Annotated in this window: 56 protein-coding genes and 4 tRNA genes (1 of these 60 running past the window's edge); 31 read left to right on the plus strand and 29 right to left on the minus strand. The window is 73.1% G+C overall.

What is annotated here, in order from left to right:
* Nucleotides 1-846 (minus strand): LCP family protein (locus E1211_RS06585; protein ID WP_371686130.1); only part of this gene is annotated, 846 nt, incomplete at its 3' end.
* 352 nt (nt 847-1,198) lie between these two features.
* Between E1211_RS06585 and E1211_RS06590 the strand changes: the two genes are divergently transcribed.
* Together E1211_RS06590 and E1211_RS06595 are read left to right on the plus strand one after the other, a co-directional pair.
* Entirely contained in the window at nt 1,199-2,032 is an 834-nt protein-coding gene (locus E1211_RS06590; protein WP_132346467.1) for a class I SAM-dependent methyltransferase, read from the plus strand.
* Nucleotides 2,033-2,036: 4 nt separating this feature from the next.
* Nucleotides 2,037-2,858 (plus strand): MOSC domain-containing protein, encoded by an 822-nt coding sequence (locus E1211_RS06595; protein WP_132346469.1) that lies wholly within the window; start codon nt 2,037-2,039, stop codon nt 2,856-2,858.
* A 30-nt stretch (nt 2,859-2,888) separates the two neighbouring features.
* Here E1211_RS06595 and E1211_RS06600 read toward each other — a convergent pair whose 3' ends face one another.
* The 4 genes from E1211_RS06600 to bcp all read right to left on the minus strand — a co-directional run bounded on the left by E1211_RS06600 (nt 2,889) and on the right by bcp (nt 4,792).
* Nucleotides 2,889-3,266, minus strand: a complete 378-nt coding sequence (locus tag E1211_RS06600; RefSeq protein WP_132346471.1) for a nuclear transport factor 2 family protein — start codon at nt 3,264-3,266, stop codon at nt 2,889-2,891.
* An 81-nt stretch (nt 3,267-3,347) separates the two neighbouring features.
* Nucleotides 3,348-3,899, minus strand: coding sequence for an N-acetyltransferase family protein (locus E1211_RS06605; RefSeq protein WP_371686131.1), 552 nt, complete (start codon nt 3,897-3,899; stop codon nt 3,348-3,350).
* 58 nt (nt 3,900-3,957) lie between these two features.
* Nucleotides 3,958-4,040, minus strand: a tRNA-Leu gene (locus E1211_RS06610).
* A 278-nt stretch (nt 4,041-4,318) separates the two neighbouring features.
* The gene (gene bcp, locus E1211_RS06615; RefSeq protein ID WP_132346475.1) at nt 4,319-4,792 is read right to left on the minus strand and encodes a thioredoxin-dependent thiol peroxidase; all 474 of its coding nucleotides are present in this window, start codon (nt 4,790-4,792) and stop codon (nt 4,319-4,321) included.
* A 161-nt stretch (nt 4,793-4,953) separates the two neighbouring features.
* Between bcp and E1211_RS06620 the strand changes: the two genes are divergently transcribed.
* Genes E1211_RS06620 through E1211_RS06635 form a run of 4 tightly spaced genes read left to right on the plus strand, consistent with a single transcriptional unit; the run spans nt 4,954 to nt 7,631 of the window.
* Nucleotides 4,954-5,670, plus strand: coding sequence for an energy-coupling factor ABC transporter permease (locus E1211_RS06620; protein WP_132346477.1), 717 nt, complete (start codon nt 4,954-4,956; stop codon nt 5,668-5,670).
* The gene (locus E1211_RS06625; protein WP_132346479.1) at nt 5,667-6,086 is read left to right on the plus strand and encodes a PDGLE domain-containing protein; all 420 of its coding nucleotides are present in this window, start codon (nt 5,667-5,669) and stop codon (nt 6,084-6,086) included. Before E1211_RS06620 ends, E1211_RS06625 begins: the two co-directional genes overlap by 4 nt.
* Before the next feature lie 4 nt (nt 6,087-6,090).
* Nucleotides 6,091-6,861: a cobalt ECF transporter T component CbiQ gene (gene cbiQ / locus E1211_RS06630; RefSeq protein ID WP_132346481.1), complete on the plus strand. Its 771-nt coding sequence runs from the start codon at nt 6,091-6,093 to the stop codon at nt 6,859-6,861.
* Complete coding sequence (locus tag E1211_RS06635) at nt 6,858-7,631, plus strand: energy-coupling factor ABC transporter ATP-binding protein (RefSeq protein ID WP_132346483.1); 774 nt, start codon at nt 6,858-6,860, stop codon at nt 7,629-7,631. Before cbiQ ends, E1211_RS06635 begins: the two co-directional genes overlap by 4 nt.
* Here E1211_RS06635 and E1211_RS06640 read toward each other — a convergent pair.
* The 4 genes from E1211_RS06640 to E1211_RS06655 are packed head-to-tail and all read right to left on the minus strand — an operon-like array spanning nt 7,595 to nt 10,655.
* Entirely contained in the window at nt 7,595-8,806 is a 1,212-nt protein-coding gene (locus E1211_RS06640) for a hypothetical protein (RefSeq protein WP_243709382.1), read from the minus strand. The two genes, E1211_RS06635 and E1211_RS06640, sit on opposite strands and share 37 nt — an antisense overlap.
* Nucleotides 8,803-9,519, minus strand: coding sequence for a thioredoxin domain-containing protein (locus tag E1211_RS06645; RefSeq protein ID WP_132346485.1), 717 nt, complete (start codon nt 9,517-9,519; stop codon nt 8,803-8,805). Before E1211_RS06645 ends, E1211_RS06640 begins: the two co-directional genes overlap by 4 nt.
* Complete coding sequence (locus E1211_RS06650; protein WP_132346487.1) at nt 9,512-10,036, minus strand: MauE/DoxX family redox-associated membrane protein; 525 nt, start codon at nt 10,034-10,036, stop codon at nt 9,512-9,514. Before E1211_RS06650 ends, E1211_RS06645 begins: the two co-directional genes overlap by 8 nt.
* Before the next feature lie 34 nt (nt 10,037-10,070).
* Nucleotides 10,071-10,655 (minus strand): sigma-70 family RNA polymerase sigma factor, encoded by a 585-nt coding sequence (locus E1211_RS06655; RefSeq protein ID WP_132346489.1) that lies wholly within the window; start codon nt 10,653-10,655, stop codon nt 10,071-10,073.
* A gap of 286 nt (nt 10,656-10,941) precedes the next feature.
* Here E1211_RS06655 and E1211_RS06660 point away from each other — a divergent pair, with 286 nt between their 5' ends.
* The 3 genes from E1211_RS06660 to E1211_RS33860 all read left to right on the plus strand — a co-directional run bounded on the left by E1211_RS06660 (nt 10,942) and on the right by E1211_RS33860 (nt 14,593).
* On the plus strand, nt 10,942-12,603 hold the full coding sequence (locus E1211_RS06660; protein ID WP_132346491.1) for a copper resistance CopC/CopD family protein: 1,662 nt from the start codon (nt 10,942-10,944) through the stop codon (nt 12,601-12,603).
* Nucleotides 12,604-12,620: 17 nt separating this feature from the next.
* Nucleotides 12,621-13,364, plus strand: a complete 744-nt coding sequence (locus E1211_RS06665; protein ID WP_132346493.1) for a YcnI family protein — start codon at nt 12,621-12,623, stop codon at nt 13,362-13,364.
* A 143-nt stretch (nt 13,365-13,507) separates the two neighbouring features.
* On the plus strand, nt 13,508-14,593 hold the full coding sequence (locus E1211_RS33860) for a hypothetical protein (RefSeq protein ID WP_132346496.1): 1,086 nt from the start codon (nt 13,508-13,510) through the stop codon (nt 14,591-14,593).
* A gap of 186 nt (nt 14,594-14,779) precedes the next feature.
* Here the strand turns inward: E1211_RS33860 and E1211_RS06675 are convergent, their stop codons facing one another.
* The gene (locus E1211_RS06675; protein WP_132346498.1) at nt 14,780-16,111 is read right to left on the minus strand and encodes a glycosyltransferase 87 family protein; all 1,332 of its coding nucleotides are present in this window, start codon (nt 16,109-16,111) and stop codon (nt 14,780-14,782) included.
* Between the two features lie 66 nt (nt 16,112-16,177).
* Here E1211_RS06675 and orn point away from each other — a divergent pair, with 66 nt between their 5' ends.
* The 3 genes from orn to E1211_RS32940 all read left to right on the plus strand — a co-directional run bounded on the left by orn (nt 16,178) and on the right by E1211_RS32940 (nt 17,408).
* The gene (gene orn, locus E1211_RS06680; protein WP_132346500.1) at nt 16,178-16,774 is read left to right on the plus strand and encodes an oligoribonuclease; all 597 of its coding nucleotides are present in this window, start codon (nt 16,178-16,180) and stop codon (nt 16,772-16,774) included.
* Between the two features lie 126 nt (nt 16,775-16,900).
* Nucleotides 16,901-16,976, plus strand: a tRNA-His gene (locus tag E1211_RS06685).
* A 252-nt stretch (nt 16,977-17,228) separates the two neighbouring features.
* A complete protein-coding gene (locus E1211_RS32940; RefSeq protein ID WP_207915280.1) occupies nt 17,229-17,408 on the plus strand; it encodes a DUF397 domain-containing protein in 180 nt (59 codons plus the stop codon).
* A gap of 159 nt (nt 17,409-17,567) precedes the next feature.
* Here E1211_RS32940 and E1211_RS06695 read toward each other — a convergent pair whose 3' ends face one another.
* Nucleotides 17,568-18,863: an Ig-like domain-containing protein gene (locus tag E1211_RS06695; RefSeq protein ID WP_132346502.1), complete on the minus strand. Its 1,296-nt coding sequence runs from the start codon at nt 18,861-18,863 to the stop codon at nt 17,568-17,570.
* Nucleotides 18,864-19,102: 239 nt separating this feature from the next.
* Complete coding sequence (locus E1211_RS06700) at nt 19,103-20,365, minus strand: Ig-like domain-containing protein (protein ID WP_132346504.1); 1,263 nt, start codon at nt 20,363-20,365, stop codon at nt 19,103-19,105.
* 186 nt (nt 20,366-20,551) lie between these two features.
* On the opposite strand from E1211_RS06700, the gene E1211_RS06705 reads away from it, so the two are divergent.
* From E1211_RS06705 to E1211_RS06720, 4 genes are all read left to right on the plus strand, one after another.
* Nucleotides 20,552-20,624, plus strand: a tRNA-Lys gene (locus tag E1211_RS06705).
* Between the two features lie 102 nt (nt 20,625-20,726).
* Nucleotides 20,727-21,701 (plus strand): NADPH:quinone reductase, encoded by a 975-nt coding sequence (locus E1211_RS06710; protein ID WP_132346506.1) that lies wholly within the window; start codon nt 20,727-20,729, stop codon nt 21,699-21,701.
* Nucleotides 21,702-21,761: 60 nt separating this feature from the next.
* Nucleotides 21,762-21,837, plus strand: a tRNA-Lys gene (locus E1211_RS06715).
* A 281-nt stretch (nt 21,838-22,118) separates the two neighbouring features.
* On the plus strand, nt 22,119-22,664 hold the full coding sequence (locus tag E1211_RS06720) for a DUF1990 family protein (RefSeq protein ID WP_243709383.1): 546 nt from the start codon (nt 22,119-22,121) through the stop codon (nt 22,662-22,664).
* A 93-nt stretch (nt 22,665-22,757) separates the two neighbouring features.
* Here E1211_RS06720 and E1211_RS06725 read toward each other — a convergent pair whose 3' ends face one another.
* From E1211_RS06725 to E1211_RS06735, 3 genes are all read right to left on the minus strand, one after another.
* Nucleotides 22,758-24,161, minus strand: coding sequence for a carboxylesterase family protein (locus E1211_RS06725; protein ID WP_132346508.1), 1,404 nt, complete (start codon nt 24,159-24,161; stop codon nt 22,758-22,760).
* A gap of 152 nt (nt 24,162-24,313) precedes the next feature.
* Nucleotides 24,314-25,504, minus strand: coding sequence for an MFS transporter (locus E1211_RS06730; RefSeq protein WP_132346510.1), 1,191 nt, complete (start codon nt 25,502-25,504; stop codon nt 24,314-24,316).
* Between the two features lie 122 nt (nt 25,505-25,626).
* Entirely contained in the window at nt 25,627-26,454 is an 828-nt protein-coding gene (locus tag E1211_RS06735) for a DUF72 domain-containing protein (RefSeq protein WP_207915284.1), read from the minus strand.
* 224 nt (nt 26,455-26,678) lie between these two features.
* Here E1211_RS06735 and E1211_RS06740 point away from each other — a divergent pair, with 224 nt between their 5' ends.
* Nucleotides 26,679-27,068, plus strand: coding sequence for a DUF2267 domain-containing protein (locus E1211_RS06740; protein WP_132346514.1), 390 nt, complete (start codon nt 26,679-26,681; stop codon nt 27,066-27,068).
* A 12-nt stretch (nt 27,069-27,080) separates the two neighbouring features.
* On the opposite strand, the gene E1211_RS06745 is transcribed toward E1211_RS06740, so the two are convergent.
* The gene (locus E1211_RS06745) at nt 27,081-27,587 is read right to left on the minus strand and encodes a hypothetical protein (RefSeq protein WP_132346577.1); all 507 of its coding nucleotides are present in this window, start codon (nt 27,585-27,587) and stop codon (nt 27,081-27,083) included.
* A 238-nt stretch (nt 27,588-27,825) separates the two neighbouring features.
* On the opposite strand from E1211_RS06745, the gene E1211_RS06750 reads away from it, so the two are divergent.
* Nucleotides 27,826-28,536 (plus strand): Clp protease N-terminal domain-containing protein, encoded by a 711-nt coding sequence (locus E1211_RS06750; protein ID WP_132346516.1) that lies wholly within the window; start codon nt 27,826-27,828, stop codon nt 28,534-28,536.
* Nucleotides 28,537-28,546: 10 nt separating this feature from the next.
* Here E1211_RS06750 and E1211_RS06755 read toward each other — a convergent pair whose 3' ends face one another.
* Nucleotides 28,547-29,062: a hypothetical protein gene (locus E1211_RS06755; protein WP_132346518.1), complete on the minus strand. Its 516-nt coding sequence runs from the start codon at nt 29,060-29,062 to the stop codon at nt 28,547-28,549.
* 106 nt (nt 29,063-29,168) lie between these two features.
* Nucleotides 29,169-29,369, minus strand: coding sequence for a DNA repair protein (locus E1211_RS06760; RefSeq protein WP_132346520.1), 201 nt, complete (start codon nt 29,367-29,369; stop codon nt 29,169-29,171).
* A 311-nt stretch (nt 29,370-29,680) separates the two neighbouring features.
* On the opposite strand from E1211_RS06760, the gene E1211_RS06765 reads away from it, so the two are divergent.
* Nucleotides 29,681-30,343 (plus strand): GNAT family N-acetyltransferase, encoded by a 663-nt coding sequence (locus E1211_RS06765; protein WP_132346522.1) that lies wholly within the window; start codon nt 29,681-29,683, stop codon nt 30,341-30,343.
* 350 nt (nt 30,344-30,693) lie between these two features.
* Here the strand turns inward: E1211_RS06765 and E1211_RS06770 are convergent, their stop codons facing one another.
* Nucleotides 30,694-32,148, minus strand: a complete 1,455-nt coding sequence (locus E1211_RS06770) for a glycoside hydrolase family 3 N-terminal domain-containing protein (RefSeq protein ID WP_132346524.1) — start codon at nt 32,146-32,148, stop codon at nt 30,694-30,696.
* Between the two features lie 180 nt (nt 32,149-32,328).
* Here E1211_RS06770 and E1211_RS06775 point away from each other — a divergent pair, with 180 nt between their 5' ends.
* Nucleotides 32,329-33,504, plus strand: a complete 1,176-nt coding sequence (locus tag E1211_RS06775; protein ID WP_132346526.1) for an ROK family transcriptional regulator — start codon at nt 32,329-32,331, stop codon at nt 33,502-33,504.
* 129 nt (nt 33,505-33,633) lie between these two features.
* Here the strand turns inward: E1211_RS06775 and E1211_RS06780 are convergent, their stop codons facing one another.
* On the minus strand, nt 33,634-34,644 hold the full coding sequence (locus E1211_RS06780; protein WP_132346528.1) for an ABC transporter permease subunit: 1,011 nt from the start codon (nt 34,642-34,644) through the stop codon (nt 33,634-33,636).
* The gene (locus E1211_RS06785) at nt 34,641-35,648 is read right to left on the minus strand and encodes an ABC transporter ATP-binding protein (protein WP_132346530.1); all 1,008 of its coding nucleotides are present in this window, start codon (nt 35,646-35,648) and stop codon (nt 34,641-34,643) included. The genes E1211_RS06780 and E1211_RS06785 overlap by 4 nt, the downstream gene beginning before the upstream one ends.
* A 131-nt stretch (nt 35,649-35,779) precedes the next feature.
* On the opposite strand from E1211_RS06785, the gene E1211_RS06790 reads away from it, so the two are divergent.
* Both E1211_RS06790 and E1211_RS06795 read left to right on the plus strand, forming a co-directional pair.
* On the plus strand, nt 35,780-36,622 hold the full coding sequence (locus E1211_RS06790; protein ID WP_132346532.1) for an ABC transporter ATP-binding protein: 843 nt from the start codon (nt 35,780-35,782) through the stop codon (nt 36,620-36,622).
* Between the two features lie 41 nt (nt 36,623-36,663).
* Nucleotides 36,664-37,560 (plus strand): ribokinase, encoded by an 897-nt coding sequence (locus E1211_RS06795; protein WP_132346534.1) that lies wholly within the window; start codon nt 36,664-36,666, stop codon nt 37,558-37,560.
* Here E1211_RS06795 and ftrA read toward each other — a convergent pair.
* Nucleotides 37,545-38,570 (minus strand): transcriptional regulator FtrA, encoded by a 1,026-nt coding sequence (gene ftrA / locus E1211_RS06800; protein ID WP_305792195.1) that lies wholly within the window; start codon nt 38,568-38,570, stop codon nt 37,545-37,547. The two genes, E1211_RS06795 and ftrA, sit on opposite strands and share 16 nt — an antisense overlap.
* Nucleotides 38,571-38,662: 92 nt before the next feature.
* Here ftrA and E1211_RS06805 point away from each other — a divergent pair, with 92 nt between their 5' ends.
* On the plus strand, nt 38,663-39,121 hold the full coding sequence (locus E1211_RS06805; protein WP_207915282.1) for a rhodanese-like domain-containing protein: 459 nt from the start codon (nt 38,663-38,665) through the stop codon (nt 39,119-39,121).
* Here the strand turns inward: E1211_RS06805 and E1211_RS06810 are convergent.
* From E1211_RS06810 to E1211_RS06820, 3 genes are all read right to left on the minus strand, one after another.
* A complete protein-coding gene (locus E1211_RS06810) occupies nt 39,118-39,852 on the minus strand; it encodes a hypothetical protein (RefSeq protein WP_132346536.1) in 735 nt (244 codons plus the stop codon). The genes E1211_RS06805 and E1211_RS06810 overlap by 4 nt on opposite strands.
* Before the next feature lie 62 nt (nt 39,853-39,914).
* Nucleotides 39,915-40,397 (minus strand): DUF6232 family protein, encoded by a 483-nt coding sequence (locus E1211_RS06815; RefSeq protein ID WP_132346538.1) that lies wholly within the window; start codon nt 40,395-40,397, stop codon nt 39,915-39,917.
* 433 nt (nt 40,398-40,830) lie between these two features.
* Nucleotides 40,831-41,343 carry a DUF6232 family protein gene (locus tag E1211_RS06820; RefSeq protein ID WP_132346540.1) on the minus strand — a complete coding sequence of 171 codons (513 nt, stop codon included), beginning with the start codon at nt 41,341-41,343 and terminating at the stop codon, nt 40,831-40,833.
* 99 nt (nt 41,344-41,442) lie between these two features.
* Here E1211_RS06820 and E1211_RS06825 point away from each other — a divergent pair, with 99 nt between their 5' ends.
* Nucleotides 41,443-42,216 carry an enoyl-CoA hydratase/isomerase family protein gene (locus E1211_RS06825; protein ID WP_132346542.1) on the plus strand — a complete coding sequence of 258 codons (774 nt, stop codon included), beginning with the start codon at nt 41,443-41,445 and terminating at the stop codon, nt 42,214-42,216.
* Nucleotides 42,217-42,248: 32 nt separating this feature from the next.
* Here the strand turns inward: E1211_RS06825 and E1211_RS06830 are convergent, their stop codons facing one another.
* A complete protein-coding gene (locus E1211_RS06830; protein ID WP_165947190.1) occupies nt 42,249-43,262 on the minus strand; it encodes a LuxR family transcriptional regulator in 1,014 nt (337 codons plus the stop codon).
* Between the two features lie 197 nt (nt 43,263-43,459).
* Between E1211_RS06830 and E1211_RS06835 the strand changes: the two genes are divergently transcribed.
* A complete protein-coding gene (locus E1211_RS06835) occupies nt 43,460-47,368 on the plus strand; it encodes a kelch repeat-containing protein (RefSeq protein WP_165947191.1) in 3,909 nt (1,302 codons plus the stop codon).
* Nucleotides 47,369-47,537: 169 nt separating this feature from the next.
* Nucleotides 47,538-49,160 (plus strand): acetolactate synthase, encoded by a 1,623-nt coding sequence (locus tag E1211_RS06840; protein WP_132346548.1) that lies wholly within the window; start codon nt 47,538-47,540, stop codon nt 49,158-49,160.
* A 79-nt stretch (nt 49,161-49,239) separates the two neighbouring features.
* Here E1211_RS06840 and E1211_RS06845 read toward each other — a convergent pair whose 3' ends face one another.
* The 3 genes from E1211_RS06845 to E1211_RS06855 are packed head-to-tail and all read right to left on the minus strand — an operon-like array spanning nt 49,240 to nt 50,479.
* Nucleotides 49,240-49,695, minus strand: a complete 456-nt coding sequence (locus E1211_RS06845) for a PLD nuclease N-terminal domain-containing protein (protein ID WP_132346550.1) — start codon at nt 49,693-49,695, stop codon at nt 49,240-49,242.
* 29 nt (nt 49,696-49,724) lie between these two features.
* Complete coding sequence (locus E1211_RS06850) at nt 49,725-50,090, minus strand: DUF202 domain-containing protein (RefSeq protein ID WP_132346552.1); 366 nt, start codon at nt 50,088-50,090, stop codon at nt 49,725-49,727.
* Nucleotides 50,087-50,479 (minus strand): YidH family protein, encoded by a 393-nt coding sequence (locus E1211_RS06855; RefSeq protein WP_132346554.1) that lies wholly within the window; start codon nt 50,477-50,479, stop codon nt 50,087-50,089. The genes E1211_RS06850 and E1211_RS06855 overlap by 4 nt, the downstream gene beginning before the upstream one ends.
* A 41-nt stretch (nt 50,480-50,520) precedes the next feature.
* Between E1211_RS06855 and E1211_RS06860 the strand changes: the two genes are divergently transcribed.
* From E1211_RS06860 to E1211_RS06880, 5 genes are all read left to right on the plus strand, one after another.
* A complete protein-coding gene (locus E1211_RS06860) occupies nt 50,521-51,318 on the plus strand; it encodes a GNAT family N-acetyltransferase (protein ID WP_132346556.1) in 798 nt (265 codons plus the stop codon).
* On the plus strand, nt 51,315-51,728 hold the full coding sequence (locus E1211_RS06865; RefSeq protein WP_132346558.1) for a hypothetical protein: 414 nt from the start codon (nt 51,315-51,317) through the stop codon (nt 51,726-51,728). Before E1211_RS06860 ends, E1211_RS06865 begins: the two co-directional genes overlap by 4 nt.
* A gap of 205 nt (nt 51,729-51,933) precedes the next feature.
* Complete coding sequence (locus E1211_RS06870) at nt 51,934-52,713, plus strand: electron transfer flavoprotein subunit beta/FixA family protein (protein ID WP_132346561.1); 780 nt, start codon at nt 51,934-51,936, stop codon at nt 52,711-52,713.
* A gap of 11 nt (nt 52,714-52,724) precedes the next feature.
* Nucleotides 52,725-53,684 (plus strand): electron transfer flavoprotein subunit alpha/FixB family protein, encoded by a 960-nt coding sequence (locus E1211_RS06875; RefSeq protein WP_132346563.1) that lies wholly within the window; start codon nt 52,725-52,727, stop codon nt 53,682-53,684.
* A 451-nt stretch (nt 53,685-54,135) separates the two neighbouring features.
* On the plus strand, nt 54,136-55,124 hold the 5' portion of the coding sequence (locus E1211_RS06880) for a cysteine desulfurase family protein (RefSeq protein ID WP_132346565.1). It continues 187 nt past the right edge of the window; 989 of the gene's 1,176 nt are visible here — the first part of the coding sequence; its start codon is at nt 54,136-54,138; the stop codon falls past the right edge of the window.

Below are 55,124 nucleotides of genomic sequence, written 5' to 3' on the forward strand. Positions count from 1 at the left end.
CACCCGGCCCGTCCCCTTCGACGGGCAGGTGAAGAAGGCGAGGTTGCCGCCGCGCAGGCCGCGAAGCTCCATGGCGAAGTCCACCAGGGACAGCGACTTGTCCACCGCCACCGCGCTCGCCGTGGCCTTGACGAAGGAGTTGAGCTTCCCGGGGTTCGCCAGGACACCGCCGGTGGCGGCCTTGTCCAGGATCGCCTTGATGACCTGCTGCTGGTGCCGGATGCGGGCGAAGTCGCCGTCGGCGAAGGCGTGCCGCTCGCGGGCGTAGTCGAGCGCCGCGGCGCCGTCCATGGTCTGCGGACCCTTGGCGAACGTCCGGCTACCGCTCAGCGAGTACTTCGTGGTGAAGCCCTTCTCGACATCGATCTCGATGCCACCCAGGGCGTCGACGATCTCCTTGAACCCGGCGAAGTCGACCATCGCGACGTGGTCGATGCGGACGGCGGTGAACTTCTCCACCGTCTGCACCATCAGCGGGACACCGCCCCAGGCGTACGCCGCGTTGATCTTCGCGTCGCGGCCGCCGTGCCCGTTCTTGGACTTCGGCACGGGCACCCAGGTGTCCCGTGGGATCGAGATGAGCTGCGCGCTCGACCGGTCCTTCGGCAGGTGGGCCAGGATGATGGTGTCGCTGCGGGAGCCACCGGTGTTCTCCGGGTCGCGGGAGTCGCTGCCCAGGATCATGATGTTCATCGCGCCCTTGGCCACCGGCTCGGGGCGTGACTCCACCGGTACGTCCTCGAACGCGTCGACCCGGCCGACGTCGGACTCCACGGAGCGCAGGTAGAGGCCGCCGGCGACCACCGCGCCGCCACCGAGCAGGAGGACCACCACCAGACTGATCAGGGCGATCCGCCGCCAGCGGCGCCGTCGGCGCGGCCGCTCCGAGCCGTCGGTCGGTTCCGGAGCGTGGGTCACCACCGAGGGCTCCGCGCCGAGATCCGTGGTCTGTTCATGTCGAGGCATGGCGCGATGCTACTGATTCAGGTAACGAGCCGTGCACCCTCGTCCGGCCATCGGGGTCAACCGGCCGGTCGGTTGCCGCTCACTCGATGAGCCCGTCTCCACCCCCGACCGTGCGGTGCGCGCGCGGCGTCGACGCGCTCACGCACCGGCAGGCGGTGCGGCCGGTGGACGGGCCCGATCGGAAGCGCGCTTTCCCAGCCATCGATCAGCATCGCCTGGTATCAAGACAGCCGTGGATGCAACGAAGCTCCGACGGGCCATCGCCCGTACCCCGCTCGCCCCGGTCGCGGCCTTCCCCAAGCGGCTGGCCCGGGTCGCCCGCCACGACGCCAAGGTGCTGCGCACCTCGGCCCGCTGGCTCGTCACCTCCCGAGAGCACCACAACTACACGTACGAGCTGACCAAGCTCAGCCGCCACCACCTCGCCTGGTTCGTCGGCGTCGTCTGCGACCGGCCGGTCGCGCAGGTGCGCCGCTACTTCGCCGAGATCGAGTCCGACGACGCGCTGCGCCGACACATCGAGCGGGCCACGGCCACCGCCGCCCGGCGTGGCCTCGCCGACAGACACGTGCGCTACGCCCGCCGCATCGGCTGGTACGCGATGGTCCGCGCGACCCGCCCCGCGCACGTCGTGGAGACCGGGGTGGACAAGGGGCTGGGCAGCTGCGTCCTGGCCTCGGCCCTGCTGCGCAACGCCGCCGAGGGCCACCCGGGTCGGCTGACCTCGCTCGACATCAACCCGGAGGCGGGCTACCTCGCCCGCACCGCGCCCTGGTCCGAAGTGGTCGACCTGGTGATCGGCGATTCGATCGCCTCGATCGCCGCGCTGGACCGGCCCGTCGACCTCTTCCTGCACGACAGCGACCACAGCCGCGCCCACGAGAAACGCGAGTTCGAGGAGGTGGAGGGGAGGCTCGCCCCCGGCGCGATCCTGCTCACCGACAACGTCACCAGCACCAACGTCCTCGCCGAGCACGCCGAACGCACCGGCCGCCGCTTCCTCGCCTACCGGGAGACGCCCGCCAACCACTGGTACCCCGGGGACGGCATCGGCGTGGCATGGTAGGCGGATGCGCCTGAGCGCCATCCACACCTACCCGGTCAAGGGCTGCCACCGGCTCGACCACGACGGCACGCAGGTGCAGCCGTGGGGGCTGGCCGGTGACCGGCGCTGGATGGTGGTGGACGCCGACGGCGTCGGCGTCACCCAGCGGGAGACCGAGCGCCTGGTCGGGTTGCACGCCACGCTCCGTGACGGCGCACTGCTGCTGCGGGCGGACGGGCGACCCGACCTGGCGGTGCCCGAGCCGGCCGGCGGCGAGCCCCTGCCCGTGCGTACGTTCCGCAGCCGGAAACTGCCCGTGCCGGCGCTGCCCGCCGGGCCGGCCGCGGACGACTGGCTCGGTGCCCTGCTCGGCCGCCCCGTGCGGCTGGTCTTCCTGGCCCGGCCCACCCGGCACCTCGCCGCCGACGCCCGGGGGCACGACACCGGTGACCAGGTCAGCTTCGCCGACGCCTACCCGCTGCTGCTGGCCAACGTCGCCTCGCTGACCGCGCTCAACGACTGGCTCGCCGAGGCCGGCGAGGAGCCGGTGCCGATGAGCCGCTTCCGGCCCAACCTGGTCGTCGACGGCGCACCGGCCTGGGCCGAGGACGACTGGGAGGGCCGCCCGCTGCGCATCGGCGAGGTGACGTTCCGCGCCGCCGGGCCGTGCGACCGGTGCGTGGTGACGACCATCGACCAGGAGACCGGGGTACGCGGCCGCGAGCCGCTGCGCACGCTCGGCCGGCACCGCAACGTGCGGCAGAAGCTCCTCTTCGGACTGCACCTCGTCCCCACCGGAACCGGCCCGCTGGCCGTCGGCGCGCCGCTGACGCTGCTGGACGGCTGACGGGCGCCGCCGCCGGCAGCCCGAGACGACTCAGGCCGGGCCGATGTGCGCCGCGAGGAGCCGCCAGTCGCCCTCGCCGTCGTAGACCCACGTCCGCGTGTACCGCAGCCGAGCCTCGAACGGCGAACCCCCGAACCTGCCCGCCACCCGCCCGACGAAGAACGTCACCCCGGTGAAACCCTCGACGAGCAGCTCCACCTGCTCCTCGACGAGCTCGTCGATCACCGACGTGCCGCTGTGGTGGGCGACGAGGTCGTCCTGCTTCGTGAACCTGCCGCCGTCCGGGCCGATGGCGATCAGGTGGTCGTCGAGCAGCTCGTCGAGCGCGACGACGTCCCCGGCCCGCTGCGCGGCCTGAAGTCGGCGCTCCGCGTCCAGCAGGGCCGCCTCGAGTTCGCTGTCCGGCACGGTGTCGCCCTCCTGACCTGCCCTCCGCCGACGTCCGGCGGGTCTGATTGTGGCAGGAGGCGGGTGGTCGGCGGGGCGGATCTACCGTCCGGCGTCCGACGCGGCGGCCGACAGGTCGAGCCACATGAGGACCTCGTCCCGGTCGTCGCCGGGCGCCACCCGCAGCGCCCGGGGCAGCCGGCCGATCTCCCGGTAGCCGAGCCGCCCGTAGAAGCGGTCGAGCCCGAGCCCGTCCCGCAGGGTCACGTGCAGCGCCTCGAAGCCCAGCGCCCGGCCGATCCGCTCGGCCTCCCGCATCAGCTCCGAGCCGTACCCCTTGCCCTGGGTGTCGGGGTGGACCATCACCCGCTTCAGCACACACCAGTGCGCCTTGAGCGCGAACCGGTTGTCGGTGAAGATCAGGGCGGCGACGAGCCGCTCACCCTCGTACCCGAGCAGCAGCCGGTCCGGCCCGTCGCTGATCCCGGCGAAGGTCGGGTCGGCGAGGGCGCGTACGTCGGCGGCGGTCACCGGCGGCACGAAGCCGACCGCCCCGCCGGCGTTGCTGACGTCCGCCCAGAGCAGCACGATCTGTTCGCGCAGCTCAGGCGTCAGCTCGGGGTTGAGGACGAAGCGCAGGCTCACACCAGCAATCCTCACCGGCCGACGTGCCGGGTGCCTCGCCTTCGTGATCATCGCGACATCGTTCGAGTGCGGGAGGGGGGTTTCGAACCCCCACGTCCTCTCGGACACAGGCTCCTAAGGCCTGCGCGTCTGCCGTTCCGCCACTCCCGCCGACGCGCTGAGTCTAGTGCGTCGCGCTGCGACGGTGCGCAGTCCCGCCCGCCGTAGCGGATTCGACACGTGATCACGCGCTCGCCTGCGGTGGCGTCTCTGATGAGGTCGGCGAGCTTACGCGGGCCGAGCTCCGGGTTCGCGAGGGCGTGACGCACGACGACGTCGTCGAAGGATGGGCGACGGCTCGGCTCAGCGGTGGGTGCCACGGTGCCGAGAGCGGCGAGCCGCGCTCGTATCGGACCACTCACGCGAGGTAGTGGCCCGATACGACATGTTCAGTCGAGGCCGAGGTCGCGGCGGAGCTTGGCGACGTGCCCGGTGGCCTTGACGTTGTAGAGCGCCCGCTCGATCTTCCCGTCGGGGTCGATGACGAAGGTGGAGCGGATCACGCCGGTCACGGTCTTGCCGTAGAGCTGCTTCTCGCCGTACGCGCCGTAGGCGGTCAGCACGCTCTTGTCGGTGTCGGCGACGAGCGGGAAGGTGATCGCGTCCCGCTCGCGGAACTTCGCCAGCTTCTCCGGCTTGTCCGGCGAGATGCCGACCACCTCGTAGCCGGCGGCCTGCAGGGAGGCGAGCGAGTCGCGGAAGTCACAGGCCTGCTTGGTGCAGCCGGGGGTCATCGCCGCCGGGTAGGCGTAGAGGATCACCCGGCGACCGCGGAGGTCGGCCAGGGAGAGCGTGTCGCCGGTGTCGGTGGGCAGGGTGAACTCGGGTGCCGGGTCACCGGGGGAGAGGCGGGAAGCGGTCATTGCCCGACCCTACCGCTGGTGGTGGCGGCCGGGTCGGCGCCGGCACGCGGCGCTCTGTTGATCAACACCGAGGCTTAATGCCAGCTCTTTGCAAGAGAAAGGTTCGGGAAATAGGCTGATCCAGCCGGCGAGGACGGGCCCGCCGACACGTGGGAGGTCGCGTGGAAACCCTGGCGATGCACATCTCGAACGGGATCATCAACGGTCCCGTGGCCGCGATATTCGCGGCACTCGCGCTGGCGACCCTGACCGTCTGCGTGCTGCGCGGGCGGCGGGACCTCGACGACCGCCTCGCCCCGATGGCCGGGCTGGTCGCCGCGTTCATCTTCGCCGTGCAGATGCTCAACTTCCCGATCTTCACCGCCGGCGTCAGCGGCCACCTGCTCGGCGGCGCGCTCGCCGCGATGCTGGTCGGCCCGTGGGTGGGTGCGCTCTGCGTGGCAGTGGTGCTGGTCGTGCAGGCGCTGGTCTTCGGTGACGGCGGGGTGGCGATGCTCGGTCTGAACATCACCAACATGGCGCTCATCGGCACCGCCGCCGGGTACCTGCTCATCGCGCTGCTGCTGCGGGTGCTGCCCCGCACGCCGGCCGGCCTGGCGGTGACCGCCTTCGTCTCCGCCCTGGTGAGCGTGGTGGTCGCGTCCCAGGGCTTCGTCCTGGAGTACTGGCTGGGCGGCACCACCGATCTCGGCAGCAACCTGGCGGGCCTGGCCGGCACGATGGCCGGCGCGCACCTGTTCATCGGCATCGGCGAGGGCCTGATCACCGCGACCACGGTGGTCACCGTCGCCAAGGTCCGTCCCGACCTCGTCTACGCGCTGCGCGGGCTGCGCCCCGCCGCCGCGCCCACCGTCCCGGCCGTCGGAGGTGTCCGGTGAGCAAGCGCCCCTGGGTCTTCATCGTCGGCGGCCTGCTGGTCGCCCTGGTACTGGCCGGCGTGGTCAGCAACTACGCCTCCTCCCACCCGGACGGGCTGGACTCGTCACTGCTCAAGGGCTGCACCGTCGACGCCGACGACAACATCGTCGGCGGCAGCTGCCCGGCCCAGCAGGCCAAGGATCACGAGCTGGCCGACAGCCCGCTGGCCGACTACGGCGTACGCGGCGTGGATAACGCCTTCCTCTCCACGGGCCTCTCCGGGGTGCTCGGCGTACTGCTGACCTTCGCCATCGGCGGCGGCGCCTTCTGGCTGCTGCGCCGACGCTCGTCCGGTGCCACGCCGGAGACCGACGGGGAGCCCGGCAGCGAGGCGACCGTCGAGGGCGCGGCGTCGACGCCAGCCGGCCGGAGCTGACGCGGTGGGGGCCGGTCACTCGCATGTGCTGTACCGCGAGAGCTCCTCGCCGGTGCACCGGCTTCCGCCCGAGGTCAAGATCGTGGCGATGGTGGTCTTCACCATCGCGGTGGTGGCCACCCCGCGCGAGGCGTTCTGGGCCTTCGGCGGGTACGCCCTGCTGGTGGCGGCGGTCGCGGCACTGGCCCGGGTCGGCCCGCGTTGGCTGCTCGGCCGGGCCCTGATCGAGCTGCCGTTCGTGCTCTTCGCGATCGCGCTGCCGTTCCTCGGGGCGGGCGAACGGATCACCGTCGCCGGGTTGCACCTCTCGGTGGACGGCCTCTACGGCAGCTGGAACATCCTGGCGAAGGGCACCCTCGGCGTCCTCGCGTCGCTGCTGCTCGCCGCGACCACCACCACCCGGGACCTGATCCTCGGCCTGGACCGGCTGCGCTGCCCGCAGCTGCTCACCCAGATCGCCAGCTTCATGCTGCGCTACCTCGACGTGCTGGTCGGCGAGGCACGGCGGATGCGGGTGGCCCGGATCTCCCGGGGCGACGACCCGCGCTTCCTCTGGCAGCTGCGCGGCTTCGCCGCCGGCATCGGCGCGCTCTTCCTGCGCGCGTTCGAGCGGGGCGAGCGGGTGTACCTGGCGATGCTCTCCCGCGGCTACTCGGGCCGGATGCCGGCGGTCTGGCAGGGGGCGGGCGCGGCCACCGCCGGGCAGTGGCTCGTCGCGGCCACCGTGCCGGTGCTCGCGGCCTCGATCGCGGCCACCGCCCTGGTGCTGGGATGATGGGCGCCGTGCAGCCGACACCCGCCAGCCTGGACGTCCACGGCGTCCGCTACGCGTACCCCGACGGGCACGTGGCCCTGCACGGGGTGGACCTCACCGTGCCGCGCGGCGAGCGGGTGGCCCTGCTCGGCCCGAACGGCGCCGGCAAGACCACGCTCGTGCTGCACCTGAACGGCATCCTCACCCCGACCGAGGGGAGCGTGAGCGTCGGCGGGCTGACCGTGACGCCGGACCGGGCGACCCTCGCCGAGGTGCGGCGTCGGGTCGGCATCGTCTTCCAGGACCCGGACGACCAGCTCTTCCTGCCCACCGTCGCCGAGGATGTGGCGTTCGGCCCGGCGAACCTGGGGCTGCGGGGGGCGGAGCTGGCCGCGCGGGTCGACGAGGCGCTCGCCGCGGTCGGCATGTCCGAGCATCGGGACCGCGCGCCGCACCACCTCTCGTTCGGGCAGCGCCGTCGGGTGGCGGTGGCCACCGTGCTCGCCATGCGCCCGGAGATCCTGGTGCTCGACGAGCCGTCGTCGAACCTCGACCCGGCGGCCCGGCGGGAGCTGGCCGAGATCCTCCGCGCGCTGCCGGTGACGATGCTCATGGTCACCCACGACCTGCCGTACGCCGCCGAGCTCTGCGATCGGGCGGTGATCCTCGACGGTGGGCGGATCGTCGCCGACGCCCCCACCGCCGACCTGCTCGCCGACGCCGACCGGCTGGCGCGGCACCGCCTGGAGCTGCCCTACGGCTTCGACCCGCGGGCGGCCGCCCGCTCCTGACCTTCGGCGCCGGTCGCCGCCCGTCCCGTGGTGGCGTCCGGACCGGTGACGGCCGCCTCCGGCGCGGTGGCGTCCTCCGCCGCCCCGACCGGGTCCGTCGCCCCGTCGGGCCGGGCCGTGGGGGTGCGTGCGGCGTGCAGGCGCAGCGCCCCGGCGGCCGTCGCGCCCACACCGGAGATCAGTACGGCCGCGACGAGCACCCGCGCCCACGTGGCCGACCAGGGGGCCGGGGCGACCGCGCGGGCGAAGACGGTGGCGTTCGCCGCCCCGGCGAAGAGCGCCAGGCAGGCGCCGGCCAGCGCCACGACGAAGTCGGCGGCGGGGCGGCGGGCCAGGGCGTACGCGCCGGCCGCGATCGCGCCGAGCCCGGTGAGCAGCGCCCAGAGCTGCCCGGTGAGCAGCCCGAGCAGCAGCCCGCCGAACCCCTCCGTGCCGGCGTCCAGGGCACGACCCACGGTGTACGCCACGGCGGCTGTCCCGCCGGCGGTCAGCAGCGCGCCCAGACCGGCGATCGCCCGTCCGCCCGGTACGGAGGCCGGCGCGAGCAGCCCGAGCGCGCCGACCGCGAGCAGGCCGACGATCGTCACGGCCCACCAGGTGTACGCGTCGGGCGGTGGTATCCAGTCGAGCGTGCCGTGGATCTCCATCGGCTCCGCGCCGTCGCGCAGCGGCACCGACCAGTCCCGGACCCGGTGCTCCCGGTCCGGGGCGGCCAGGGCGGCGGCCGGCGGCGCGGCTTCCCGGTAGAGGGCCCGCTGGTCGTGCCAGCGCACGCTCGGCCCGTCGGCCACCCGCCGCCACGACGGCTCGGCAGCCGGGTCGGCCTCCGGTGGGAGCCTGGTCTCTCCGTTGATGGTGCGGTTGAGGTAGGTAGCGGGGGAGTGGACGTTCTCGAAGACACCGTCGGGACCGACGCGCAGGTAGGGCTCGCCGGAGTAGCCGATCACCTCGACGGGTCGGCCGGTGCGGTTGGTCAGTTCGAGGCGTGCACCCGCCTCGACCGCCCGGATCTCCAGCCCGTCGCGGGCCGGGGTGATGCCGGTGACGGTGGTCCGGTAGTCGGTGCCGTCGGGGGCGTCGGCGCCGTGCGCGGCGGCCGGGGCGGCGGTGGCGACCGTCGCGGTGAGGGCGGCGGCGGCGACCAGGCCGGCGCGCGTCAGCAGACTCCGGATCACTTGCCGGCCGCCTCCACGGCCGCCCGGATCCCTTCGGGGCTGCGGTCGTCGACCTGCTGCCCGTCGATGATCACGGTGGGCGTGCCGGTGACGTTGTTGCGACTCGCCGTGTCGGTGACGTGCTCGGTCCAGGCCTTGAAGGTGCCGTCCCGGACGCAGGAGCCGAAGTCGTCGCGGTTCAGCCCGACGCCCGCGCCGATGTCGATCAGCTCGTCGTCGGTGAGTCCGGCGCTGCCCTCCGGCGGCTGCCGCTGGTAGAGCGCCTTGGCGTACTCGGCGAATTTGCCCTCGTCGGCGGCGCAGCCGGAGGCGGCGGAGGAGCGGGTGGAGTACTCGGTGGTGGAGAAGCGGTTGAGGTACGCCACCGGGTGGTAGACGGCGCGGATCCGGCCCTCGCTGATCAGCTGGTCGACGGTGCCGCCCGTGGTGTCCTGGAACTGCTTGCAGACCGGGCAGAGGAAGTCCTCGTAGATGTCGACGGTCACCGGGCCGGAGCCGACCACCACGCCGGTGCCGCCCTCGGCCGTGTTCTTCGGCGCGGTGAACTCGTCGGACTTCTGGCTGGACCAGACGCCCCAGCCGATCAGCCCTGCGATGAGCACGACGGCCACCGCGGTCACCGAGACCCACATCGTCCGCCGGCGTCGACGTTCGCGGGCGAGCTGCTGCCGTACGACCTTGGCCGCGCCCTTCTGTCCCTTACGACTACTCATCATCGTCCTCCACGACGGGTTCTCCCGTCAGCCAGCCGTCCACCGAGACGGGCGTACGGGGCCAGATCAGCAGGAATCCCGCCATCACCAGGAATCCCAGGTCCCGAAGGATCTCCGGGAGGTAGCTCGGCGCCTGTCCCTCGGCGAGCTGCCCGCCGCTGCCGAAGCATCCGCAGTCGATGGCGAGCCCCCGGACCCAGGCCGACGCGATGCCGGTGATGAAGATCACCAGAAGGGCGGCGGAGATTCCCGCGGTGAGCCGGGTCGCCAGCCCGAGCAGCAGGAGCACGCCCAGGGCCAGCTCGACGAAGGGCAGCGCGGCGCCGACCACTGTCGCCACGTCGTACGGCAGGACCTGGTAGGCGTTCACCGCCCGGCCGGCGGCGGCGAGGTCGTCGACCTTCGACGCGCCGGCGAGCAGCCACACTGCGGCCAGGCCGAGGCGAGCGGCCGTGCCGAGCCAGGGCCGGACGGCGGGCCACCGCAGGGCCCGGGTGCGCGGTGCTGTCACGGTCATTAGTCGTCCCGCCTCCACCGGAAGTTCCGCCCGGTCAGCCGGCCAGGGCGTCGCCGACCGCCTCGACCAGGTCGTCACGGGCCCGGGCCACCCGGGAGCGGATGGTGCCGACCGGCACCCCCTCCACGGCGGCGGCCTCGGCGTAGGAGAGGCCGAGCAACTGGGTGAGCACGAACGCGCTCCGCCGTTCGGCGGGCAGCCGGCGCACCAGGTCCGCCGCGCCGAGCTGCCCCGCCGGATCCGGGTAGGGCCGGTCGGTGTGCGCGTTCGCGGTCAGCCGGGCATCGAGGCGACGGCGGCGCACCACCGCGCGCAGGTGGTCGGCGCAGGTCCGGCGGGCGATGCCGAGCAGCCAGGTGCGGGCGCTGGAGCGCCCCTCGAACGCGGGCAACGCCCGGAACGCCCGCAGGTAGGTCTCCTGGGCCAGGTCGTCCGCGCTCTCCGGGTCCACCAGCGCCGCCGCGAACCGCCACACCTCCACCTGGGTGAGCCGGACGAACGCGGCCTGGGCGGCCGGGTCGCCGCCGCGCGCGGCGAGCGCGCACTCGGTCGCCGGATCCCGGCCAGCGCCGGCCGGTTCGGCGGGGCCGGCGGAGGCGTCGCGCGGGGCGGGGATCACGACAACCCAGGTTACGCGGCACGTGACGGGCGGCGGGCGTGCTTGGACTCATCCATGGCCTGCACCACGTCGGGAACTTTCTCCGGGTTCTGGCCGACTACCCGCTCATGACATGCGACCACGCGCGCGCGGCGCTGTCGGCACGGCCGGGCGGGGAGGAACCGCCGGCGGCGCCGGCGGAGCGGGACGCGCACCTGCCGGAGTGCGGGGGCTGCCGGGCCCGGCGGGCCCGCTCTTCGGGGCGCGGGTGATGCGGGGTGGCCGCCGACCGCCGAGATCGGCGAGCATGGCCGGCATGATCCCCGCCCCTCGCCGCTGGTTCGCCCGGTTCTGCGCCGCCGCCGGGCTGCTCGTCGCCGTCGTCGCCCTCCTGATCGCCCCGGCCACCCCCGCGAGTGCGCACGCGGTGCTGACCAGCTCCTCTCCCGCCGCGTCGGCCGTGGTGCCGACCGGGCCGTCGGAGGTGGTGCTCACCTTCAGCGAGTCGGTGCGGAAGGTGCCCGACAAGATCCGAGTGATCGCGCCGGACGGCTCCCGTGCCGATCGCGGCGAGCCCACCTTCGCGGGCGCCGTGGTGAAGATCCCGGTCGACCCGGCCGGTGAGAACGGCACCTACCTCGTCAGCTACCGGGTGATCTCGGCCGACAGCCATCCGGTCTCCGGCGCGTTCACCTACTCCGTCGGCGCCCCGTCGCCACCCCCGGTGGACAGCGGCGACACCAGCCGGGCGAACCCGGTCGTCGAGAACGCGGTGAAGGTCGCCAAGTTCTTCGGCTACGCCGGTCTCGCGCTGCTGATCGGGCCGGCGCTGGTGCTCGCCGCGCTCTGGCCGCGCCGCCTCGACCGGCGCGGTCCGGCCCGGCTGGCCTGGACCGGTCTCGGTCTGGTCGCCCTCGCCACCGTCGCCGACCTGTGGTTGCAGGTGCCGTACACCGCCGGTGGTGGGCTCTTCGACGTCACCGGTGAAGGCATCAGCAGCGTGCTGGGCAGCACCTTCGGCGCGGTGCACCTGGTCCGCCTCGGCCTGCTCGCGGCGGCCGCCTTCCTGCTCCGTCCGCTGCTCGCCGGGCCGGCCGGTCGCGCCGACGCGATCATCCTGGCGGTGCTCGGTGTGGCCGGTCTGGTGACCTGGCCGCTGGCCGGGCACCCGGCGGCCTCGCCAGCCCCGGCCGTGTCGGTGGTCGTCGACACCGTGCACCTGGGCAGCATGGCGGTCTGGCTCGGCGGGCTGCTGATGCTCGCCGTCTTCCTGCTGCGCCGCGGCGACGAGCGGGAACTCGGCGCGATCATGCCGATCTGGTCCCGCTGGGCCGCGCTGGCCGTCTCCGCGCTGCTGCTCGCCGGCGTCGTGCAGGGTCTGATCGAGGTGGCCACGCCGAGCGCCCTGATCAACACCACCTACGGCCAGCTGCTGCTCGTCAAGATCGGGCTGTTCGTACTGGTCATGGGGGTGGCGGCGTACTCGCGGCAGATGGTGCGCCGGCGGATCGCCGAGCAGCGGCCGGGGGCGGTGCGCCGGGCCGTCTGGGTGGAGCTGGCCATCACGGCGGTGGTGCTCGGCGTGACCGCGACGCTGGTGCAGACCCCGCCGGCCCGTACCGCCGCCGAGACGGCCGGGGCCGAGGCCGGCTACTTCAGCAGCACCCTCACCAGCACGCTGCTCAACATCCAGGTCGAGCTGGATCCGGCCGAGCGCGGCAACAACAGCATGCACCTCTACGCGTACACCAAGGACAACCGGCCACAGCCGGTGGTGGAGTGGAAGGCCACCGCCGCCCTGCCGTCGGCCGGGATCGAGCCGATCGAGATCCCGCTCCTGCCGCTGAGCGACAACCACGCCACCGGCGAGATCAACCTTCCCGCGTCCGGGGACTGGCAGCTGAAGCTGACCGCCCGGACCTCCGACATCGACCAGGCGACGGTGACCGCCACCGTGCCGATCCGTTAGAGAGAGGTTCCGATCCCATGACCCGTACCCGCCGTTCTCTGGCCGGCGCCGCGGCCCTGGCCGTCGGTGTCGTCGCCACCGCCGTGCTCGGCTTCGCGGCGCCCGCGTCGGCGCACGTCACGGTGAACCCGAAGGAGGCGACCCAGGGCGGCTACGGCCGGATCGCGTTCCGGGTGCCGAACGAGAGCGACACCGCCTCCACGGTGAAGCTCGAGGTGACACTGCCGGAGAACGCGCCGGTCGGGTCGGTCTCCACGATGCCGGTGCCGGGTTGGACGGTGGCGGTGGAGAAGCGGAAGGTGGACCCGCCGCTGGAGGTGCACGGCAGCCAGATCACCGAGGCGGTGTCGAAGCTGACCTGGACGGCGGCGGCCGACGCCGGGGTCAAGCCGGGACAGTTCCAGGAGTTCCCGGTCTCCCTCGGGCCGCTGCCACAGGTCGACAAGATGATCTTCAAGACGCTGCAGACGTACTCGGACGGCAACATCTCGCGGTGGATCGAGGAACCGACGCCGGGCGCGGAGGAGCCGGAGCACCCCGCGCCGGTGCTCACCCTGGCCGCCGCGTCCGAATCCGCCTCCGCGTCGGCGGCGCCGGTCGCGAACAACGCGCAGGCCGCCGGTGGCGACGGTGACGAGGACGAGGGGAACGGGCTCGCCACCGGGCTGGGCATCGCCGGACTGGTCGCCGGGCTCGCCGGCCTGGTGCTCGGTGGGCTCGCGTTCAGCCGTAGCCGTCAGGAGCCGGCCGCGAAGGCCTGACCCGTACCGCGTCGCGCGGGCCCGCCGGAGATCCGGCGGGCCCGCACGCTTTCCGCCGATCGCGTGCCGTGGATATCCCCTGATCGGCGCGTCGACGTCGGTAAGGTCGACCGGGTGTCTGGCTACGGAGGGGGACGGAACGGATGCGGTTCGTGCGCGCGTTCGCCGGAATGCTGCTGCTGATCATCGGTTTGCCGGCGTTGCTCGCCGGCGGCGCGCTCTGGCAGGTGACCCGGCACGCCGACCCGAGCGGCGCGTTCACCGCCCGCGTCGAGACCGTGCAGACGCCCGGCCACGCGGTCGTCGTGGCCGACCTGGACCGCCTGCTGCGGCAGGAAGCCCCGTTCACCCGGTTCGGGCAGGCGCGGCTGCGCCTCGAGGCCCGGACGCCGGACGGCCCGGCGCTGCTCGGTCTGGCTCCGGCCGACGAGGTGCGGCGCTGGTTGGAGCCCGTACCGCACGCCACGGTGCGCCGCGTGGCGCTGGCCCGCGGCCCGCTGCCGGTCCGGCTCGAGCCGGCGGGCGCGTCGCCGGCCGCCGGCGACGCGCGGACCGTGCCCGTCGGGCACCCCGCCTGGGTACGGGAGGGCGTCGGAGAGTTGGCGTGGACCGCGGACGAGCTGGCGGACGGCCCGCTGAGCCTGGTGGTGATGCGCCCGGACGGCCGCGCGGACCTGGCCCTGGACCTGCGCGTCGAACTGGATCTCGGCTGGACGGCCCCGGCGATGTGGGGTCTGCTGGCCGGCGGAGTGCTGCTGGTGACGTTCGCCGTGCTGCTGCTGTTCCGCCCGGTGCGGCCCCGGGAGGTGGTCTTCGTGGTCGAACCGGATCAGGTCCCGGTGCTCGCCGGCCGTCTCGGCGTCACCTCGCTCAGTGGACTGGGTGCCCAGCCGACCGGCGGCGAGGATCGGATGGCCCGGGTGCAGCGGCAACTCGTCGCGGTCGGTTCCGGTGCCGTCGCGCGGTCCGCGATCGGCGCGCTGCCCGCCCACCGACCGGCCAGCCTCGCGGACGTCGTCGAGACCGGGCGTCCCGGCGATGCGGGCGGCGGCTCCCACTTGGCGGCTGCCGGCGCACGCTCGTCGACCGCGACCGCCGAGCGCCCGCCGACGGTGGCGCTCACCCTCGCCTGGCCGCCCGGGCAGCCGGAGGGCACGGTCCGGCCGGTGCCGATGTCGGGCCGGGAGCCGGCCGGAGGGTCGACGGAGGACGTCGGTCAGCGGACCTGAGCGCCGCCCGCCGACGGTGCTGTGCACCCGATCGGGTGGGCTGCGACAGGGGCTCGCCGGGGAAAGGCTCCGGACGACGAGTGGCCCTCCGCGCTGCCGACGCGGAGGGCCACTCGCACCGGGGGATCGGTGCCGCTACCCGAGTTGTCCGTGAGGTAGTTGAGGTCAGATTAGCGCCGATGGTCGCTACTCGGGGCCTCTGTCCATTTGGTGCAATTTCTCGGGCGCGGCGACGGGCCGGGACGTCTCCGGTCGCGGCACGTACGGCCGGGCCGGCAGGGTGACCAGCAGCAGCAGGCTGAGCAGCACATACGTGTTGCGGATCAGGAACTGCCCCGGGGTGTCCGTGACGACCGGCTCGACGCCCCAGTCGTAGAACGTGACGACGCCATAGACGATCACGGCGGTGGTGGCGATCGCCAGCGTCGCCAGCCAGCGCCGTCGACCGGCGCTGTCGGCCGAACCGGTGGTGGCGGGATCGTCAACGCGCGACGGGCGGCCGCCCAGCGCCGCGTTGGCGAGGACCACCACGGCCGGAATGAACCAGTAGAGGTGGTGGGTCCAGGTGATCGGGCTGACCAGCCCCCCGACCAGCCCGGTCAGCGTCAGGCCGGCGAGGTGGTCGCCCATCCGCGCCGCCCGGGCCGCCCGCCACAGCCCGTACCCGGCCACCACCGCGACCAGCAGCAGCCAGAGCAGCCGGTCCGGCTTCTCCGGCGCGGTGAAGCGACTGAGCAGCCCGAAGAGCGACTGGTTGCCGGTGTAGTCGGTGCGGCCCACCCGGTCGGTCGCCCAGAGCTCGTGCGTCCAGAACCGCCACGAGTCGTTCGGCGCGACGGCCGCCGCGAGCAGCGTCGCCGCCGCCGCGGTGGCGCTGGCCACCGCCGCCGCCCACCACCGCCGGCAGGCGAGCAGGTAGACGATGAAGATGCCGGGAAAGAGCTTCAGCGCCGTCGCCAGCCCCACGCCGACCCCGGCCCACCGCCGACCCTGCGGTACGGCGAAGAGCAGGTCGGCGAGGATCAGGACGACCAGCAGCATGTTGATCTGGCCGAAGGTGATGGTCTCGCGGGTGCTCTCCACGGCCAGCACCAGCAGCACCGCCACCGTGACGACGAACACCCGGGGCAGACCGTGCCGGGCGATCACCGGACGGACCAGCCAGCGGGTGGTCGCCACCACCCCGAGCACGGTGAGGATCGTGAAGATCGTGATGGTGGCGCCGAGCGGGATCAGCGCGAACGGCCGCAGCAGCAGCGCGCTGAACGGCGGGTAGGTGAAGTAGAGCTCGCCCTGGACCCGGTCCGGCTGGGCGTAGTCGTAGAGCGGATTACCCGCCCCCCACCACCGCATCGCCCGCATGTAGATCTTCAGGTCGAAGAAGTCGTGCACCCGTCCCGGCAGGTAGAGCGCCGGCAGTACGGCGGCCAGCGCGACGACCGTCACGAGGCGGCGGACCGTACGGCCACCGGGGTCGTCGTCGGTGACGGCGGGCGGTGCGACGGATTCGGGTGGCACGGGGAAACCCTAGCGGGCTGCTCCCCGTGGAGCCCGCATCCGTGCCCCGTGGGCTGCGCGTAGTCTGTGCCGGTGGCTGATCTTCTCGTCTGGATCGACTGTGAGATGACCGGGTTGGACCTCGGCAGGGACAAGCTGATCGAGGTGGCGGCGCTGGTCACCGACCCCGATCTGAACGTCCTCGGTGACGGCGTCGACGTGGTGATCCACGCGGACGACGCGGCGCTGGACGCGATGCCGGAGATCGTCCGCACGATGCACGCCAAGTCCGGGCTGACCGAGGAGGTCCGCCGCTCCACGGTCAGCCTGACCGAGGCGGAGGACATGGTGCTCGACTACGTCAGCAGCTACGTGAAGGACCCGCGTACCGCCCCGCTCTGCGGCAACTCGATCGCCACCGACCGGGGCTTCATCGCCCGGGACATGCCCCGGCTCGACAACCACCTGCACTACCGGATGATCGACGTCTCCTCGATCAAGGAACTCTGCCGCCGGTGGTACCCGCGGGTGTACTTCGGCCAGCCGGCCAAGGGGCTGGCGCACCGGGCGCTGGCGGACGTCCGGGAGAGCATCCGGGAGCTGGAGTACTACCGGCGGACGGTCTTCGTGCCGCTGCCCGGCCCCGACGTCGAGAGCGCCAAGGCGATCGCCGCGCAGCTCTGAGCCCTGCTCGGGACACCCGCCGGTAGCGCCGGGGCGTCCGGTGCAACCCGCTGGACGCGGTCGCCGGGTGGGAGGCTATTATTGGTCCGCGCCCGCTCGGGGCGGTAAACCGGGCGCGGAGGCATGGTGGCTGTAGCTCAGTTGGCAGAGCACCGGGTTGTGGTCCCGGTTGTCGTGGGTTCAATTCCCATCAGTCACCCCAGTGCGTGACTCAGGCCCCCTCTTCGGAGGGGGCCTGCCGCGTTGTAGGGGTCAGTTGATCGACTCGACATCCCTGATCTCGGGGTGTCCCGACGCTGGGTTACCGCGACTTCAGTGAAGGCGAGTCGATCTCGACTGCCCCGGCGAGGCGTGCCGCCAGGACGAGTGGGCACAGAAGGGTTATCGGTCTCCGAATTACCGCGCCCCCAGGGACCGGCCGCAGCCTGCGGCCGCCGACCGGAAGGAGAAGGCCGTGGAGAAGCTTCAGTGGCGAACGCTGCGCTGCGACAACAGCGGACCCAACTGCCCCGAGATCGCCGAACGGGACAACCAGGTGTTCCTGCGCAGCAGCAAGCGACCTGAGCACGTCGCCGTCCTCGACGCCGCCGAGTTCGACACGCTCAAGCGGAAGATCCTGGACGGGAAGATCTGACGTCACCCTGTCGGGGCCGGCACCGCCGGCGGGGTCGACCCCGGCGGCCGTCCCGGGTCGCTCCGTCGCGCGGCGCCACCGGTGGACGCTCGTTCCGAGCCCCCGCGAACGCGAACGCCCCCTCCGTGTGGAGGGGGCGTTCGTCGTCTCTGCTCGGCGTCAGTTCGCCGTCGGGGTGACGTCCGGGTCGGGCGTCGCGTCGGTCGACGGCTGCGTCGGCGGCTCGTACGGGATCGCGCTGCCCTTGACGTACTCGCTCCAGCTCATGTTCCAGTCGGTCCAGCCGTTGCCGTTCTGGAGCTTGCGCTCGGTGCCCTTCACCGTGATCGGGTCACCGATGCGGGTGTTGGTGAAGAGCCACGCGCCCATGGCCATCGACACGTTCACGCATCCGTGCGACACGTTCACGCTGCCCTGCTGCCCTTCCGACCAGGGCGCGGCGTGGATGAACTCGCCACCCCAGGTGAGCCGCTGGGCGTAGTCGATCTTCGTGCGGTAGCCCTCCTCGGGCCCGAGCTCCTCGAAGGTGTCGAAGACCGTCTTGCGCAGCTTCTCGATGACCACCATCGTGCCGCTCGACGACGGGGTGCTCTTCTTGCCGAGGCTGACCGGGATCGTCTTGATGACCTTGCCGTCGCGGGTGACGGTCATCCGCTTGGTCTTGTTGTCCACCGTCATGATCAGTGCGGGGCCGATGTTGATGTCGACGGTGAGGTCGGCCCGCCCGTACCAGCCGTCGGCCATCGGCAGACCGCCGGCCTGCACGCGGTAGGAGACCTTGCTGTTGGCCTTCCAGAACTGCTTCGGCCGGTAGCGGATCTCGGTGGGGCTCACCCAGTGCCAGATGCCCTCCTGCGCCGGCACCGAGGTCACCGTCATCCGGCGCTGCACGTCGTCGCGGTAGTCCTCCGGAATCGCCCGGCTGAACTTGACGATCAGCGGCATGCCGACGCCGACGGTCTGGCCGTCGCCGAGGAAACTGCTCACCCGGATCTGCTGGTCGGGCTTCGCCATGGTGGTGAAGTTGCTGGTCGCGGTCGCGGGACGGCCGTCGTCGCCGGTCGCGGTCACGGTCGCGGTGTACGTCTCGCCGTACTTGAGCGCGCCGGACGGGAGCCAACTCTTGCCATCCGTGGCGAGCTTGCCCTTGACCGTCTCGCCCGCGGAGTCCTTGAGTTCGACAGTCGTCTCCACGGCCTCGGTGGTGCTGAAGGTGATGGCGGTGGAGGCGGGCACGTCCTTGGCGTCGGCCTTCGGCTCGCTGATGGTGGCCGCCGCCTTCGGGGCGGGAGTCTCGGCGCCGCCCTGCCACGACGACGGCTTGCCGCCGTCCCCGCTGGTGCAGGCGGAAGTGAGCGCCAGCGCGGCGGCGATCAGCCCCGCGGCGAGAGCGCGGCGTCGACCGACCTGCCGGCCGCCGCGCCGTCGGTTCAGCTGCTCCTGGTCAGCTCGCATGATTCCCTCACAGTCGTGATCCCCCGCACCAGCCATCGTCTCTTACAGACGCACCAGAACTGGTACCCGTTGCCTGGGGTGAAACGAAACACCCCGAGAACTCTTGCCCGGGTTGTTGCTGGAATTCGCTCTTTGCGAGCGGGACTCGATTTCAGGCGGGTTCGATCCCGGCCATCGACCTGACAGCGTACGCGACGCGCCGCGCCGGCTCGACGGTGCGAGCCGGTGCCGCGGTGACGTCAGAGCGCGGGCCCGGCCCCGCCCTCGGGCACCGGCAGGGCGCTGCCCTTGATGAACTGCGACCAGCTCAAACTCCAGGCGGTCCAACCGTTGCCGGCGGCCAGCTTGCGCTCGGTGCCCTTGATCGTGATCGGGTCGCCGACCCTCGTCTGCTGGAAGAGCCAGCGGGCGTTGGCCGTGGAGACGTTCACGCACCCGTGCGACACGTTCTGCCGCCCCTGCACGTGCTCCGACCAGGGCGCCGCGTGGATGTACTCGCCACCCCAGGTGATCCGCTGGGCGAACTCGATGTCGGTGACGTAGCGGTTGGCGGGATCGGGGTCGTCCCGGGTGTCGAAGACGGTCTTCTCCTTCTTCTCCATCACGACCATCGTGCCGCTGGAGGAGGGGGTGCTCTTCTTGCCCAGGCTCACCGGCATGGTCCGTACCAGCTTGCCGCCCTCGTACACCGTCATCTGCTTCGTGGCGTTGTCGACCTTCATCACGAAGGAGCGGCCGATCTTGCCGGTGGCCTTCCGGTCGACGTCGCCGTAGCGGCCGTTGCTCAGCGGGATGCCGGCCAGCGCGATCCGGACGGTGAGCGTCGTGCCCGGCTTCCAGTACTCCGGTGCCCGGTAGTAGGCCTGGGTGCCGTTCTCCACCCAGTGCCAGGCGCCCGGCTGCGGCGGATCGGTGCGGACGAACATCCGCTTCTGTACGGCCGCCCGGTCCTTCTTCGGGATGCCCGGATGGAACTCGGCCACCACCGGCATGGCCACCCCGTACGTCTTGTCGTCGAAGAGGTAGAGCCCGGAGCCGATCGTCGATCTCGGCTTCTTCATGGTGGTGAAGGTGCTGGTGCCCTGGCGGGCCGTCCCGTCGGCGCCGGTGGCGCTGACGGTCGCGGTGTAGGTGGTGCCGTACTTCAGGGGGGCGTTCGGCACCCACGACGAGCCGTCGGTGCGCATCTTGCCCTGGACCCGATCGCCGGCGGCGTTGGTCAGCGTGACCTCGGTGACCTTGGCGCCGTCCGGCAGGTCGGCGCTGATCTCGGTGCTGACCGGCTTGTTCTTCGTGCCGTTGCCCGGACTGACCGGCAACGGCGGCCCGGCCGGAGCGGACGGTGTCGACGTGCCGCCGATCGCGGCATCGGGGCTGGTCCCCGGTGCTGATCCGCCGACGAACGACGGTTTCTGCTGGTCGTCGCCGCACCCCGTCAGTGCCAGCGATGCCGCTAGAGCCAGTGCGCCCACCAACGCCCCGGCCCGCGTGAACGTGACCATCCCCACCTCTGTTCTCGCGTACCTGGCGGACATGGTGCCGCATCCCGCGTCGTCGCCAGGACCCCCGCACGGCGAATCCGGAGGGTTCGGAGCTTTTGCCCGTTAAGCTCGCCCGAAGGGGGGAGCCGGGTATCGGATTGGAACCCCGCTCGGCGCCCGTGCTAATGTTCTCCCCGTTGTCAGCGAGCGCCGCTAGCTCAACTGGCAGAGCAGCGGACTCTTAATCCGCGGGTTCGGGGTTCGAGTCCCTGGCGGCGCACAGATGGTGAAGGCTCTGGCCTGGTGTTCTGCATCGGGCCGGAGCCTTTTCGCATTCTGCCGAGAGGCGCGCGACGCTCGGCGGGCCGAGCAGAATGACGCCATGCGAGCCGTGTACATCGAGCGTCCCGGACCGGCCACGGAGATCCGGTTCGGCGACCTGCCGGCGCCCCGCCCCGGCCCGACCGACGTCCTGGTGGACGTGCTCGCCACGACAGTGAACCCCGTCGACACCTTCGTCCGCTCCGGGGCCTACGCCACGGCGCTGCCGCTGCCCTTCGTGGTCGGCCGGGACCTGGTGGGCCGGGTGGCCGAGGCCGGACCCGGCACGGCCGGCTTCCGCGCCGGTGACCTGGTCTGGTGCAACAGCCTGGGACACGACGGCCGGCAGGGCAGCGCCGCCGAGCAGGCCGTGGTGCCTGTCGACCGGCTGTACCGGCTGCCCGCCGGTGTCGACCCGGCCGCCGCGGTGACCGTGCTCCACCCCGCCGCCACGGCCTACCTGGCGTTGTTCGTCCACGGCCGCCTCCGACCCGCGGAGACGGTCGTCGTGGCCGGTGGCGCCGGCAACGTCGGCACCTCGCTCGTCGCGCTCGCCGCCACGGCCGGTGCGCGCGTCGTGGCGACCGCCTCGGCGGCCGACGCCGACCACTGTCGGCGCAACGGCGCCGCCGAGGTGCTCGACTACCGCGCCCCCGACCTCACCGACCAGTTGCGATCGGCCTGCCCGGACGGCGTCGACGTGTACCTGGACACGGCCGGCCGCAACGAGCTGGAATCGGTGATCGACCTGCTCGCCCCGCGGGGACGGGTCGTGCTGCTCGCCGGGGCCGCCGCCCGGCCGGTGCTGCCGGTCGGCGCGCTCTACCAGAACGACCGCGCCGTTCTCGGCTTCGTCATCTCCCGCGCCACCGTCGACGAGCTGGCCGAGGCCGCCAGGACGGTGAACCGGATGCTCGCCGCGGGGCGGCTGGCCCCGCGCGACACCGTTTCACTGCCGTTGTCGGCGATGGGGGAGGCGCACCGCATGCTCGAACAGGGGGAGCTGCGCGGTCGGCGAGTGGTGATCCACCCGTAGGACGGCCCTCCCGCTGGGCCGCTCCGGCGGCCTGTTAATGTCTCTCCCCGTTGTCAGCGAGCGCCGCTAGCTCAACTGGCAGAGCAGCGGACTCTTAATCCGCGGGTTCGGGGTTCGAGTCCCTGGCGGCGCACCAACGATCAAGGTCCTGACCTGGTGATTTCACTGGGTCGGGGCCTTTTTCGCGGACGCGGTGTGCAACCTCATCGACGCCTTGATTGCAACGAGTGCTCGTCTACCCTGCTCGGGCGCAGACTTCCCGGCCTATGCCCGTAGGCACCACCTGTTATGAGGGTTTGACTCGGGAACGCCGCCGGACTACCTCAGACCGCACGAGACGACGACCTCCTCCCGTTCGTTCCTTGACTAGGGCGGAAACCAGGCACGAGCCGCGCCACCCACGGGTAGACACGTGATGTGATCCGACTTCCCGGCGATCAGAGGCGGCTCGCGGCGCTGACAGCGGCCGAGCTGACGTACGCCGACCCTGGCGCCACCGGCGACCGGCTTCCGCCGGGCTACCGGCCGGCGAGCCGGGACGCCCGCCTGGGGGTCGGCCGTGCGGTCTTCGACCGGGCGGTCGACGGGCTGCTCTCCTGGGAGATGCATCGCGGCGCGGGCCTGGCCGTGACGGCCTCGGAGCCCCGCGCCGCCGAGGGTGCCGTGGTCCTTCTGCGCTGGGGGATCCGGCCGCTCGGTTTCCTGGCTCCCTGCCGGGTGGTGTACCGCGTCGACGAGCCGGACCGGCGGGGATTCGCCTACGGGACGTTGCCGGGCCACCCGGTGCGGGGTGAGGAGTTGTTCGTCGTGCGGATCGGTGCCGACGGCGAGGTTCGCTTCGGCATCACGGCCTTCTCGCGTCCCGCGTCACTGGCGGCCCGTCTCGGTGGCCCGGCGGGCCGGAAGGTGCAGGAGATCGTCACCGACCGGTACGTGCGAGCGTTGCAGCGCATCGTGGCGTGATCCACTCGGGTTCCTGGTAGTCGGGGTGTCCGGGCGTGCGGGACAGCCCGATTTCAAGGGGATCGAGTCGATCAAGCGGGTGGCCGAGATTCCCTAGCCGAAGCGGCGCACCTCGGCGGCGCGGCCGGAGTAGCCGGGCCAGCCCTGGGCGGTCAGCGCCTCGGCGCCGCCGGAGGCGAACGACAACCACGCCGAGCGGATCGGCGCACCGCGGTCGGACAGCTCGGCCCAGCTCACTCCGGCGAGCATCGGCGCGTTCGCCCACGCGGACTCGTCGCCGAAGATCAGGGGCAGGTCACTGGTGTGGCAGGCACGGTACGGCGAGGTCGACGCCGGATCGTCGATGCGGTACGCGAAGACCCGGGCGCCGGCCCGGGCGAGCAGCCGCCCGAACCGGAGGGTGGGCCGGGTGAAGACCGCCCGCGTCACCGCGTCGACGAGCCCGTCCTCGACGGCGCGCCCGACCAGCGGCACCCGCCGGGAGAGCGGACCGCCGGCCAGGTAGTAGGCGATCTCGCGGCGGGTGGTGCCGAGCACCACCTCCAGGTTCCCGGCGCCCTCGCGGGCGGCGGCCCGCCAACCCGGTACGTCCGGCAGCGGATCCGCGCCGGCGACCGGCCCGTACACCGGGGCCATGCCGAATCCGGCGTGACCCGACATGTCCCGCTCGCTCGACTGCTGCGCCGCGAGCACCTCCGTCGTCGACGCCTCCCACGGATCCCGTCCCAGCCGGGTGAGGAAGCGCTCGGCCACCCGTGCGGCCAGCGCGGGTTTGCCCAGTCCCAGGCCCAGCGGCGGGCTCTGCAGCACGGCCCGGCGCAGCAGCGGGCGGGCCTGCGCCACGCCCAGCAGGCAGGCCACCGAGTGGGCGCCCGACGACTGCCCCACCACCGTGACGTTCTCCGGGTCGCCGCCCAGGTCCGCCGCGTTCTCCCGTACCCAGCGCAGCGCCTCGATCTGGTCGAGGAGGCCGAGGTTGCCGGGGGAGACGCCCGGCGCCCGCAGGTAGCCGAGCACGCCGAGCCGGTAGTTGACGCTCACCACGACCACGTCGCCGTCCCGGGCGAGCCGGTCGGTCCGGTAGCGGTCCCAGGAGCCGGCGCCGGATCGGTACGAGCCGCCGTGCAGCCAGACCAGCACCGGCCGGCGCGCCCGGTCGGCGGCCGGGGTGACGATCGTCAGGTTCAGGCAGTCCTCCGACTGCGCGCTCACCTCGGACCTGCCGGCGGGCTTCACGGACCGGTCCGCTGGCTGCGGGCTGGCGTCGCCGTGCTCCCGCGCGTCGCGTACCCCGGACCAGGGCTTCTCGGGCACGGGCGGGGCGAACCGTGCCGCGGTCGCGTAGCGGACGCCCCGCAGGATCGTCAGCCCGTTCTCGCGTACGCCGCGCAGGGTGCCGCCGCGCACGGCGACCAGCACGTCCCGCGCGGTCGGCGCCGCCTCGGCGGCTACGACGTCGAGACTGGCGCCGTCCTGCGTGACCGGCTCCGTCGTCACTGTGCCTCCGCCCCTCTCGCCGACACCGCCACCGCCGGGGGCCGGACGGCGACCACCCGGCGGGGAGGACCGCGCAACGGTAGCCCCACGGTCGGGCCGGCGAGGATGGCGTACGTCTCCACGAGACGTACGCCATCAGCGGGCGGAGTGGGTCAGGCGCGCGCCTTCTTCGCGTTCCTGCGCAGCCCGACGAGCGCGACGGCGGCCAGCAGGATGATGGCGACGCTGTACTCGTCGGCTGTCATGGGCAGGCCCCCGCCGTAGACCACGAGGAAGCCCGCGATGACCGCGGGCAGGCCGAAGCCCACGTAGCAGACGATGTAGAGCAGGGACAGGACGCTGGCGCGTTCGTGCGCCTCGACCAGCGGCAGGACGGTCTTGAGACTGCCCTGGAAGCCCGCGCCGAAGCCGACGCCGCCCAGCGCGATACCGACGAAGAAGCCGGCGACGAGGTCCATCATGACCGACACCAGCGTGACGATCATGCCCAGGATGAGCGCGGCGATACCGGTGAGCATGATCGTGCGCGCGGGGGCGTTGCGCAGCAGGATCACGGTGATGGACGAGAGGCCGGCGAAGACGAACAGCGCCACCCCGCCGACCACGACCGAGGTGGGCCCGAGGGTACGGACGAGCGCGGGGCCGAGTGCCCCGTAGAAGCCGGCCAGCGCCCAGGCGGCGAAGAGGACCGGGACGACGCCGAGCACCGGCCCGCGTACGGCGCGTGGCAGCGTGATCTCCGGCCGGATGCTCCGCAGCGCCCCGGTCATCGGGGTGACGGTCTCCGGCATCAGCAGGATCCCGACGATCTGGATCAGCAGGACCACGAGCAGGACGATGTACACGAGTCGCGTCGGCGCGGGCAGGAACTGGATGAACAGCGCCGACAGCAGCGCTCCGGTGCCGGTGCCGATGCCCGGTGCGAACGAGTTGGCGAGGGTGCCCCGGGCCCGGTTGATGTCGAGCATGGCGGCGCCGATCGCGCCCGTGGCGGCGCCGGCCGCGAGCCCCTGCACGATCCGGGCGGCCAGCAGCGTGGGTACGCCGTTGGCGAAGATGAAGATGAGCAACGAGGTCATCTGCACCGCGGTCGCGGTGAGCAGGATCGGTCGGCGGCCGACGTAGTCGGAGAGCTTGCCGAAGGTGAGCAGGGTGCCCAGCACGGCCACGGCGTAGACGGCGAAGACCACGGTGGTGGTGATCGGTGAGAAGTGCCAGTTCGCCTGGTAGATGCCGTAGAGCGGGGTCGGGGCGGCCGAAGCGGCCAGGAAGGACACCAGGATCGAGGCGAGCAGCACCAGGGAGGCGTTCGGTGAGAGGCGCGCCCGCCCGGCGATGCTCATGCTGCCTGCTCCTCGAAGTGACCACGGGCTATCCACCCGACCGACCTGCACCCCAGGTCAGGCCCGGCGGATACCCGCTGCGCACCGTCGCACTCCGGGCGGCCGGGACGAGGCGCGGACGGTCAGAAGAGGGTCAGCGGCTCGACCGGGATCGGGATCGGCAGGGGCGCGAGGTCGGGCACCCGGAGCCGCACCTCGTCGTGGAAGCGGCGGGCGAGCAGCGGTGCCTCCGCGTTGTCCGGGGTGTGGACGAACATCGTGGGTGAGCGACCCTCGCGCAGCCACCCGGCGACGATCTCGACCCAGCGCTGCCAGCCCTCGACCGTCCGTTCGGTGTCGTCGCGCCCGAGGTAGCGGACGATCGGCCGGTCGGTCAGCGCGACCGATCGCAGCGCCACCCGAGGCTTCTTGACCCAGGCGTCCCGTTCCGCGTCGCTGGTGGGTGGGCGCCGGAAGAAGGCGGTGGTGTCGAACGGCACCCATTCGGCGGCCACGGAGGTGAGGGTCCGTTCGAGGAGGCGTGCCGAGCCCGGGTCGTCGAAGAAGGCGGGGTGGCGGACCTCCACGGCGTACTGGTGGGCGGCGGGGAGGCGGCGCAGGAAGCGGGCGAGCACGGGTACGTCGGTGGGGCCGAACGAGCCCGGCAACTGGACCCAGAGGGCGTGGGCCCGCGGGCCGAGCGGTTCGATCGCGTCGAGGAACCCGCGCAGCGCCTCGTCGACGTCGCTGAGCCGGCGTTCGTGCGTGATGAGCTTCGGCAGCTTGACCACGAACCGGAAGTCCGGGCCGGTCTGCTCGGCCCAGGAGGCCACGGTGCCCCGGGCCGGGGTCGCGTAGAAGGTCGTGTTCCCCTCGACCGCGTCGCACCAGCCGGCGTAGTGCCGCAGGCGTGCGTCGGCCGGGAGTGGATGCGGCAGGAACCGGCCCTGCCAGGCCCGGTGTGACCACATCGCGCAGCCCACGTGAAGACGCACCGATTCCCACCCTCCGGTCAGTCAGAGAACGATCGCCGTCCGCTCCGGTGGGCGTCGGCGGTCGCCGGAAACGGTATCCGGCGGTTGCGTCGGGCCGGCCGGCGTGGCCGCCGCCCGCCCGACGGGTGTGCCGGTCGCCTCCCCGTTTGCCGGGGACGGCTGTGGGTAGCCACGCATCTCCGTATCGGGAAGGACGGGTCATGGCCGAGCTGAGTTTCTTCGACAAGGTGGCCGACCGGGCCGGCGTCCCGGAGGTGACGGCCCGCGCCCTCACCGAGGCCACCCTGCGTACGCTCGCCGAGCGGATCAGCGGCGCCGAGGCGGGCGCGCTGGCCGGTCACGTGGCGCACGAGCTCCGCCCGCTGCTGGCCCGGACCGCGCCCGAGGAGCCCGAGGTGTTCGGGTACGACGAGTTCCTGCGCCGGGTCACCGAGCGCGCCCAGGTGAGTCCGCTCATCGCCGAGCGGGGCGCCGGTGCCGTCCTGCAGACCCTGCACCGCGTCGTCGGTCACCGGGAGTTCCTGGAGGCGCTGGCGCAGCTGCCGACGGAGATCCAGGCGCTGGCCGAACCGGTGCCGCACACGCCCTGATCGGCTCTCCCGTCATCTGGGTAGGGCTTCGATCACGCGGCGGAGCGTCTGCTCGTAGCCGTCGGGGCCGCCGAGGCGTTGGAAGCTGCTCATGGTGATCGTGAACGTGCCCGCGTCGGCGATGAGCACCGCCTGGCCCTCGATGTCCTTGACCGCGACGTAGCCCTTGCCGCCCTGGTCGAGGTCGGTCACCTTCTGGTAGGTCTGGTCGGCCTGGCGGCGCTGGTAGTCGTACGTCGCCTCGCCGGCGGTCCTGGAGGCGGTCGTGATGGTCAGCGCGGCGACGCCCTGGCCGTCGCCGAAGAGGCAGTTGCCCTGGTCGACGAGCGGCTGGCCGACGAGTTCGGACGCCTGGGCGGCGTTGAAGGGGCACTTGGGCGGGCTCGCATCGCCCCCGTCGGCGACGTCCGCGCCGTCGATCGGGGCGTCGATGTCCGCGCCGGGATCCGGGTCGGTGGGGTCGGCGCTGTCGCAGCCGGCGAGTACCAGGGCGGCCACGCAGAGCGCGGGCACGATCATGCGGCGCACGGGATGCCTCCGTTCCGTGTCGGGGAGCGCCACCGTCGCGGCCGGATGTCGGGGTGCGGGCTCGACAACCGGAACGGTGGGTCGCGGGGTCGACGTTACGGACGAGAGCGGTCCTGGAAATCGGGTGTTTCCCTAGCCTTCGAACCTGCCTGCCTTCTCCGTCGCGTGAAACCCGATCGATCGTCAACCGATGGTTGACGCAGCCCATGCGTCAACCTACAGTTGACGCATGACCGACAACCCCGTACGCCTGGACGACCTGATCCAGGCGATCAAGAAAACGCGCAGCGAGCCGCTGGACCAGCTCAGCGACGCGGTCCTCGTGGCGGACCACCTCGGCGAGGTCGCCGACCACCTGATCGGGCACTTCGTGGACCAGGCCCGCCGCGCCGGCGCCTCCTGGACCGACATCGGCCGCAGCATGGGCGTCAGCAAGCAGGCGGCCCAGAAGCGGTTCGTCGCCAAGGACGCGCCCCTCGACCCGGAGCAGGGCTTCCACCGCTACACCCCCCGTGCCCGCAACGTGGTGGTGACGTCGCAGGCCGAGACGCGCACCGCCGGGCACCGCGAGATCCGGCCGGAGCACATCGTGCTGGGACTGCTGAGCGAGCCGGAGGCGCTCGCCGCGAAGGCGATCGTCGCGCAGGGCGTCACCCTGGAGCAGGTACGCGAGGCGGCGCTGGCCGCGCTGCCGGCGCCCTCGTCCGAGGAGCTGCCCGCCCTCATCCCGTTCGACGGGCAGGCCAAGAAGGCGCTGGAGCTGACCTTCCGCGAGGCGCTGCGACTGGGGCACAACTACGTCGGCACCGAGCACATCCTGCTCGCGCTCCTGGAACTGGAGAACGGCAGCGGCGTGCTCTCCGGCCTCGGCGTCGACAAGGCCGCCGCCGAGGCCCACGTCGTCGCCGCGCTCGAGGAGATCGTGCGGAACCGGGCCTGACCCGGCCGGGTCAGGAAGCGGTGGGGAAGCCGTACCGGGCCACGTGCTCCGGGTCGGCCGGGTCGACCTGGCGGATGCCGGCGTCGGCGAGGCGCTTGTTGACCTCGTCGAGCTGCTCGCGCACCAGCCGGGCCTCCTCCTCGGTCACCCGCCCCCGGTGCGGCTTCCCGGCGTGCTCGATGGTGCCGTAGTCGATCCGCTCCGCGCTCTTGCGCGCCTTCGGCGGGCGCACCCGCTCGGCGGTCTTGAGCAACTGCGCCATCGGCGTGTCGGTCGCCATCGAGTCGAACTCGCTGGCGGTGAGGACCACCCGGCGCGGCTCGCCGTCGGGCTGGTCGTAGACCTCGACCACCGCCACGTCCAGGGCGGCGTCGTCGATGCTCTCCACCTCGAGTGGGGTGGCCTCCAGCTGCACGGGCCCGGCGACCAGGTCGGGGTGCTCCGACACCACGATGCGGACCACCTCGTCCTCCGGCTGCAGAACGGTGCCGCTGAAGTCGGAGACACGGATCGTCTTCTTGCCCATGGGCGGAGCTACTCCTGTCGTCGGCCGGGTTCGGGACCAGAAGACGTTACCCGACAGGTGTGCGAAAGCCCGGAGTGGACGGGCCCGTGTGTCGTCGATCCCGCCGTCAGCGGCCGCCGCGCCCGTGCCGCGCGGACGCCCCGGCGGGCAGCTTGTTCAGCTCGGCCCAGCCCAGGGCCCGATCCGGGTCACCCCAGGCCCGGACGCCGCGGTACGGCGGCTGCGCCGGGAACCTGGCGGGGACTCTCCGGTTGCGCCAGAGGCGCTCGGTGTCCTGCTGGTGCCGGTCGTTCGGCTGATTCGGCATGACCTTACCGTCCCAGAGAAAGGTGTACATGTATGGAAATGGATGTGACGCGAGGATCAGGCACCCGGTTCCCCTACGCGGTAAGGAATCCGGGCCCGATCCCGGCTACCCCCGCGGCCGGCTGAGCTAACCGCCGTCGACCGACCGGAAGCGGCCGCCGGTACCGCGTCCGCCCGTGGGGCACCGCCGCGGCGTCGCTCGGGAGGGACCGTCCGTCCACCCCTGGCCGCCCGCCCGGCGTACGGTGATCAGCGACGAGACCTGGCCGCCGGGCGCCGGGCGGCGCCGGGGCGATTCACGGAGGTGGTGGCGTGCTCGACCGGCGGCTCCACCTGCACCTGGCCACCTGGCTCGGCCAGTGGCCGGCCGGGCCGGGTCTGCACCTGGTCTCCTCGCACCGGCGCGCCCGCCCGGCCTGGGACGGCCGGCTGCGGCCCGCGCTCGCGGTCAGCGCCGGGCACAGCACCGTGCTCTCCGTGCCGCCGGACCGGGTCGCGGCGGTGCGGGCGCTCGCCGATCTTCCGCTGGACCGGTTGATCCCGGCCCTGCCCGCCGCCGTCGGCCTGCCCGACTGGAGCACACACGACGGCCCGTTCCGCTGGAGCCTGGCTCCCGCGCCGCTGCCGGACGTCGGGGAGTGGATCCCGCGCACCGCACCCGGGCTACCGCCCTGGCTGCGACTCTTCGACTCCGACGTGCTGGTGGTACGCGCCCCGAACGGTCGTTACCTGGCCGGGGCGGGCGTGAAGCGGCACGACGCGTACGGGCACGAGCTGGCCGTCGGTACCGCGACGGAGGCCCGGGGCCGGGGCCTCGCCCGGCGGCTCGTCGCCCAGGCCGCCCGTCGGGTGCTCGACGAGGGGGCGGTCCCCACCTATCTGCACGAGCGGAGCAACCACGCGTCGGCCCGGGTGGCCGAGGCCGCGGGGTTCCCCGACCGGGGCTGGCGCTCGTTCGGGGTGTACCCGCGCTGAGCGCCGACGGCGGCGGGTGTCGGGTCGTCGGCCGGGTCGCGGGGAAAGCCGAGGCCGGCAGCGGGCCCTTGGCTCCGGCGGCCACCGGTGGCCTTGTACAGCGCGGACCGTGGATCCCGGGCCGGATCCACGGTCCGCAGCCTCCCCCCAGGTCCCCGTGGGCGCGACCCGCACGCAGGCGGCCGCGTCTTCCGCTGATCACGCTACGTATCGAACGCCTCCGGAGCAAGACGCCTCGCGCCGGTTCGACGTGTCGAATAGTGGACTTGACCTGGGAGGAGCCCGATCGCTCCGGCGCGCGGCGTCAGTGACGCAGTGTGCGCTCGGCGGCGTGCGGGGAAGCCCTCCGCTCAGCCCGCCAGGCCGAGCGCCTCCGCGGCCGCGCGGCCGTTCGCGTGGCTCGCCCCGTACGTGGTGACGAAGGCCCGCACGCCCGCCGGGCGCCACTGGGCGGGCCAGCCCATCTCGACCACCGTGACGGGATGCGCGGCGGCCAGCGCGGTGACCAGCTCCGGCCCCCCGGGGAGCTGGTGCAGGCGGCGGCCGACCAGCACGATCGGCCGGTCACCGGCGAGCCGGCGCAGGCTCGCCGGGTCGGTCTCGCCCGCGACCACGCGGACCTCCTCGGTGTCGACCAGGTGTGGGCCGAGTCCCCAGGGCACCCGCCCCTCGGCGATTGTCGACGCGGAGTGCAGCTGTACCACCAGCGGCCGGCGCAGGTCGGTGAGCACCCCGTCGATCTTCACGGCCCGGCGCGCGGCCGCGTATCCCAGGTCGGTGCCGCCGCCGGTCGGGACGCGGGTCGCGGCCCGGGTCCAGGCGGCGAGCGTGGCGGCACGCCCGGCGGCCTCCTCGACCCGGTCTCGTTCCAGCCGCCCGTCGCCGAGCGCCTCGACGATCGCGGTGGCGACCTGCTCGACGAGTTCGGCGTCGACCTTCGCGCCGATGCAGAGCAGGTCGGCGCCGGCGGCGAGGGCCCGTACGGCCGCCGGGCCGACGCCGCCGGCCGCGACCGAGGCGCCCTTCATCTCCAGCGCGTCGGTGATGACCGCGCCGGTGAAGCCGTACTCGGTCCGGAGCAGGTCGACCAGGACCTCACGGCTGAAGGTGGCCGGGCCGGAGCCGGTCAACGCCGGCACGCGGATGTGCGCGGTCATGACGGCCTGGGCGCCCGCGGCGATCACGGCGGCGAACGGTGGCAGGTCACGGCGGCGCAGCACGTCGACAGGTACGTCGACAGTGGGCAGTTCGTGGTGCGAGTCCGCGACCGTGGCGCCGTGCCCCGGAAAGTGCTTGGCGCAGGCGGCCACCCCGACGGCTTGGAGCCCGGCCACGGCGGCGGCGGAGTGCGCCGCCACCCGGAGCGGGTCGGCGCCGAAGGAGCGGGTGCCGATCACTGGGTTCTCGTCGGTGCTGTTCACGTCGACGGTGGGGGCGAGGTTGACGGTGATGCCGAGTTCCGCCAGTTCCGCGCCGATCGCCTCGTAGACCCGCCGGGTCAGCGCGACGTCGCCGATCGCGCCGAGGGCCGCGTTGCCCGGGTACGGGCTGCCGGTGGCGTGCGCCAGGCGGGTGACGTCGCCGCCCTCCTCGTCGATGGCGATCAGCACGTCCGCGCGCCCGGCGCGGAGCGCCGCGGTGGTCGCCGCGAGCTGCGCCGGGTCGGAGACGTTGGTGCCGAAGAGGGTGTGCCCGGCCAGCCCCTCGGCCAGCAGGTCGACCGCCCAGTCGGGCGGGACCGGCCCCGGGTACGCGGCCAGCAGCGTGCCGAGCGCGAGCCGGCGCAGTCCTGGATCCAGCCCCACAGATCTCCCCCTTCGGTGCCGTACGGCACGCATGTCGTACCTGGAGCTTCCGGCCGTCCCGCCCGCGCAGCCCTGCCGGGTCGACCGAGTACTCCGGGTCGGGGTGGCCGCTACGCTACGGCTACCCATTTCCAAGTCGGTTTACAGTTAGCAAACTTTACTAAACCTTGAGGACGCGGCATGAGTGCGACCCGGCTGCCCGGCACCCCCCGCCTGTTGCGGGCGCTCAACGACCGTGCGGCGCTGGAACTGCTGCTGGAGCGGGGCCCGCTGACCCGCGCCCGGCTCGGTGAACTGACCGGGCTGTCGAAGGTGACCGCCTCGCAGCTGGTCGAGCGGTTGGAGGAGCGCGGGCTGGTCACCCGGGTCGGCGAGCAGGCCGGCGGCCGGGGGCCGAACGCCCAGCTCTACGCCGTACGGCCGGGCAGCGCGCACGTGGTCGGCGTGGACGTCGGCCCGGACCGGGTGGTGGCCGCCTGCGCGGACATCACCGGCGCGGTCATCGGTCGGGTGGAGCAGTCCACCCGGGACACCGACGACCCGGTGGGTGTGGTGCACAACGCCGTCGTCCAGGCGGCCAGCAGCGCCCAGGCGCAGCTGTCGAGCGTGCGCCGGGTGGTGCTCGGCACGCCGGGCCTGGTCGACCCGGGCACCGGGGACATCACCTTCGCGTTCAACCTGCCGCGCTGGCACCGCGGGCTGCTCGCCGCCCTGCGCGAGGACCTGCACACCCCGGTCGTCTTCGAGAACGACGTGAACCTCGCTGCGGTCGCCGAGGCCCAGTCCGGCGCCGCCCAGGGCCTGTCGGACTTCGTCCTGGTGTGGGTCGGCGCGGGCGTCGGCCAGGCGATCATGCTCGGCGGGCGGCTGCACCACGGCAGCAGCGGCGCGGCCGGCGAGATCGGTTACCTGCCGGTGCCCGGCGTTCCCATCCCGCGCGACGTCTCCCGTCGGGCCAAGCCCGCGTTCCAGCGGCTGGTCGACGCGGCGGCGGTCTGCGCCGTGGCCCGGGAGAACGGCTTCGTGGCCGACAACGCGACCGACGCGGTGCGCGCCGCGATCGACGCCGGCGCCGCGGGTGGCCCGGTGCTCGACGAACTGGCCCGCCGCCTCGCGCTCGGCGTGGCCAGCACCTGCGTGGTGCTCGACCCCCCGCTCGTCGTGCTCGCCGGTGAGGTCGGCCAGGCCGGCGGGTCGGCGCTCGCCGACCGGGTGCAGCAGGAGGTCGCGGAGATCTCGCTGGTGCGGCCCCGGGTGGTGCCGACCGGATTGACCGAGGAGCCGATCCTGCGGGGCGCCCTGCGCACCGCGCTGGACGCCGTCCGTGACGAGGTCTTCGGCTCCACGGTGGGCTGAGCCGTTCCGGTGTGCCCCCACCCGCGCGGGTGGGGGCACACCGGCGTCCGTCATGTGAAGGAATTCTTCACGATTCGCTCGGCACCTGCAAGACGTTGCCTCGCACCCGATGCCTCCCGCCACCGCAGCTCAGATGAGGTCCCGGCGGCGGAACACCAGGAACGCGGCGCCGGCCAGCACCCCGGTCAGGCCGATCAGGACGGCCAGCGCGGGCTGCCAGGTCAGGGCGTAGACGCGATCGCAGAAGCCGGCGGCCGTGGCGCAGGCGGAGGCGTCCCAGAACTCGACCCGGCCACTGAGCCAGGCACCGACATGACTGGAGAGCATGAACCGCTCCGGATGGGTGGCGTCGACGATCTCCATCACCAGCCGGGCGCCGAGCTCCCAGACCACCAGGTACGCGGCCGCCGTGCCGAGCGCCGCCGACGTGTGCCGGCCGAGCGTGGCGAGCGCGAACCCGAGTACGGTGGCGAGCAGCACCAGCACCAACCCGCGCCCGTGCACGGCGCCGAGGTCACGCCAGAACGCGCCGTCGAGATGGCCGGGGAATCCCGCCGCCTGCCCGATCACCCAGAACGTGGCGAGGTACACCACCGAGGCGAGCAGCGACAACCCGAGCACGCCGCCGAGCAGCGTGCCCAGCTTCGCGCCGAGCACGGTCATCCGCCGCGGCCGCCAGAGCAGCAGGTTCACCACGCCGCCCGAGTTGAGGTCGGCACCGATGTACGACGCCCCGACCAGGAACCCGAAGAGCACCAGGAAGGCGATCAGGAAGTACAGGAGCGACTCGGCCTGCTGCGAGAAGACGAACACCCCGGGGAGGAAGTCGGTCGCCACCGGAAGCCGCTCCTGGCGCACCGGATCGACCTCACCGCAGTCGGCCGGGAAGTACTCCTCCTCCGCGCCGGGCGGGAGGTTCCCGTTCACCCGGTCCACGCAACGCTGGTAGACGTCGTCCATCTGCCGTCGGGACTCGGCCGCCTGGGTACGGGCCTCGACCAGCTCGGCGGCGGTGGGCCGGTGCGAGCCGGCGAGGGTCGTCGACGCGGTGGCCCCGAAGGCCAGCACCAGCAGAACGATCATGAGCTGGACGAAGCGGCGGGCCCCCAGCCGCTCCAACTCGGCACGGACCAGCTTCACGCGTCGTCTCCTCTGCCTTCGCCGACCCCGGCGTCCAGCTCGATCACCCGGTCATGCGGACCCGGATCGACCTGACGGGGCACCTGCGGCTGCGGGCCCTCGCCGGTCAGCTCCAAAAAGACGCTCTCCAGGTCGGGCCGGAGCGCGGTCAGCTCGCGGACCCACAACCCCTGCTCACCGAGGAGCCGGCTGATCGTCGTCGGATCGCCCACCTGACCGACCACCAGGTGGTCGGGGTGCACGTCCACCGGCAGCCCGCCGGCGCGCAGCAGCTCCGCGGCGCGCTCCGGCTCGGCGACCCGGACCAGGAACTCGTGCTGGTCGAAGCCGGCGAGCACCTCGTCCACCCGGCCCGCCGCCACCCGTCGGCCCCGCGAGATGATCGTGACGTGGTCGCAGATCAGCTGGATCTCGGCGAGGATGTGGCTGGAGATCAGCACGGTCACCCCGCCGTCGGCCAGCGACCGCATCAGATCCCGCATCTCCCGGATGCCGGCCGGGTCGAGGCCGTTGGCCGGCTCGTCCAGGATGAGCAGCTCCGGGTTCTTGAGCAGCGCCGAGGCCACGGCCAGCCGCTGCTTCATGCCGAGCGAGTAGCCCTTCACCCGCTCGTCACCCCGGTCCTGCAGACCCACCTGCGCCAGCACCTCGTCCACCCGGCTCACCGGCACGCCACCGGCGAGGGCGAGCAGCCGCAGCGTCCGGTAGCCGGTGAAGTTGCCGAAGAACTGCGGGCTCTCCACGATCGCGCCGACCCGCCCGGCCACCTGCGACAGGTGCGTGGGGGACGGGGCCCCGAGCACGTTCATCCACCCGCCGTCGGCGCGGACCAACCCGAGGAGGGCACGCAGGGTGGTGGTCTTGCCCGATCCGTTCGGGCCGAGGAAGCCGTGGACCTCACCCGCGCCGACGGTCAGGTCGAAGCCGTCCACGGCCACCCGGCGGCCGTTGCGCACGCTGTTGAAGGTCTTGCGCAGACCCTCGATCTCGATGACCGCGCTCATCCGCGCGGTTTCCTGCTTCGAGCCGGCATCGACCGTCCTTCGACATCGGTGACCAACGACACGGCGTCCCACCCTAGAACCGGTCGGCCGCCCGTGGGGGGCGCCACGTCCCTGCGTGGTTGGATGGACGGGTGACTGGTGACCTGATCCCCGGCGCTGTCGGCGCCACCCCCGCCGCCGCTCCCGTGGACCCGGATCTGGTGGTCAGCCTCGACGGCGTCGGCGTCCGTCGCTCCGGCACCGCGCTGGTGCAGGATCTGACCTGGCGGGTCGAGCTGGACGAGCGGTGGGTGGTGCTCGGCCCGAACGGGGCCGGCAAGACGACCCTGCTCAACCTCGCGTCCGGTCGGCTGCACCCGACCAACGGCACCGCCCACGTGCTCGGTGAGCGCATCGGCCGGACCGACGTCAACGAACTGCGCACCCGCATCGGCCTCACCACCGCCGCCGTGGCCGAGCGCGTACCGGCCGACGAGCGGGTCAGCGACGTGGTCGTCACCGCCGCCTGGTCGGTGGTCGGCCGGTGGCGGGAGAGCTACGACCGCACCGACGAGGCCCGCGCTCGCGCGCTGCTCGGGCAGCTCGGCGTGGGTGGACTCGCCGACCGCGCGTACGGCACCCTCTCCGACGGCGAGCGCAAGCGGGTGCAGATCGCCCGCGCACTGATGACCGACCCGGAGCTGCTGCTGCTCGACGAGCCGGCCGCCGGGCTCGACCTGGGCGGGCGCGAGGATCTGGTCGCGCGCCTCTCCGAGCTGGCGTACGACCCGGACGCCCCGGCGATGGTGCTGGTCACGCACCACGTCGAGGAGATCCCGCCGGGCTTCACCCACGCGCTGCTGCTGCGCGAGGGGACCGTGGTGGCGCAGGGACTGATCGAGGAGACGCTGACCGGCGACAACCTCTCCAAGACCTTCGGCCTGCCGCTGATCGTCCAGCGCTCCGGAGATCGCTACACCGCCCGCGCCGCCTGACGGCCGCCCCGCATCCCGCCGAGTCGAGACAGGAGGCGCCGGTGGCGCAGACCCGGGTGGCCGTCGTGGGCAGCGCGAACATGGACCTGGTCGCGATGGCTCCGGCCCTGCCCCGGACTGGGGAGACCACGCTCGGCACCGACTTCGTGATGGTGCCGGGCGGAAAGGGCGCCAACCAGGCGATCGCCGCCGCCCGCGCGGGCGCGTCCTGCGCCTTCCTCGGCGCGATCGGCTCCGACTCGTTCGGGGTGACGCTGAAGGCGCGGATCAGAGCGGCCGGTGTGGACACCGCGCACCTGCGGGTGGTCTACGGCACCTCCGGTGTCGCGCTGGTGATGGTCAACGCCGAGGGTGAGAACGCGATCCTGGTGACCCCGGGCGCCAACGGCGCGCTGACGAGCCTCACCGAGGAGGAGCTGAACACCGTACGCGCCGCCGACGTGCTGGTGGCCCAGCTGGAGATCCCGGTGGAGACGGTGACCGAGGCGGCGGTGGTCGCCCGCGCCGCCGGCACCCGGGTCGTCCTCAACGCCGCCCCGGCCCGGCCCCTGCCCGACGAGCTGCTGGCCGCCGTGGACGTGCTGGTGGTGAACGAACGCGAGGCGCACGCGCTGACCGGACGGGGCCGGGAGGCGCCGCAGGCGTTGCTGGAGCTCACGCCCCGGGCGGTGCTCACCCTCGGTGCCGAGGGCGTCTGGTACGGCGACCGGGACGGCGCGGACGTGCACGTACCCCCGGTCAAGGTGGAGACCGTGGACTCGACGGCCGCCGGTGACGCCTTCACCGCGGCGCTGGCCGTGGGCTGGGGCGAGGGGCGGGACCTGGTGGACGCCGTGCGGTGGGCGGCGGCGGCCGGGGCGGCGTGCGCCCGCCGGCTCGGCGCCTCCGTGGCGCTGCCGTACCGGGCCGAGATCGACGAGCTCTACGCCTCGGCCTGAGCCCGGTCGCCGTCGCGCGACGGGTCGGCGACGGCGCGGAACGCCCGCCGGTACGCCGACGGTGAGGTACGCATGGCCCGGCCGAAGTGGTGGCGGTAGGTGACCGGGGAGTCGAAACCCACCGCGCCGGCGATCTCCTCGACCGGCGCGTCCGTCGTCTCGAGCAGCGCCAGGCTGGCCCGGACCCGCTGGTCGATCAACCACCGGATGGGGCTCGTCCCGGTGGCCCGCGCGAAGTGCCGCAGGTAGCTGCGGGCCGACATGTGCGCCTGACCAGCCAGCCGGGCGACGGTCAGCGGCTCGCTCAGGTGCGCCAGCGCCCAGCCGAGGCTGGCGGCGATCCGGTCGTCACCCGGGTCGCGCGGCACCGGCGCCTCGATGAACTGGGCCTGCCCGCCGTCGCGGTGGGGAGGGATGACGAGCCGGCGGGCGACCGCGTTGGCGACCGCCGCGCCGTGGTCGAGCCGGACCAGGTGCACGCAGAGGTCCAGGCCGGCCGCGCTGCCGGCGCTGGTGAGCAGGTCACCCTCGTCGAGGTAGAGCACGTCCGGACGCACCTGGACGGTCGGGTACCGGCGGGCGAGCAGATCCGCGTACCGCCAGTGGGTGGTGGCCCGCCGCCCGTCGAGCAGGCCGGCACCGGCCAGCGCGAACGCGCCCGAGCAGATCGACACGATCCGGGCGCCCCGCCGGTGCGCCCGGCGCAGCGCGGCGACCAGCTCCGGTGACGGGTCCGCGGTCACGTCCGGTACCCCGGGCACGATCACCGTGCGCGCCCGTGCCAGCACGTCCAGGCCGTACGGGGTGTGCAGAGCGGCCCCGCCGACCACCGGCACCGGGCCGGGCCGTTCGGCGCAGACCCGCAGGTCGTACCAGTCGACGTCGAGTTCGGGTCTGGGCAGCCCGAACACCTCCGTCACGATCCCCGTCTCGAAGACCGACATACCCGGGTACGCGAGGACGGCCACACTCCGCTCCCGCGTCGCCGTCGGGCTCGCGGCGGGCCGGATCGGGACGGAGGAGCGAACTATGGCGGGATGTTGACGCAGGACGGCGTTCTCGCCACTCGTCCCGTGTGCCGTCCACGCGCAGGATCGGTGTCATGACGAACACCTTCGCCGTGCCGGCGGCCGATCCGGTCGCCGCCACCACCCACTTCCTCGCCCGGCTGAGCTTCGAGACCGATGTCAGCGACGTGTACGCGGACCTCACCGCCGGGGTCCCCGGCCTGGTGGTGGTCGACTCCCGAGGGACGGCCGCGTGGGAGCAGGGGCATCTGCCGGGCGCCGTGCACCTGCCGACCGCCGAGATCGCCACGCTCGCGGCCGAGGTCGTTCCGGGCGGCTCCACGGTCGTCACCTACTGCTGGGGCCCCGGCTGCAACGGCGCCACCCGCGCCGCCCTGGAGTTCGCGCGGCTCGGCCGGCCGGTCAAGGAGATGCTCGGTGGGTACGAGTACTGGGTGCGGGAGGGGCTGCCGGTGGTGACGAGCACCGGGCTGACCCGGCGGCCCGCCGACGAGCTGACCGCGCCCCGCTCCACCATCAGCTGCGACTGCTAGCCGGCCTGCCCCGCCTCGTCGGTGAGCTTCTCACCTCGCCGGCGCAGCATGCCCAGGCCGGGGATGCCGGCGACGGCGAGCTTGAGGTCGCGGGTGACCTCGAGCAGGTCGTGCAGGTCCGGGCCGACCCGGTCCAGGGTGGCCAGGATCGGCAGGACGTCCGAGGTCAGGTGCTCGCGCAGCTTCGGCAACTCGTCGACGAGCCGGATGGCGGCGGTGACCTCCTCGTGGCTGAGCTGCTCGACGAAGCGCGTCGCCATGGGCGCGGCGCGGCGCAGCGCCGGCTCGTACGTCGTCATCAACTCGGCTGCGGTGGCCGCCGTCTCCGCCCCGGTGGCCACCGCGGCCGCCGCCCGCGCCGCCACCGCGTCCGCCTCGGTCACCACCGTGGCGGCCTTGCGGGCCACCTGCTCCGCCTGCCCGACCACCACGGCGGCGCTGCCGGCCACCTCGGTCGCGGTCTCGATCGCGCCGGTGGCGGCGGCGCTGATCACGGCCACCTCGCGGACGGCGGTCTCGGCGTCGACGAGCACCTGGTCCGTGCGGTCCAGGGTCTGTTCGATCCGGTCCACCACCGCGTTGATCCGGGTGAGCAGCGCCTCGACGCCGTCCAGCACGGCGAACGCGCGGGCGGGCACGGCCGCGAACGAGGTGGCCGAGTCGCGGGCCTGGTCGAGGGCGGAGCGGGTGAGGCCGATGACGGACGACGGCCGGGGCAGCGGGATCACCATGGCAACCAGTGTGCGCCGCCCGTGCCCGTACCGGCTCCGGCCGACCTCCCGAGGCCCACCCGTCAGCGCCGATCGGTGTGCTGCTCGACGGCCCGCTGCACGGCGCGGTAGATCTGGCCGAAGCGCAGCGCGTCGGGGGTACGCACCAGCAGCTCCTCGTGCCCGTGGTGCTGCACCCAGAGCTCGTGCACCTGGCTGCCCCGTTCGTACGAGCGGTCCAGCCAACCGAGCGGGACCTCCAGGAACGGGGTCAGCACGAGCGCGCCGACCACGCAGCCGGCGAGGATGAGCAGGGCGAGCGTCCACTCGCCGCGATCCTGCGCCGACCAGACCAGCGACACGACGCAGATCAGCGCCACCAGCGGGGGCAGCGACAGCAGCAGGACCAGGACGCCGCGCCCGAGCACCCGACCGCGTACGCCGAGTGTCGCCCGCCCTCGGGCGTGCCAGACGTACGTGACGTCGGCGAGGGCTATGACGCGACCACCCGAACGGATCGACTCGGAGGTCACCTGCACCGCGTCGTCCCGGTAATAGACCGTCATCGTTCAGCCTAACCACGTCCCGGCAAGTCGCCACGTTCCGACGGCGCTGCGGGCGTCCACCGCCAGGGTGGCGACCGAATCGTCGTCGCCGTTGGCCACGAGGTGTGGTGTTCGGATGCTTGAGAGCTGAGTCGTTGACGACATCAGCCCAAAGCAGTCGAGGTAGGGGTCTTCCTGCCCGGGCCCACAGGTGTTGCGCCGTCGTTCCGCCCTGAGGCCGCACAACCGGCCACCCTGGCGCGGCACCCCGTCGAGCTGCGCGCGGTGGTCGCGGAGGACGTGCTGATCTACGGCTCCGGGACGGCGGTGCGGGCCGGCATCTGGTGGAGCAGGCCGTCACCTCGCCGGGCTCACCGTGGTCGACCAGGAGATCGTCGAACTCTTCCCCGCCGGAGACCGGCCTCGGCATGCTGCCCGACGTGCCGATCCGGTTCTAGCTTCGCCGGCCGCGGCCGCGCGCCGGGCGGGCGGCGGCTCTGGCGGCTGCCGGCGGCGTCGCCTGCTCGACCGCCCGCTGCACGGCGCGGTAGATCTGGCCGAACCGGAGCGCGTCACCGGTGCGCAGCAGCAGGACGTGCCGACCCTGCCAGCGCACCCAGAGCTCCCGTTGCCGACTGCCCCGGGCGTACGAGCGGTCCAGGAGCTCGAAGAGGAAGTCGGCGACCGGCCCGACGGCGAGCCCGACCAGCACCGAGGCGCCGACGATCGCGATGGTGACGGTGGTGGAGCGGTCCAGCCAGATCGCCAGCCCGACGCCCAGGACGGCCGCCGCCAGCGGGCCGGCCATCGCCGCGCCGAGCGCGCCCCGGCCCGCGAGGACGCGCCAGGAGCGGCTGCCCCGACGGTGCCAGACCAGGCTGATCTCGGCGAGCGGGTACGTGCGGTCGTCAACCCGGATGGCGGTCGAGGTGACCTGCACCGACCTGTCGTCGTAGTACGTCGTCATCGCTGGACTCCCGGCCCGGGGGGCTGACACCAGACTACGTACCTCAACGAGTGTGGCCGTATGGTTGGCACGCGACTTCGACGAGGAAGTGAGGGCGGCGTGAGCGAGTTCGTGCGTCTGGAGACCAAGGACGGCATCGGCACCATCCGGCTGGACCGGCCGAAGATGAACGCACTGAACAAGCAGGTCCAGGAGGAGTTGCGCGCCGCCGCGACCGAGGCCTCCGCCGACCCCGAGGTCCGCGCCGTGATCGTGTACGGCGGGGAGAAGGTCTTCGCCGCCGGCGCGGACATCAAGGAGATGGCCGACATGTCCTACGTGGACATGGCGGCGCGGGCCGCCGACCTCTCCAGCGCCCTCGGCGTCTTCGCCCGGATCCCCAAGCCGGTGGTCGCCGCGATCACCGGGTACGCGCTCGGGGGCGGCTGCGAGCTGGCGCTGGCCTGCGACTGGCGGGTCGTCGCCGAGGATGCGAAGCTCGGTCAGCCGGAGATCAAGCTGGGCATCATCCCGGGCGCCGGCGGCACCCAGCGGCTGGCCCGCCTCGTCGGCCCGGCCCGCGCCAAGGATCTCATCATGTCCGGCCGGATGGTCGACGCCCAGGAGGCGCTGCGGATCGGCCTGGCCGACCGGGTGGTGCCGGCCGGCGAGGTCTACTCGGCCGCCGTCGACCTGGTCCGCCCGTACGTCGACGGTCCGACCCAGGCGCTGCGCGCCGCGAAGCTCGCCGTCGACGGTGGCCTGGAGATGGACCTGAACTCGGGCCTGGCCTGGGAGAGTCAGCTCTTCGCCGCCCTCTTCGCCACCGACGACCGGCGCGAGGGCATGGCGGCCTTCGTCGAGAAGCGCAAGCCCGGCTTCACCGGCCGCTAGGGCGGCGTACCGGCAGCGGGCCGCCCGGCCGGTCAGACCCAGCCGCGGCGGACGGCCTCCATGCCGGCCTGGAACCGGGTCTCGGCGCCGACCATCGTCATGATCCGGTGTACGTGCCGGTGCACAGTGCGCACGCTCCAGCCGAGGGTGCGGGCGATCCGTTCGTCGGTGGCGCCGCCGGCCAGCAGGCCGATCAGCTCCACGTCCCGGTCGGCGAGCTGGTCCGGGTGGCCCTCGTCGGCCAGCTCGACGTCGTCGGGCTGGTCGGCGCCGCCACGGTTGACCGCGCGGTTGATGGCGACGGCTCGCTCCCAGAGCGCCTCGAAGAGCTCGCAGACGGCGTCCAGCAGGGACGACGGGTGGATCAGGTACGCGGCGTCGGCCAGCTCCCCGCCCGTCATCACGGGGATCAGCGCGAGCCGGTCGTCGCTCAGCATCATCTTCATCGGGACGTTGCTGGCCACCCGGGCGCGCTCGCCGCTCTGGATGCCGCGCCAGATCTCCGCCATCCGCCCGGGGATCGCCAGCGCCGAACGGTCGTAGATCACCCGGTAGGTCAACCCCCGGTCGGCGAGCTGATGGGCCTCCTCGGTGTTGCCGCTGACCGGGTTGTCGAGGTACGGCGGCCGGTCCAGTCCGCGGATCTGCACGCGCGCCTCCCGCTGGAGGCGTACGAGGGTGGCCCGCAGGTTGGCCGCGCCTTCGATCACCTCGACGAGCTCCGCCGGGTGACGACCGGTGCCGTCGTGCCGGCGCAGCTCCTTGGCGAGCTGGTCGGCGTGGGTACGCAGCCGGAGCAGGTCCCGCTCCCGTTCGGCGATGAGGACGGTGGCCACCTGGTCGGGGGGCGTCGCCGCGTACCGGGTGGGACGGCCGGAGAGCCGGCTGGCCAGACCGCGGTCGACCAGCCGGCCGAGCGTACGGGTCAACTGCGCCCGGGAGAGCGCGACGTCGGCGAGTAGATCCGCGGCCGTCGCCTGTCTCCGTCGGGCCAGCGCCTCGTAGACCCGCTCCTCGGGCTCCGCGACGCCCACCACATGCCACATCCGAAGCCTCCGTCGGGAACCGGCCAGCTGTCCGGAACATGAACGTCCCGGGACATTGTCCGTGCCTTTGCGCTCGTGCCAAGATCGCCCGTCAACGTGTGTCCCTTTCGTGTCCAGGATCGTGTCCGGCCTGGCGGGAGGAGACGCGGGCCTCATCGACGAGGCGTGTCCGTGGCATCACTGGTAAGGAGTATTGGATGTCCCTGCCCTTACGGCGGAGACGGGCCCGCAGCGGCCTTCTCGGCGGGCTGACCGCAGTCCTCACCCTGTCACTGCTCGCCGCCGGCCCGCTGCCCGCTACTCCGGCCCAGGCGGCGCCGAAGGCCGACCCGTCGGCGGCGCCCGCGGACTGGGAGGCCCTGCGCTACCGGCCCGCCGGCTGCAACACCACCTCCGTCGAGGAGGTCGGCGAAGGCGGCCCGTGGGCACGCTGCTTCGCGGTGGGGCTCACCGAGGACACGCAGCGGCGTACGACGCTCGCCGGTCCGCCCGCCGACGCCCTCGGACCGGCGGAGATCAAGGCCGCCTACCGGCTCCCCGACGGCGGCGAGGGCCAGACCGTCGCCATCGTCGGCGCCTTCGGGTACGCGGCCGCCGAGGCCGACCTGGCGGTCTTCCGGGCCCACTACGGCCTGCCGCCCTGCACCACGGCGAACGGCTGTTTCCGCAAGGTCGACCAGCGTGGCGGCACCGACTACCCGGTCGAGAGCCCGGACTGGTCGATCGAGGCCGCCCTGGACCTGGACGCCGTCTCGTCGGCGTGCCCGAAGTGCGACATCCTGCTGGTGCAGGCCGACAACAACTCGATGGGCAGCCTCGGCCACGCCGTCGACACCGCGGCGCGGCTCGGCGCCGACGCGATCTCCAACTCGTACGGCATCGCCGGCGAGTCGGACACCCAGTACGCGAGCCACGCCCACTACGACCACCCCGGCATCGTCATCACGGTCTCCAGCGGTGACATCGGCAACGTGCAGAGCTACCCGGCGACCCACCCGGACGTCGTGTCGGTCGGCGGCACGCTGCTGACCAGGGACAGCTCCTCCGCGCGCGGCTGGTCGGAGACCGCCTGGGAGGCGGCGGGCAGCGGCTGCTCGTACTTCGAGCCGCGCCCCGCGTACCAGGCCGACATCGACACGCACTGCGGGGACAAGCGGGCCAGCGCCGACATCTCCGCCACCGCCGCGCCGGAGTCCGGGCTGGCCGTCTACAACACCCTCGGCCAGGACGGCTGGGCCCGCTGGGGCGGCACCTCGCTCTCCGCGCCGCTCGTCGCCGGCATGTACGCCCTCGCCGGCGACGCGGTTCCCGGCACCTACCCGGTCACCTACCCCTACCGCAAGGGCGCCGGCGCCGGGCTCTTCGACGTCACCGAGGGCTCCAACGGGTGGTGCGGCGACCTGCTCTGCACCGCCGGCCCCGGTTGGGACGGGCCGACCGGCGTCGGTTCCCCCAACGGTGTCTCGGCGCTGACCCTCGGCCGGACCGGGCAGCTCAGCGGGACGGTCACCGGCGGCAGGAACCCGCACGGCAAGAAGCAGGGCACGCTCGACGGGGTGACGGTCACCGCCACCGACACCGCCGGCAACACCTACCATGCGGTGACCGGTGACAAGGGCGCCTACCAGCTGGTCGTCCCGGCCGGCACGTACGACGTCGTGGCCGCCGAGTTCGGCTACCAGGCGCCGTCCCCGGTCCGGGTCACGGTCGCCGCCGACGCGAAGCTGACCCGCGACATCAGGATGACGGCGATCGCGACCCGCACGCTCACCGGCACCGTCACCGACGGCGCGGGGCACGGCTGGCCGGTCTACGCGAAGGTCGCCATCGACGGCTACCCGACGGACGCGGTCTACACCGACCCCTACACGGGTCGGTACGCGGTCGAGCTCCCCGTCGGCGCCGACTACACCCTGCACGTCTCGCCGGTCGACCTGCCCGGTTACCGCACCAGCACCGTGACCGCCACCGTCGCGCCGCAGCCGAAGGGCCGGCCGAGCGACGTGTGGCGAGACGTGAAGCTCGCCGTCGAGACGTCCTGCGCCGCCCCCGGTTACACCTGGCGGTACCAGGGCCTCGGCACCGACTTCACCGGCTGGACCGACGGGCCGAAGGACGGCTGGCAGGTCACCGACGAGTCCGGCGGCGGCCAGACGTGGCGCTTCGACGACCCCGGTGCCCGCGGGAACCTGACCGGCGGCGACGGTGGCTTCGCCGCCGTCAACACCTGGTCCCAGTCTGGTGACATCGACACCGGCCTGGTCACGCCCCCGGTCGACCTGACCGGCGTCAGCGCGCCGGTGGTCGGCTTCGACAGCGACTTCCCCGCCTCCAACTTCGGCGTGCAGGAGGGGTTCATCGACCTCAGCCTGGACGGCGGGAAGACCTGGAGCGAGGTCTACCGCCTGTCGAACGTCGACGTACGGGGGCACGTGGAGATCCCGATCCCGCAGGTGGCGGGGAAGACCGGGGTTCAGGTCCGGTTCCGCTACCACGGGAACCTCTCCTACTGGTGGCAGCTCGACAACGTCTTCGTGGGCAGCCGCGCCTGCGCTCTCGTGCCCGGCGGGATCATCGCCGGGCAGGTCCGGGACGACAACACCGGCGGCGCCGTCCTCGGCGCCACCGTCGCGGCCGGCGCCGACCGGTCCGCCGTGGCCACCAGCCGGGCGACCGCCGACGACGCCGCGCTCGGGGACGGCTACTACTGGTTCTTCGCCGAGGGCGACGGCACCGCCGCGGTGACGGTGAGCGGCCTGCGGTACGCCGACGCCACCGCGAAGGTGCGGGTCGAGCGGGACCGGGTCGTCCGTCGCGACTGGAGGCTGGAGTCGGGGCGGCTGAAGGTCCGCCAGTCCGACCTGTCGCTGGGCGTACGACCCGGGCGCACCGCCACCGGCCAGGTCCGGCTCAGCAACGACGGTGACCGGCCGCTGCGGGTCAAGCTGGTCGAGCAGGACCGCGGGTACACCCCGGACCGGATCCGCGTCGCCGCGGACGCCGCCCGCTCGTCGCAGGCCCCGCCCCAGCAGGGTGCGGACGGCAGCGCGTGGATCAACCTGCCCGACCTTCCGCTGCCGCTTGTCGACAACGTGGTCGCCGACAACGACGGCACTGTCTACTCGGTCGGCGGCGACTCCTACGGCTACGTCATGAACGAGGGGTACGTCCTCGACCCGCAGGTTCAGGCCTGGAAGCGGATCGCCGACCTGCCCGAGGAGCGGGCCGGCGCGGCGGGCGGTTTCATCGACGGAAAGCTGTACGTCGCCGGCGGTCTCAACGGTTCGGGGATCCCCGCGACGCAGACCTGGGCCTACGACCCGATGACCGACACGTGGTCGCGCCGGGCCGACCTGCCCGCCGGGGTCGCCAACGCGGCGGCCACCACGGCCGGCGGCCGGCTCTACGTGGTCGCGGGCTGCCCCGACGGTGCCTGCCCGGACCCGACGGCGCGGGTGTACCGCTACGACCCCGTCGCGGACCGCTGGACCCGCCTCGCCGACTACCCGCGGACCGTCGCCTACCACGCCTGCGGTGCCGCCGGTGACGGCGTGGTCTGCACGGGTGGGTACATCCCGCGCCAGTACGACGCCGTGCTGGAGAGCTACCGGTACTTCCCGGAGTCCGACACCTGGGTGGAGACGACCGGGCTGCCCGTCTCGGCCTACGGCATGGCGTACGCCACGGTCAGCGGCAAGCTGCGGATCATCGGCGGCACCGTGGGCGGTTCGCTGAGCCGGCAGGCGCTGGAGTACGACCCGGCGACCGCGGTCTGGTCGAAGCTGCCGGACGCGGCGAACGCGCGGCAGCGCGGTGGCGCCGCCTGCGGCACGTACCAGGTCGGTGGCCTCTCGGACGGCAGCACGGAGACCGGTTCGGCGCAGCAGCTGCCGGGCGTCGAGTCCTGCGTCCGGGGCAGCGACGTGTCGTGGCTGTCGACGGACCGCACCGAGCTGACCATCCCCGCGGGACGGTCGGTGACGGTGACGGTGAGGGCCGCCGCCCCGCTCCACTCCGGACACGGCCAGTACCAGGCGCGGCTGGCGTTCGAGACGGACAGCCCGTACCGGACCGAGTCGCTCGGCGTGGTGATGAAGCTCCGCTGAACCCTCCTCGCCGACCGTGCCCGCCCGGTGCCGACCCCCGCACCGGGCGGGCGCGGGCCGCACGACGCCCCGGCCGACGGTGGTGCGAACCGCCGGCCGGGGCGCGCTCGCCCGAGCGGAGTGACCGGTGGGTAACCTGTGACCCCGGCCACGGACGAGGGGAGCGACCATGACGGAACGGATCGAAGGTCACGGTGGGGAGTTGGCGCTCGCGGCGCTACGGGCGCACGGCGTGCGGGAGATGTTCACCCTCTCCGGCGGGCACGTCTTCCCGCTCTACGACGCCGCCCACAAGACCGGCTTTCCGATCTACGACGTCCGGCACGAGCAGTCCGCGGTCTTCGCCGCCGAGGCGGTGGCGAAGCTCCAGCGGCGTCCCGGCCTCGCCGTCCTCACCGCCGGCCCCGGGGTCACCAACGGCATCTCGGGCCTGACCAGCGCCTTCTTCAACGCCTCCCCGGTGCTGGTGCTGGGCGGCCGGGCGCCGGCCTTCCGCTGGGGCTCGGGCAGCCTCCAGGAGATGGACCACCTGCCGCTGGTCGCCCCGGTCACCAAGCACGCCGAGACGGTGTTCAGCACCGACGACATCCCGCGCGCCGTGACCGCCGCGCTGACCGCCGCCCTCACCCCGCACCGCGGGCCGGTCTTCCTCGACTTCCCGCTGGAGACCGTCTTCTCCGTCACCGACGCGGAGCTGCCCGCGCCACCCGGGATCACCCCGGTCGAGCCCGACCCCGAAGAGGTCGCCCGGGCGGCCGGCCTGATCGCCGCCGCCGTGCGGCCGGTCATCATCGCCGGTTCGGACGTGTACGCCGGCGACGCGACCGCGGCGCTGCGCGAGGCGGCCGAGGCGTTGCGGGTGCCGGTCTTCACCAACGGCATGGGCCGCGGCTCGCTCCCGCCGGAGCACCCGCTCGCCTTCGCCAAGGCCCGCCGGGCCGCGCTCGCCGGCGCCGACGTCGTCGTGGTGGTCGGCACCCCGCTGGATTTCCGCCTCAACTTCGGCGACTTCGGCGACGCCGAGGTCGTGCACATCGTGGACGCCCCCAGCCAGCGCGCCGGGCACGTCCAGCCGGCTGCCGCACCCGCCGGCGACCTGCGGCTGATCCTCTCGGCCCTGGCCGACCACCCGGGCGACCGGGCGGACCACACCGGGTGGATCGCCGACCTTCGGGCCGCCGAGGACGCCGCGAGCGCCCGCCACGCCGAGGAGATGGCCGCCGAGACCGACCCGATCCGCCCGGCCCGGATCTACGGCGAGCTGCGCAGGGTGCTGGCCCGCGACGCCATCACCATCGGCGACGGCGGGGACTTCGTGTCGTACGCCGGGCGCTACCTCGAACCCGCGCAGCCCGGCACCTGGCTCGATCCCGGCCCGTACGGCTGCCTCGGCACCGGCATGGGCTACGCGATGGGCGCCCGGATCAGCCACCCGGACCGGCAGGTCTGCGTGCTGATGGGCGACGGCGCGGCCGGCTTCTCGCTGATGGACGTGGAGTCGCTGGTCCGGCAGAAGCTGCCGGTCGTGATCGTGGTCGGCAACAACGGCATCTGGGGCTTGGAGAAGCACCCGATGCGCGCCATGTACGGCTACGACGTCGCCGCCGACCTTCAGCCGGAGCTCCGTTACGACCACGTGGTGAGCGCGCTCGGCGGCGCGGGCGAGACGGTCGCGAAGGCCACCGACCTCGGGCCGGCGCTGCAGCGGGCCTTCGACGCCGGGGTGCCGTACCTGGTGAACGTGATCACCGACCCGGGCGACGCGTACCCGCGCTCGTCGAACCTCGCCTGAGGCCGGTCCGCGCCGCCGCCGGTCAGCGGCGGCGGCGCGAGATCGGCGGCGGCGTGGAGCCCGAGCGAGCGCGCGTCGCCTACACCTCGGGGCGGTCCTCCTCGCGGGGCGGCTCGCCCTCGCGGGTCCCGCGCGGCGGTGAAGCGTCCGGTGGGTCCGTCTCCCGGCGACGCAGGTCCTCCTCGCGTCGGCGCAGGTCCTCCTCCCAGCGGCGGAACAGCTCCTGGTCGTCGCGGCGGGTCCGCTCGGAGATGGACTTGAGGAACTCGGGGTCGTCGTCCGGGGCGAGCGGCTTCGGCCGGTCCCGGGTGGGTGCTCGGCGCGTCGCCTCACCGGTCGGCGCGCCGGGCTTCCTCTCCCGGCCGGCGAGGAACCAGGCGATCGAGCCGACCAGCGGGAAGAAGAGGATGATCAGCGCCCAGCCGATCCGGGGCAGGGCGCGGATCTCGCCCTCCTCGGCGGAGAGGCAGCTGATCAGCGCGCAGACGGCGAGGACGATCTGCGCCACGAAGAGGAGGACGTACAGCCGGAGCATGCGTCCATCATCCCGCACCCGGCCATCCGTCACAGCCCGCGCAACACCAGCACCACCCCGAGCACGGCGAGCGCCACCGCGCCCAGGGCGACCGCCGGCAGCGACCGCCCGTCGAGGGGAGCCGGCCCGGTTCCGGTGCCGCGCCGCCAGTAGATCGGCAGGGTCACGCCCCAGCCGACCAGCGCCGCGCCCGCGAGCAGCAGGCCACCCAGGTCACCGCTGAGCGCCTGCCGGACGGCGAGCACGGTCACCACGGTCAGCGTGAGCGCGCTCCGCCGCCAGGCCAACCGGGTCCGCTCCGGCTGGAGGCCGGGGTCGCGCGGCGACCCGCCACCGCCGTCCGGGTCCGGCCGCGGCCCCCGGCGGGGCTCCGCGGGGCCGCGTGGCTGCGTCACCGACCGCCGACCGCGTCGACCAGCACCGCGGCCACCAGCAGCAGCGCGCCGAGGCCGACGGCGAGCGCGAGCAGGGCGGGGAACCGGGACGCCGGCAGCTCCTCGCCGAGCCGGATCGCCCGTTCGGTACGCGCCCAGTGGTCCACCGCCCGGACCGCCACGGCCCCGCCGAGCAGCAGCAGGACCACCGCGATCACCTCGCGCAGGTGCCGCAGGGGCAGCGGCGGCAGGAACTGGGCGACGGCCAGCCCGCCGCCCACCAGCGCCAACCCGGTACGCAGCCAGGCGAGGAAGGTCCGCTCGTTGGCCAGCGAGAACCGGTAGTCGGGGGTGCTGCCGACCGAGCGCAGCTCCCGCGGGTCGAACCACCGCCTGATCGACTCCCACACGATGCCGATTATCCGCTGGCCACGGGTCGTAGCCTGAACCGATGACGGATCTTGATGCCACCACCCTGCGGGCCGCGTACGACACCCAGCTCCGCCCCGACCTGCCGGATCCGGTGCCGGCGGGGGTGACGGTCGAGCAGGACGGGCCGCTGTACCGGGTGCTCGGCCTCGATCACCGCGGTTTCCTCACCTACCGCGACCTGCGTGGCCTGACCGGCGTGGCGCTTGACGAGTTGATCGCCCGGCAGGTCGAGCTGTTCCGGCGGCGGGGCGAGCAGGTGGAGTGGAAGCTCTTCGGTCACGACGAGCCGGCGGATCTCGCCGATCGGCTGAGGGCGGCCGGGTTCGTGCCGGAGGAACAGGAGTCCGTCGTGATCGGCCCGGTCGCGCCGCTGGCCGCGGCCCTTCCGGTGCTGCCCGAGGGCGTACGCCTGCGGGAGGTGACCGCCCGCGCGGACCTGGATCGGATCGTGGCGATGGAGGAGGCGGTCTGGCAGGCCGACCGCAGCCACCTCGGGGCGGCGCTGGAGCGGGAGCTGACCACGGACCCGCAGTCGATCACCGTCGTGGTGGCCGAGGCGGGGGAGACCGTGGTGAGCGCCGGCTGGGTCCGTTACCCGTCGAACACCGGCTTCGCCTCGCTCTGGGGCGGTTCGACCCTGCCGCAGTGGCGGCGCAGGGGCATCTACCGTGCGCTGGTGGTGCACCGGGCCCGGTTGGCCGCGCAGCGGGACCGGACCCTGCTGCAGGTGGACGCCTCCGACGACAGCCGGCCCATCCTGGAGCGGCTCGGCCTCGTCGTGGTCACCACGACCACCCCGTACGTCTACACTCCGTGATCATGGTCCAGGAGTTGACGGACGAGGAGCGGCTGACGCTCAAGACCGGGGCCTTCGGCGCGGTCTTCCTGGTGTCGAACGTGGATCCGGGCATGCTCGCCGTGTTCAAGGAGAGCCTTGCCGCGTCGGGGGCGTTCGCCGGCGCGTCCGGGGTGGTCCGGGCGGCGCTCACCACCGGTCCGCTGCCGAGGCTGCCGCGTGACTCGCCACGGGAGATCGAGGCGACGGTGCTGCCGGCGCTCGGCCGGGCGGTGCGGATCCTGAGCGAGAAGTCGCCGGCGGACGTGGCGGTCTACCGGGAGGTGGTGCTCGCCGCCGCGGACCGGGTGGCGCGGGCGCACGCCGGGGTGGCCCCGGCCGAGGCGGCGGTGATCGCACGGATCAGAGCGGCGCTGGCCGAGACGATGTGATCGGGAGTACGCCCACCCGGCGTCCGCCGGGTGGCCTGTGTCACTCTGTCCCTCCGGAGCCAGCAACCTACTGACAGGTAACATGGCGCTCGTGGGCAACCGCACAGCGGCGCGCAGTTGACCGATCGTTAAGTCACGCGGGAGGCTGCGGCCCAGACCGGGCGAGCGATTCGCAACACCACACAGGAGGGGTCGTCGAAGCGCGATGAACATCGTCGTACTCGTCAAGCAGGTGCCCGATTCGGGCGCGGACCGCAACCTGCGCAGTGACGACAACACCGTCGACCGCGGTTCGGCGAACAACGTCATCAACGAGATGGACGAGTACGCCATCGAAGAGGCGTTGAAGATCAAGGAGGCGCACGGCGGCGAGGTGACCATCCTGACCATGGGTCCGGACGGGGCGACCGAGTCGATCCGCAAGGCGCTCTCCATGGGGCCGGACAAGGCCGTGCACGTCGTGGACGACGCGCTTCACGGCTCCTGCGCCGTGACCACCTCGAAGGTGCTCGCCGCCGCGCTGGGAACCCTCGGGGCCGACCTGGTCATCTGCGGGGCCGAGTCGACCGACGGCCGGGTCCAGGTCATGCCGCACATGATCGCCGAGCGGCTGGGCGTGGCGGCGCTGACCGGCGCCCGCAAGCTCACCGTCGAGGGCGGCACGCTCACCATCGAGCGGCAGACCGAGGAGGGCTACGAGGTCGTCACCGCCTCGACCCCGGCCGTGGTCTCCGTCTGGGACACCATCAACGAGCCGCGCTACCCGTCCTTCAAGGGCATCATGGCGGCCAAGAAGAAGCCGGTGCAGACCCTCTCCCTGGGCGACCTCGGCGTCGCACCGGCCGAGGTCGGCTTCGACGGCGCCACCAGCGCCGTCGTGGAGCACAGCAAGCGTCCGCCGCGCTCCGGAGGCGCGAAGGTCACCGACGAGGGCGACGGCGGCGTCAAGCTGGTCGAGTTCCTCGCCACCGAGAAGTTCGTGTGAGGGGTCTGGACATGTCTGAGGTTCTCGTCGTCGTCGAAGCCACCCGCGAATTCGGCGTCAAGAAGGTCACCCTGGAGATGCTCACCCTCGCCCGCGAGCTGGGCACGCCGAGCGCGGTCGTGCTCGGGGGCTCCGGCGCCGCCGAGGCGCTCCGCGCCAGGCTGGGCGAGTACGGCGCGGAGAAGATCTACGCCGCCGAGGGCGAGGAGATCGACGGCTACCTGGTGGCCCCGAAGGCCGGCATCCTGGCCGACCTGGTCCGCCGCGTCCAGCCCGCCGCCGTGCTGCTCGCCGGCTCCCAGGAGGGCAAGGAGATCGCCGCCCGGCTGGCGGTCAAGCTGGACAACGGCATCCTGACCGACGTGGTCGCGCTGGACGCCGACGGCACCGCCACCCAGATCGCCTTCGCCGGCTCCACCATCGTGAAATCCAGGGTCACCCGCGGCCTGCCGCTGGTCACCCTCCGACCCAACTCGGTCAACCCGGAGCCGGCCGCCGCCGACCCGGCGGTCGAGCAGCTCGCCGTCGCCGTCGCCGACACCGACAAGCTGGCCAAGGTCGTCAACCGGGTCGCCGAGCAGAAGGGGTCCCGTCCGGAGCTGACCGAGGCGTCCGTGGTCGTCTCCGGCGGTCGTGGCGTCGGCAACGCGGACAACTTCAAGCTGGTCGAGGAGCTGGCCGACCTGCTCGGCGGCGCGGTCGGCGCGTCCCGGGCGGCCGTCGACTCCGGCTTCTACCCGCACCAGTTCCAGGTCGGCCAGACCGGTAAGACGGTCTCCCCGCAGCTCTACGTCGCGCTCGGCATCTCCGGGGCGATCCAGCACCGGGCCGGCATGCAGACCTCGAAGACCATCGTCGCGGTGAACAAGGACGCCGAGGCGCCGATCTTCGAGCTGGCCGACTTCGGCGTGGTCGGCGACCTGTTCAAGGTCGTGCCGCAGGCCGCCGAGGAGATCCGCAAGCGGAAGTGAGCCGTCGGGTGCGCCGCCGCCCGCGGCGCCCCCACCGGTGCGAGGCAGATACCCGAAGGAGTGGCCGTCCCGCCGTGGACGGCCACTCCTTCGTGCTTTCCGTCCGTGTTGACCGGCGGGCGAACGACCGAGATGGGAGCTGATCGGCGGGCCGGGGAGCTGAACCGGCCCGCCGATCAGCCCGTCAGGGAGCCCGGCGTGCGGTCGCCGGGCACGCCGGAGCGCGGCACCCGGGCGCGGGGACATCGACATCGAGTATGCCTGATCTGCGCCGGTTCGACACTGCCCGCGGCGGATGATCCCGTGTCGATCGGCTCGGCATCCCAGGTACCCCGAAACGCCCCGGAGATGCACGCCCACCTCGGGTCGTCCGGCGCGCAAGCCTCGCGACGTCCCGCGCCGGTGCCCTCGACCGTCGACGGCCCGCCCGGCCGCCGTAGGCTGAGCGGTGATGGCTTACCTGGATCACGCGGCGACCACCCCGATGCTCGACGAGGCACTGGCGGCGTACGTCGCCACCGCCCGCGAGCTCGGCAACGCGTCGGCGCTGCACGCAGCCGGCCGGCAGGCCCGCCGGCGGGTCGAGGAGTCCCGCGAGCGGGTGGCGGCCGCCCTGGGCGCCCGCCCCTCCGAGGTGATCTTCACGGGCGGCGGTACCGAGAGCGACAACCTCGCGGTCAAGGGCATCTTCTGGGCCCGCCGGACGAGCGACGCGGACCGGCGTCGGGTGGTTTCCAGCGCCGTGGAGCACCACGCGGTGCTGGACGCCGTGGACTGGCTCGGCGAGCACGAGGGCGCCGAGATCGGCTCGTTGCCCGTCGACAGCGCCGGACGCCTCGATCCGGCCGCGCTCCGCACCGAGCTGGCCGCCCACGGCGACCGGGTCGCGCTCGTGACCGCGATGTGGGCCAACAACGAGGTCGGCACCGTGCAGCCGATCGGCGAGCTGGCCGCGGTCGCCGCCGAGCACGGCGTGCCCTTCCACACCGACGCGATCCAGGCGGTCGGGCAGGTGCCTGTCGACTTCGCCGCCAGTGGGGTCTCGGCGCTGACCGTGACCGGCCACAAACTCGGTGGGCCGGTGGGCGTCGGCGCGCTGCTCCTCGGCCGGGACGTGGCGGCCACCCCGCTGCTGCACGGCGGCGGCCAGGAACGTGACGTCCGCTCCGGCACGCTGGACACCGCCGGCATCGTGGCCTTCGCCGTCGCCGTGGAGGCCGCGGTCAAGGGCCAGCAGGAGTACGCGGCGCGGGTCGCCGAGCTCCGCGACGACCTGGTCGAGCGGGTCCGCCAGGCCGTGCCCGACGTCGTCTACAACGGTGACCCGGGCGACCGGCTCCCCGGCAACGCGCACTTCTCCTTCCCCGGCTGCGAGGGCGACGCCCTGCTGCTCCTCCTCGACGCCCAGGGCATCGCGTGCTCCACCGGCTCGGCCTGCTC

Origin of the sequence: Micromonospora sp. 15K316 (genome assembly GCF_004348525.1) — a bacterium.
Classification (GTDB): Bacteria; Actinomycetota; Actinomycetes; order Mycobacteriales; family Micromonosporaceae; genus Micromonospora.

What these genes read in the sequence shown, in the direction of transcription:
- E1211_RS06595 (WP_132346469.1), top strand. Translation starts at nt 2,037, where the DNA reads ATGCGCCTGAGCGCCATCCACACCTACCCGGTCAAGGGCTGCCACCGG.
- bcp (WP_132346475.1), bottom strand. Translation starts at nt 4,792, where the DNA reads ATGACCGCTTCCCGCCTCTCCCCCGGTGACCCGGCACCCGAGTTCACC.
- E1211_RS06635 (WP_132346483.1), top strand. Translation starts at nt 6,858, where the DNA reads ATGATGGGCGCCGTGCAGCCGACACCCGCCAGCCTGGACGTCCACGGC.
- E1211_RS06645 (WP_132346485.1), bottom strand. Translation starts at nt 9,519, where the DNA reads ATGAGTAGTCGTAAGGGACAGAAGGGCGCGGCCAAGGTCGTACGGCAG.
- E1211_RS06650 (WP_132346487.1), bottom strand. Translation starts at nt 10,036, where the DNA reads ATGACCGTGACAGCACCGCGCACCCGGGCCCTGCGGTGGCCCGCCGTC.
- E1211_RS06660 (WP_132346491.1), top strand. Translation starts at nt 10,942, where the DNA reads ATGGCCGGCATGATCCCCGCCCCTCGCCGCTGGTTCGCCCGGTTCTGC.
- E1211_RS06665 (WP_132346493.1), top strand. Translation starts at nt 12,621, where the DNA reads ATGACCCGTACCCGCCGTTCTCTGGCCGGCGCCGCGGCCCTGGCCGTC.
- E1211_RS33860 (WP_132346496.1), top strand. Translation starts at nt 13,508, where the DNA reads ATGCGGTTCGTGCGCGCGTTCGCCGGAATGCTGCTGCTGATCATCGGT.
- E1211_RS06695 (WP_132346502.1), bottom strand. Translation starts at nt 18,863, where the DNA reads ATGCGAGCTGACCAGGAGCAGCTGAACCGACGGCGCGGCGGCCGGCAG.
- E1211_RS06700 (WP_132346504.1), bottom strand. Translation starts at nt 20,365, where the DNA reads ATGGTCACGTTCACGCGGGCCGGGGCGTTGGTGGGCGCACTGGCTCTA.
- E1211_RS06710 (WP_132346506.1), top strand. Translation starts at nt 20,727, where the DNA reads ATGCGAGCCGTGTACATCGAGCGTCCCGGACCGGCCACGGAGATCCGG.
- E1211_RS06730 (WP_132346510.1), bottom strand. Translation starts at nt 25,504, where the DNA reads ATGAGCATCGCCGGGCGGGCGCGCCTCTCACCGAACGCCTCCCTGGTG.
- E1211_RS06735 (WP_207915284.1), bottom strand. Translation starts at nt 26,454, where the DNA reads ATGTGGTCACACCGGGCCTGGCAGGGCCGGTTCCTGCCGCATCCACTC.
- E1211_RS06740 (WP_132346514.1), top strand. Translation starts at nt 26,679, where the DNA reads ATGGCCGAGCTGAGTTTCTTCGACAAGGTGGCCGACCGGGCCGGCGTC.
- E1211_RS06745 (WP_132346577.1), bottom strand. Translation starts at nt 27,587, where the DNA reads ATGATCGTGCCCGCGCTCTGCGTGGCCGCCCTGGTACTCGCCGGCTGC.
- E1211_RS06750 (WP_132346516.1), top strand. Translation starts at nt 27,826, where the DNA reads ATGACCGACAACCCCGTACGCCTGGACGACCTGATCCAGGCGATCAAG.
- E1211_RS06755 (WP_132346518.1), bottom strand. Translation starts at nt 29,062, where the DNA reads ATGGGCAAGAAGACGATCCGTGTCTCCGACTTCAGCGGCACCGTTCTG.
- E1211_RS06760 (WP_132346520.1), bottom strand. Translation starts at nt 29,369, where the DNA reads ATGCCGAATCAGCCGAACGACCGGCACCAGCAGGACACCGAGCGCCTC.
- E1211_RS06775 (WP_132346526.1), top strand. Translation starts at nt 32,329, where the DNA reads ATGAGTGCGACCCGGCTGCCCGGCACCCCCCGCCTGTTGCGGGCGCTC.
- E1211_RS06785 (WP_132346530.1), bottom strand. Translation starts at nt 35,648, where the DNA reads ATGAGCGCGGTCATCGAGATCGAGGGTCTGCGCAAGACCTTCAACAGC.
- E1211_RS06805 (WP_207915282.1), top strand. Translation starts at nt 38,663, where the DNA reads ATGACGAACACCTTCGCCGTGCCGGCGGCCGATCCGGTCGCCGCCACC.
- E1211_RS06810 (WP_132346536.1), bottom strand. Translation starts at nt 39,852, where the DNA reads ATGGTGATCCCGCTGCCCCGGCCGTCGTCCGTCATCGGCCTCACCCGC.
- E1211_RS06815 (WP_132346538.1), bottom strand. Translation starts at nt 40,397, where the DNA reads ATGACGGTCTATTACCGGGACGACGCGGTGCAGGTGACCTCCGAGTCG.
- E1211_RS06820 (WP_132346540.1), bottom strand. Translation starts at nt 41,343, where the DNA reads ATGACGACGTACTACGACGACAGGTCGGTGCAGGTCACCTCGACCGCC.
- E1211_RS06830 (WP_165947190.1), bottom strand. Translation starts at nt 43,262, where the DNA reads ATGTGGCATGTGGTGGGCGTCGCGGAGCCCGAGGAGCGGGTCTACGAG.
- E1211_RS06835 (WP_165947191.1), top strand. Translation starts at nt 43,460, where the DNA reads ATGTCCCTGCCCTTACGGCGGAGACGGGCCCGCAGCGGCCTTCTCGGC.
- E1211_RS06840 (WP_132346548.1), top strand. Translation starts at nt 47,538, where the DNA reads ATGACGGAACGGATCGAAGGTCACGGTGGGGAGTTGGCGCTCGCGGCG.
- E1211_RS06845 (WP_132346550.1), bottom strand. Translation starts at nt 49,695, where the DNA reads ATGCTCCGGCTGTACGTCCTCCTCTTCGTGGCGCAGATCGTCCTCGCC.
- E1211_RS06860 (WP_132346556.1), top strand. Translation starts at nt 50,521, where the DNA reads ATGACGGATCTTGATGCCACCACCCTGCGGGCCGCGTACGACACCCAG.
- E1211_RS06870 (WP_132346561.1), top strand. Translation starts at nt 51,934, where the DNA reads ATGAACATCGTCGTACTCGTCAAGCAGGTGCCCGATTCGGGCGCGGAC.
- E1211_RS06875 (WP_132346563.1), top strand. Translation starts at nt 52,725, where the DNA reads ATGTCTGAGGTTCTCGTCGTCGTCGAAGCCACCCGCGAATTCGGCGTC.